The sequence below is a fragment of the Enterobacter sp. UPMP2060 genome (genome assembly GCF_053709655.1).
Map to the genome: position 1 here is coordinate 1 of NZ_JBSKJQ010000016.1, position 57671 is coordinate 57671.

General features: G+C 57.4%; 51 protein-coding genes (1 of these 51 running past the window's edge). 24 read left to right on the forward strand and 27 right to left on the reverse strand.

Annotated elements, in window-relative coordinates:
- The 3 genes from ACWKXN_RS20885 to ACWKXN_RS20895 form a co-directional block, all read left to right on the forward strand.
- Positions 1–887: substrate-binding domain-containing protein (locus ACWKXN_RS20885; RefSeq protein ID WP_454544282.1), on the forward strand; the 887-nt coding region annotated here is incomplete at its 5' end.
- A 104-nt stretch (positions 888–991) separates the two neighbouring features.
- Positions 992–3115 (forward strand): alpha-galactosidase, encoded by a 2124-nt coding sequence (locus ACWKXN_RS20890; RefSeq protein WP_454544283.1) that lies wholly within the window; start codon positions 992–994, stop codon positions 3113–3115.
- Positions 3116–3159: 44 nt separating this feature from the next.
- Positions 3160–4437 (forward strand): MFS transporter, encoded by a 1278-nt coding sequence (locus ACWKXN_RS20895; RefSeq protein ID WP_045888507.1) that lies wholly within the window; start codon positions 3160–3162, stop codon positions 4435–4437.
- Here the strand turns inward: ACWKXN_RS20895 and rhaM are convergent.
- The 5 genes from rhaM to rhaB all read right to left on the reverse strand — a co-directional run bounded on the left by rhaM (position 4425) and on the right by rhaB (position 9598).
- On the reverse strand, positions 4425–4739 hold the full coding sequence (gene rhaM, locus ACWKXN_RS20900; protein WP_048976990.1) for an L-rhamnose mutarotase: 315 nt from the start codon (positions 4737–4739) through the stop codon (positions 4425–4427). The two genes, ACWKXN_RS20895 and rhaM, sit on opposite strands and share 13 nt — an antisense overlap.
- Positions 4736–5884: a lactaldehyde reductase gene (gene fucO / locus ACWKXN_RS20905; RefSeq protein ID WP_182931338.1), complete on the reverse strand. Its 1149-nt coding sequence runs from the start codon at positions 5882–5884 to the stop codon at positions 4736–4738. The genes rhaM and fucO overlap by 4 nt, the downstream gene beginning before the upstream one ends.
- A gap of 41 nt (positions 5885–5925) precedes the next feature.
- Positions 5926–6756 (reverse strand): rhamnulose-1-phosphate aldolase, encoded by an 831-nt coding sequence (rhaD, locus tag ACWKXN_RS20910; protein WP_182932127.1) that lies wholly within the window; start codon positions 6754–6756, stop codon positions 5926–5928.
- Between the two features lie 116 nt (positions 6757–6872).
- The gene (gene rhaA, locus ACWKXN_RS20915) at positions 6873–8132 is read right to left on the reverse strand and encodes an L-rhamnose isomerase (RefSeq protein ID WP_182931337.1); all 1260 of its coding nucleotides are present in this window, start codon (positions 8130–8132) and stop codon (positions 6873–6875) included.
- Complete coding sequence (rhaB, locus tag ACWKXN_RS20920) at positions 8129–9598, reverse strand: rhamnulokinase (protein WP_047059159.1); 1470 nt, start codon at positions 9596–9598, stop codon at positions 8129–8131. Before rhaB ends, rhaA begins: the two co-directional genes overlap by 4 nt.
- 301 nt (positions 9599–9899) lie before the next feature.
- Between rhaB and rhaS the strand changes: the two genes are divergently transcribed.
- Complete coding sequence (rhaS, locus tag ACWKXN_RS20925) at positions 9900–10736, forward strand: HTH-type transcriptional activator RhaS (RefSeq protein WP_454544284.1); 837 nt, start codon at positions 9900–9902, stop codon at positions 10734–10736.
- A gap of 73 nt (positions 10737–10809) precedes the next feature.
- Positions 10810–11658, forward strand: a complete 849-nt coding sequence (gene rhaR / locus ACWKXN_RS20930; RefSeq protein ID WP_182931336.1) for an HTH-type transcriptional activator RhaR — start codon at positions 10810–10812, stop codon at positions 11656–11658.
- Here rhaR and rhaT read toward each other — a convergent pair whose 3' ends face one another.
- Entirely contained in the window at positions 11659–12693 is a 1035-nt protein-coding gene (rhaT, locus tag ACWKXN_RS20935; protein WP_039264206.1) for an L-rhamnose/proton symporter RhaT, read from the reverse strand. It abuts the gene before it with no gap.
- Between the two features lie 288 nt (positions 12694–12981).
- Between rhaT and sodA the strand changes: the two genes are divergently transcribed.
- Positions 12982–13602, forward strand: coding sequence for a superoxide dismutase [Mn] (gene sodA, locus ACWKXN_RS20940; protein WP_004203668.1), 621 nt, complete (start codon positions 12982–12984; stop codon positions 13600–13602).
- A gap of 71 nt (positions 13603–13673) precedes the next feature.
- Complete coding sequence (yiiM, locus tag ACWKXN_RS20945; protein WP_182931335.1) at positions 13674–14348, forward strand: 6-hydroxyaminopurine reductase; 675 nt, start codon at positions 13674–13676, stop codon at positions 14346–14348.
- A 53-nt stretch (positions 14349–14401) separates the two neighbouring features.
- On the opposite strand, the gene cpxA is transcribed toward yiiM, so the two are convergent.
- The gene (cpxA, locus tag ACWKXN_RS20950; RefSeq protein WP_023309731.1) at positions 14402–15775 is read right to left on the reverse strand and encodes an envelope stress sensor histidine kinase CpxA; all 1374 of its coding nucleotides are present in this window, start codon (positions 15773–15775) and stop codon (positions 14402–14404) included.
- Positions 15772–16470, reverse strand: a complete 699-nt coding sequence (cpxR, locus tag ACWKXN_RS20955; RefSeq protein WP_006179159.1) for an envelope stress response regulator transcription factor CpxR — start codon at positions 16468–16470, stop codon at positions 15772–15774. The genes cpxA and cpxR overlap by 4 nt, the downstream gene beginning before the upstream one ends.
- A 150-nt stretch (positions 16471–16620) precedes the next feature.
- Between cpxR and cpxP the strand changes: the two genes are divergently transcribed.
- The 6 genes from cpxP to ACWKXN_RS20985 all read left to right on the forward strand — a co-directional run bounded on the left by cpxP (position 16621) and on the right by ACWKXN_RS20985 (position 22738).
- Positions 16621–17127, forward strand: coding sequence for a cell-envelope stress modulator CpxP (cpxP, locus tag ACWKXN_RS20960; RefSeq protein ID WP_032662714.1), 507 nt, complete (start codon positions 16621–16623; stop codon positions 17125–17127).
- Positions 17128–17279: 152 nt separating this feature from the next.
- Complete coding sequence (gene fieF, locus ACWKXN_RS20965) at positions 17280–18173, forward strand: CDF family cation-efflux transporter FieF (RefSeq protein WP_023309697.1); 894 nt, start codon at positions 17280–17282, stop codon at positions 18171–18173.
- A 174-nt stretch (positions 18174–18347) separates the two neighbouring features.
- Entirely contained in the window at positions 18348–19310 is a 963-nt protein-coding gene (gene pfkA / locus ACWKXN_RS20970) for a 6-phosphofructokinase (protein WP_023309696.1), read from the forward strand.
- 209 nt (positions 19311–19519) lie between these two features.
- On the forward strand, positions 19520–20509 hold the full coding sequence (locus tag ACWKXN_RS20975) for a sulfate ABC transporter substrate-binding protein (RefSeq protein ID WP_023309695.1): 990 nt from the start codon (positions 19520–19522) through the stop codon (positions 20507–20509).
- Positions 20510–20616: 107 nt separating this feature from the next.
- Entirely contained in the window at positions 20617–21360 is a 744-nt protein-coding gene (locus ACWKXN_RS20980; protein ID WP_048981006.1) for a CDP-diacylglycerol diphosphatase, read from the forward strand.
- 73 nt (positions 21361–21433) lie between these two features.
- Complete coding sequence (locus tag ACWKXN_RS20985; RefSeq protein ID WP_454544285.1) at positions 21434–22738, forward strand: SLC13 family permease; 1305 nt, start codon at positions 21434–21436, stop codon at positions 22736–22738.
- A gap of 99 nt (positions 22739–22837) precedes the next feature.
- Here ACWKXN_RS20985 and tpiA read toward each other — a convergent pair whose 3' ends face one another.
- Positions 22838–23605 carry a triose-phosphate isomerase gene (tpiA, locus tag ACWKXN_RS20990; RefSeq protein WP_014172206.1) on the reverse strand — a complete coding sequence of 256 codons (768 nt, stop codon included), beginning with the start codon at positions 23603–23605 and terminating at the stop codon, positions 22838–22840.
- Between the two features lie 111 nt (positions 23606–23716).
- Positions 23717–24313 carry a DUF1454 family protein gene (locus ACWKXN_RS20995; protein WP_048978879.1) on the reverse strand — a complete coding sequence of 199 codons (597 nt, stop codon included), beginning with the start codon at positions 24311–24313 and terminating at the stop codon, positions 23717–23719.
- A gap of 112 nt (positions 24314–24425) precedes the next feature.
- Between ACWKXN_RS20995 and ACWKXN_RS21000 the strand changes: the two genes are divergently transcribed.
- Positions 24426–24845 (forward strand): DUF805 domain-containing protein, encoded by a 420-nt coding sequence (locus ACWKXN_RS21000; protein ID WP_023293600.1) that lies wholly within the window; start codon positions 24426–24428, stop codon positions 24843–24845.
- Here the strand turns inward: ACWKXN_RS21000 and fpr are convergent, their stop codons facing one another.
- From fpr to ACWKXN_RS21020, 4 genes are all read right to left on the reverse strand, one after another.
- Positions 24846–25592 (reverse strand): ferredoxin--NADP(+) reductase, encoded by a 747-nt coding sequence (gene fpr, locus ACWKXN_RS21005; protein ID WP_048978880.1) that lies wholly within the window; start codon positions 25590–25592, stop codon positions 24846–24848. It abuts the gene before it with no gap.
- A 96-nt stretch (positions 25593–25688) separates the two neighbouring features.
- Positions 25689–26699: a class II fructose-bisphosphatase gene (gene glpX / locus ACWKXN_RS21010; protein WP_032662725.1), complete on the reverse strand. Its 1011-nt coding sequence runs from the start codon at positions 26697–26699 to the stop codon at positions 25689–25691.
- A gap of 154 nt (positions 26700–26853) precedes the next feature.
- Positions 26854–28362: a glycerol kinase GlpK gene (glpK, locus tag ACWKXN_RS21015; RefSeq protein WP_023309688.1), complete on the reverse strand. Its 1509-nt coding sequence runs from the start codon at positions 28360–28362 to the stop codon at positions 26854–26856.
- Between the two features lie 21 nt (positions 28363–28383).
- On the reverse strand, positions 28384–29229 hold the full coding sequence (locus tag ACWKXN_RS21020) for an MIP/aquaporin family protein (RefSeq protein WP_014885705.1): 846 nt from the start codon (positions 29227–29229) through the stop codon (positions 28384–28386).
- 399 nt (positions 29230–29628) lie between these two features.
- Between ACWKXN_RS21020 and zapB the strand changes: the two genes are divergently transcribed.
- On the forward strand, positions 29629–29868 hold the full coding sequence (gene zapB, locus ACWKXN_RS21025; protein WP_010436935.1) for a septal ring assembly protein ZapB: 240 nt from the start codon (positions 29629–29631) through the stop codon (positions 29866–29868).
- A 585-nt stretch (positions 29869–30453) separates the two neighbouring features.
- On the opposite strand, the gene rraA is transcribed toward zapB, so the two are convergent.
- From rraA to priA, 7 genes are all read right to left on the reverse strand, one after another.
- Entirely contained in the window at positions 30454–30939 is a 486-nt protein-coding gene (gene rraA, locus ACWKXN_RS21030; protein ID WP_023309687.1) for a ribonuclease E activity regulator RraA, read from the reverse strand.
- Between the two features lie 92 nt (positions 30940–31031).
- Positions 31032–31952, reverse strand: coding sequence for a 1,4-dihydroxy-2-naphthoate polyprenyltransferase (menA, locus tag ACWKXN_RS21035; protein ID WP_023309686.1), 921 nt, complete (start codon positions 31950–31952; stop codon positions 31032–31034).
- Positions 31953–32020: 68 nt separating this feature from the next.
- Complete coding sequence (hslU, locus tag ACWKXN_RS21040) at positions 32021–33355, reverse strand: HslU--HslV peptidase ATPase subunit (RefSeq protein WP_023309685.1); 1335 nt, start codon at positions 33353–33355, stop codon at positions 32021–32023.
- A 9-nt stretch (positions 33356–33364) separates the two neighbouring features.
- Complete coding sequence (gene hslV / locus ACWKXN_RS21045) at positions 33365–33895, reverse strand: ATP-dependent protease subunit HslV (protein WP_008501802.1); 531 nt, start codon at positions 33893–33895, stop codon at positions 33365–33367.
- A gap of 94 nt (positions 33896–33989) precedes the next feature.
- Positions 33990–34976, reverse strand: coding sequence for a cell division protein FtsN (gene ftsN / locus ACWKXN_RS21050; RefSeq protein WP_454544286.1), 987 nt, complete (start codon positions 34974–34976; stop codon positions 33990–33992).
- 93 nt (positions 34977–35069) lie between these two features.
- Positions 35070–36095: a DNA-binding transcriptional regulator CytR gene (cytR, locus tag ACWKXN_RS21055; protein ID WP_023309683.1), complete on the reverse strand. Its 1026-nt coding sequence runs from the start codon at positions 36093–36095 to the stop codon at positions 35070–35072.
- A 119-nt stretch (positions 36096–36214) separates the two neighbouring features.
- Positions 36215–38410, reverse strand: coding sequence for a primosomal protein N' (gene priA / locus ACWKXN_RS21060; protein WP_029739193.1), 2196 nt, complete (start codon positions 38408–38410; stop codon positions 36215–36217).
- A gap of 200 nt (positions 38411–38610) precedes the next feature.
- On the opposite strand from priA, the gene rpmE reads away from it, so the two are divergent.
- A complete protein-coding gene (gene rpmE / locus ACWKXN_RS21065; RefSeq protein ID WP_003862040.1) occupies positions 38611–38823 on the forward strand; it encodes a 50S ribosomal protein L31 in 213 nt (70 codons plus the stop codon).
- 48 nt (positions 38824–38871) lie between these two features.
- On the opposite strand, the gene metJ is transcribed toward rpmE, so the two are convergent.
- Complete coding sequence (gene metJ / locus ACWKXN_RS21070; RefSeq protein ID WP_007369220.1) at positions 38872–39189, reverse strand: met regulon transcriptional regulator MetJ; 318 nt, start codon at positions 39187–39189, stop codon at positions 38872–38874.
- A gap of 276 nt (positions 39190–39465) precedes the next feature.
- Between metJ and metB the strand changes: the two genes are divergently transcribed.
- The 4 genes from metB (at position 39466) to katG (ending at position 46503) form a co-directional block, all read left to right on the forward strand.
- Entirely contained in the window at positions 39466–40626 is a 1161-nt protein-coding gene (metB, locus tag ACWKXN_RS21075) for a cystathionine gamma-synthase (protein ID WP_048978884.1), read from the forward strand.
- Between the two features lie 2 nt (positions 40627–40628).
- Positions 40629–43061 (forward strand): bifunctional aspartate kinase/homoserine dehydrogenase II, encoded by a 2433-nt coding sequence (locus ACWKXN_RS21080; RefSeq protein ID WP_033146932.1) that lies wholly within the window; start codon positions 40629–40631, stop codon positions 43059–43061.
- A 226-nt stretch (positions 43062–43287) separates the two neighbouring features.
- The gene (gene metF / locus ACWKXN_RS21085) at positions 43288–44175 is read left to right on the forward strand and encodes a methylenetetrahydrofolate reductase (RefSeq protein WP_033146931.1); all 888 of its coding nucleotides are present in this window, start codon (positions 43288–43290) and stop codon (positions 44173–44175) included.
- A 147-nt stretch (positions 44176–44322) separates the two neighbouring features.
- Positions 44323–46503 (forward strand): catalase/peroxidase HPI, encoded by a 2181-nt coding sequence (gene katG / locus ACWKXN_RS21090; protein ID WP_454544287.1) that lies wholly within the window; start codon positions 44323–44325, stop codon positions 46501–46503.
- Positions 46504–46586: 83 nt separating this feature from the next.
- On the opposite strand, the gene gldA is transcribed toward katG, so the two are convergent.
- From gldA to argE, 5 genes are all read right to left on the reverse strand, one after another.
- A complete protein-coding gene (gene gldA / locus ACWKXN_RS21095) occupies positions 46587–47690 on the reverse strand; it encodes a bifunctional L-1,2-propanediol dehydrogenase/glycerol dehydrogenase (RefSeq protein ID WP_008501794.1) in 1104 nt (367 codons plus the stop codon).
- A 12-nt stretch (positions 47691–47702) separates the two neighbouring features.
- The gene (gene fsa / locus ACWKXN_RS21100) at positions 47703–48365 is read right to left on the reverse strand and encodes a fructose-6-phosphate aldolase (protein ID WP_320718352.1); all 663 of its coding nucleotides are present in this window, start codon (positions 48363–48365) and stop codon (positions 47703–47705) included.
- A 128-nt stretch (positions 48366–48493) separates the two neighbouring features.
- Entirely contained in the window at positions 48494–49258 is a 765-nt protein-coding gene (locus tag ACWKXN_RS21105) for a helix-turn-helix transcriptional regulator (protein ID WP_058841961.1), read from the reverse strand.
- 94 nt (positions 49259–49352) lie between these two features.
- Positions 49353–52004 (reverse strand): phosphoenolpyruvate carboxylase, encoded by a 2652-nt coding sequence (gene ppc, locus ACWKXN_RS21110; RefSeq protein ID WP_224979739.1) that lies wholly within the window; start codon positions 52002–52004, stop codon positions 49353–49355.
- A gap of 271 nt (positions 52005–52275) precedes the next feature.
- Complete coding sequence (gene argE, locus ACWKXN_RS21115) at positions 52276–53427, reverse strand: acetylornithine deacetylase (RefSeq protein ID WP_454544288.1); 1152 nt, start codon at positions 53425–53427, stop codon at positions 52276–52278.
- Between the two features lie 88 nt (positions 53428–53515).
- On the opposite strand from argE, the gene argC reads away from it, so the two are divergent.
- The 4 genes from argC to oxyR form a co-directional block, all read left to right on the forward strand.
- Positions 53516–54520: an N-acetyl-gamma-glutamyl-phosphate reductase gene (gene argC, locus ACWKXN_RS21120; protein ID WP_032662767.1), complete on the forward strand. Its 1005-nt coding sequence runs from the start codon at positions 53516–53518 to the stop codon at positions 54518–54520.
- A 6-nt stretch (positions 54521–54526) separates the two neighbouring features.
- Entirely contained in the window at positions 54527–55303 is a 777-nt protein-coding gene (argB, locus tag ACWKXN_RS21125) for an acetylglutamate kinase (protein WP_090420882.1), read from the forward strand.
- Between the two features lie 78 nt (positions 55304–55381).
- Positions 55382–56755: an argininosuccinate lyase gene (gene argH / locus ACWKXN_RS21130; RefSeq protein WP_320718349.1), complete on the forward strand. Its 1374-nt coding sequence runs from the start codon at positions 55382–55384 to the stop codon at positions 56753–56755.
- Between the two features lie 337 nt (positions 56756–57092).
- Positions 57093–57671: the 5' portion of a DNA-binding transcriptional regulator OxyR gene (oxyR, locus tag ACWKXN_RS21135; RefSeq protein WP_454544289.1), read on the forward strand. 339 nt of this gene lie beyond the right edge of the window; 579 of the gene's 918 nt are visible here — the first part of the coding sequence; the start codon lies at positions 57093–57095; its stop codon lies beyond the right edge, outside the window.

Sequence of the window (57671 nt, forward strand, 5' to 3'; positions counted from 1 at the left end):
CGGAGGCTCAGCGCCGTGGTTACCGACCGAACACCTTCGCCCGCCGCCTGAAGATGGGCAAAATTGACGCCGTCGGGCTGGTGTTTCCCGTACATCCTGTTCCGCTCAATAACAGCGTATTTATGGACATGGTCGGCGAAATTAGCCATGAACTGGCGCGACATGAGATCGACTTATTGCTCATCGCCGACGACGATCTGGCGGATAAGCACAGCTATATGCGCATGGTGCAAAGCCGACGCGTCGACGCGCTGATCGTGGCGCACACGCTGGATCACGATCCGCGTCTTGTGCAGCTTCAGGCCGCCGGTTTTCCTTTCCTGGCGCTTGGGCGCAGCCACCTCCCGCAGCCGTATGCGTGGTTTGACTTCGACAACTATGCCGGTACCTGGCAGGCGACCCGCTGGCTGATCGAGAAAGGCCATCAGCGTATCGCGCTACTTGGCGAAAGCAACAATCAGGCATTTATCACCCAGCGCCGTCAGGGTTATCTCGACGCCCTGCGGGAAGCCGGGCTTTCCAGCGAATGGCTGCGCGCCATGCCGCCTTCGCGCCGCGTCGGGTATGCCACCACGAAAGAACTGCTTGCCCTGCCGCAGCCGCCAACGGCCATCATCACCGACTGCAACACCCACGGTGACGGCGCGGCGATGGCGCTGGCGCAGCTGGGGCGTTTATCCGGCGACAACGCCGTCTCGCTGGTGGTCTATGACGGCCTGCCGCAGGACAGCATCGTTGATATTGAGGTGGCGTCGGTGATCCAATCCACCCGTCAGGGCGTCGGGAAACAGATTGCCGATATGGTGCGCCAGCTGATTAGCGGCGACGATATTGAACAGCTTCAGGTGCTCTGGCAGCCTGAATTCTCTCCGGGCCAGACGGCCTAAATACCGCAAAATTTTAAACCCGATCACAGAACCGAAACGTTTTGGTTTGTATCCGAAACGTTTCGGATCAACACTCAGATCATCCCGATGACAGGAGATGTCTGATGCAAGATCCCGTTTTACGACTCGAAACCACGACGGTAGACGTGGTGATCAAAACCCATCCGTTCGCCGAAATTCTCTACTGGGGGCCTCACCTTCAGCACTTTTCGCCTCAGGATGTTGCTATGCTCGCACGTCCTGTTGCCAACGGCAGGCTTGACGTCGACTCCCCGGTCACGCTGATGGCCGAGCTGGGGCATGGTCTGTTTGGTTCGCCTGGCATTGAGGGTCATCGCCAGGGGCTGGACGGTTCCCCGGTGTTCAAAACCACGCAGGTGCATCAGGACGTAAACACCCTGACCATTACCGCCGAAGATGAGCATGCGGGCTTGCGCCTGACCAGCGAGCTGGTGCTGGATGCCAGCGGCGTGCTGGTGGTTCGTCACGGTTTAACGAACCTGAAAGCGATCCCCTGGCAGGTGGACCGTTTCGCCGTCACGCTGCCGGTGGCCGAGCGCGCGCAGGAGGTGATGGCCTTCCACGGACGCTGGATCAGAGAGTTTCAGCCGCACCGCGTAAAGCTTGAACACGACAGCTTCGTGATTGAAAACCGTCGGGGTAAAACCTCCCACGAGCACTTCCCGGCGCTGATTGCCGGTACGCCGTCGTTCAGCGAAATGCAGGGCGACGTCTGGGGCGTGCATCTGGGCTGGAGCGGTAATCACCGCCTGCGCGCGGAAGCGAAAACCGACGGTCGTCGCTATCTTCAGGCCGAAGCGCTCTACCTGCCGGGTGAAATGGCGGTTGAGGAGGGCGATACGCTCTGGACGCCGCGCCTGTACGCCAGCTACTCCACGCAGGGCCTGAACGGCATGAGCCAGCCGTTTCATCGCTACCTGCGCAACAACGTCATCCGCTTCCCGGAAAACAAACCGCGCCCGGTGCACCTCAATACCTGGGAAGGGATCTACTTCAACCACGATCCGGAGTACATTAAGCGCATGGCCGACGAGGCTGCCGCGCTGGGCGTGGAGCGTTTCATCATTGATGACGGCTGGTTCAAAGGCCGTAACGACGACCATGCCGCGCTGGGCGACTGGTATCTGGACGAGAAAAAATACCCGAACGGCCTGACGCCGGTGATCGACCACGTCAAACGGCTCGGCATGGAGTTTGGCATCTGGGTTGAGCCGGAGATGATCAACCCGGATTCAGATTTGTACCGTGCGCATCCTGACTGGGTACTGGCGCTGCCGGGCTATCCCCGGGCGACCGGACGACACCAGCTGGTGCTCAATCTCAACATCCCGGAGGCCTTTGATTACCTGGTAGAGCGCATGAACTGGCTGCTGGGCGAGCATGCGGTCGACTACGTGAAGTGGGACATGAACCGCGAGCTGGTGCAGCCTGGACACAACGGTAAAGCCGCCGCCGACGCCCAGACCCGTCAGTTTTACCGCCTGCTGGACGTGCTGGGCGAGCGCTTCCCGCATATTGAGTTTGAATCCTGCTCCTCCGGCGGCGGTCGCATTGATTATGAGGTACTGACCCGCAGCCACCGCTTCTGGGCGTCCGACAACAACGACGCGCTGGAGCGCAGCACCATCCAGCGCGGCATGAGCTACTTCTTCCCGCCGGAGGTGATGGGCGCGCATATCGGTCATCATCAATGCCACGCCACCTTCCGCCAGCATAGCATCCAGTTTCGCGGGCTGACGGCTCTGTTTGGCCATATGGGGCTGGAGCTGGATCCGCTCACCGTGGACGCACGGGAGCGCGAAGGCTATCGCCATTACGCCGCGCTGCACAAGCAGTGGCGGGAGGTCATTCACCACGGCACCCAGTGGCGAATTGATATGCCGGACGCCACCACGCTGGCGCAGGGTATTGTTAGCGAAGATAAGGCTCAGGGGCTGTTTATGGTCAGCCAGCTCGCGATGCCGGACTACAGCCTGATGATGCCGCTGCGCATGGCGGGGCTGGAGGCCAGCGCGCGGTACCGCGTCACGCTGCTCGATCACCCGAATATTCAGATTACGGGCGAGGGAGGGCACACCATGCGCAAGCTGCCGGCGTGGATGGAAACGCCGCAAACGGTGAGCGGCGAGTGGCTGATGCAGGCGGGCATTGCGCTGCCGATTCTGGATCCGGAAACCGCCATTCTGATTGGCGTCGAACGCGTGTAAGGGTGACGGGCCGGGGAACCGGCCCTCCGTTGAGGATAAAAATAATGAACACAACAACCTGTACCCACAAAGACAACCCTAACTTCTGGATCTTTGGGCTGTTCTTCTTTCTCTACTTCTTCATTATGGCCACCTGCTTTCCGTTCCTGCCGATTTGGCTGTCGGACATCATCGGCCTGAATAAAACCCACACCGGGATTGTCTTCTCCTGCATCTCACTGTCGGCTATCGCCTTCCAGCCAGTGCTGGGCGTAATTTCGGACAAGCTGGGGCTGAAAAAACACCTTCTGTGGATCATCGCGGTGCTGCTGTTTCTGTTCGCGCCGTTCTTCCTGTACGTCTTCGCGCCGCTGCTGAAAGCCAATATCTGGCTGGGCGCGCTGAGCGGCGGGCTGTATATCGGTTTTGTATTTTCGGCCGGATCGGGGGCGATTGAGGCCTACATTGAGCGCGTGAGCCGCAACAGCTTCTTTGAGTACGGCAAGGCGCGGATGTTTGGCTGCCTCGGCTGGGGCTTGTGCGCCTCAACGGGCGGCATCCTGTTCGGCATCGATCCGTCGTACGTTTTCTGGATGGGATCGGGAGCGGCATTGCTGCTGATGCTGCTGCTGGTGGTGGCGAAGCCAAAGCCCAACCAGACGGCGCAGGTCATGGATGCCCTGGGCGCGAACCAGCCGCAAATCACCGCCAAAACCGTGTTCAACCTGTTCCGCCAGCGCAGAATGTGGATGTTTATCCTCTATGTGATTGGCGTGGCCTGCGTGTATGACGTTTTCGACCAGCAGTTTGCCACCTTCTTTAAAACCTTCTTCGCCACGCCGCAGGAAGGGACCCGCGCCTTTGGTTTCGCAACGACTGCGGGGGAAATCTGTAACGCCATCATTATGTTCTGTTCGCCGTGGATCATTAACCGCATCGGCGCGAAGAACACGCTGCTGATCGCCGGGGTGATTATGGCGACGCGCATTATCGGCTCCTCGTTCGCCACCACCGCCGTGGAGGTGATTGCCCTCAAGATGCTGCACGCGCTGGAAGTCCCGTTCCTGCTGGTGGGCGCATTTAAGTACATCACCGGGGTGTTTGATACCCGACTGTCAGCGACTATCTATCTGATCGGCTTCCAGTTCGCCAAGCAGTCGGCGGCCATTTTCCTCTCCGCTTTTGCCGGGAATATGTATGACCGGATCGGCTTCCAGGAGACGTATCTGATGCTGGGCTGTTTCGTGCTGGCGATTACGGTGGTGTCGGCGTTTACGCTGAGCAGCAGGCAGGAGATCGCCGCCGCCGCGGGGGCAGCAGCGTTAACACATCAGTCCAGGTAAAAGACCTCTTTCAGCTCGGTACTCACCGGGCTGTTATCCGGGTTCGACGGCATGACGTCGCCCATATGTTTCCACCAGCGCTGGCAGACGTCGGTATTCGCTACCGCGCTCCAGCGCTCCTCCGATTCAATCTCTACGGTCGCGAACAGCAGGCTGCGGGCCCTATCGAGATAAATGGCGTAGTGGTGTGCGCCGTGGTCTTTCAACACCTTTTCCAGCTCCGGCCAGATCGGATTGTGTCGACGCGCGTACTCCTCATGCGCGTCCGGGTTTACCTGCATCATAAAGGCTTTGCGGATCATAGTGCCTCCAGGTACAGCTCGCGGACCTCATCGCGGCTGGCGGCGCGCGGATTGCATGGCGCACACGGATCGGCGAGCGCTTTATCCAGCCAACCTTCAATATCGGCTTTGGTCACGCCGAGCTGGCTAAAGCCCGCAGGGATGCCGACGCGAGCGCTCAGGTTGCGAATCGCCTGAATGGCGGACATGCTGGCGGCTTCATCGCTCATGCCGCGGGTATCGACGCCCATCGCCTGCGCCACGCGGGCAAAACGCGCAATTGCGTTCGGGCGGTTAAAGCTTTCAACGATCGGCAGCAGGATGGCGTTGCACACGCCGTGCGGCAGGTTGTGCGTCGCGCCCGGCTGGTGCGCCAGGGCATGCACAAGGCCGAGACCCGCACTGTTAAACGCCATGCCCGCCAGATACTGGCCAAACGCCATCTGCTCGCGCGCCTCAAGGTTATGACCGTCTTCGACCGCTTCCGGCAGCCACAGGTTGATCAGGCGAATTGCTTCCAGCGCGTTGGCGTCGGTGAGCGGGTGCGCGCCAACGGATACGTAGGCTTCAATGGCATGGGTCAGGGCATCCATACCGGTTGCGGCGGTCACGGAGGCGGGAATATCGAGCATCACGCTGGCATCGTCTACGGCGATGTCCGGGATGATGTTCGGGTCGATAATCACCTCTTTCACCTGCCGCGCGGAGTTGATGATCACCGCATTGCTGGTCATCTCCGCCGCGGTGCCTGCGGTGGTATTAATTGCCACCAGCGGCACGCCCGCATTTTTCACCTTGCCGACGCCGGAATAATCGGTTGAGGGGCCGGGGTTGGCGGTGAGGATTTTGATCGCCTTGGCGGTATCAATCGGGCTGCCGCCGCCGAAGGCAATCACGTAATCACACTCCGCGTCCCGGTAAGCCGAAATTCCTTTTTGCACAAGCGCTTCCGTCGGGTTCGGGAACACCTCATCGAACAGGTGATACGACATCTGATGGGCGTCCAGCGCGGTAAACAGGCTGTCGAGCAGACCCAGCTTTACCAGCTGGCCGTCGGTGACAATCAGCGCTTTTCCCCACTGCTTGTTCGCAACCAGGTTGACCATATCGCCGATTGCGCCCGCGCCGTGAAGGCTGATTTTTGGAAGTGCCAACATAAAGCTCATGATAATTCTCCTTAACAATCAACGTTTTTCCTGCGAAGGCGTTATGCGTATAAATCCAGCGCGGATTGCAACGGGCTCACGCCAAAGCGCTTGCCGAGGGCGATGAGTTCTTCCCGGGAAATGGTCTGCTTCATGCCGCCCATGGAGTACACCTTCACCAGCACTTCCGCTGATTTCTCAGCGGTGTCGATCAGGCCAAAGGTTTCATCCAGCGTTGGGCCGCTGCCGAACACGCCGTGGAACGGCCACAGCACCAGAGTATGTTTTTGCATATCAACGGCGGTTGCCTGGCCGATTTCGTCGGTACCCGGCACCATCCACGGCAGAATGCCCACGCCGTCCGGGAACACCACCAGACACTCGGTACTGCCTTCCCACAGCTTGCGGGTGATGAAGTCGGCGCTGTTTTCCAGCACGTAGGTCAGGGCGATCAGGTTGGTGGCGTGGCAGTGCATGATCACGCGGTCTTTGCCGTTCGTCGCCCTGATGCGCTCGCAGTGGGAGAGGAAGTGCGCCGGCAGTTCGGAGGTGGGCACCGCCTCGTCGGTCAGTCCCCACAGAATGTGGTAGCCCGCGCCGTCGCTGTCCACTTTCACCACGCCGAGGTTGGCCTCCGGGTCGAGCTGGACGTTACGGAAGAACTTGCCGGAACCGGTGACGATAAACGGCGTGTTGGCGAGCAGCGGCATCGGCTGGCTCAGCGCGATATAGCGCGGCTTCTGGTGGAAATCGGCCGCGAACGGTTCAATATCCGCGTCGTCCAGGCGCAGCGTCAGGTTGCCGCCGTTGCGCTCGTCCCAGCCTTTCAGCCAGGCGTCGGAGGTGGCTTTGATCATGCCCTGGACGAACCAGGAAGTGGTGATGGTCTGCATAGTCTTCATTTTCCAGTTATCGCGGTGAGGTTGAACCCTCACCCCGGCCCTCTCCCACAGGGAGAGGGGGTAAAAGTTCCCTCTCCCTGTGGGAGAGGGTTAGGGTGAGGGCAAAATTACCCGCGCTGACTCAACACGTCTTTCTCGTATGCCCGCACGTTGTCCAGCCACTGGCTGCCCGCCGGGGCGTCGTTACGCTGACAGTACATCTCCCACACCGCCTGCCACGGCAGGGATTTCTGCTCTTCCAGCAGCGCCAGACGGGCGGTGTAGTCGCCGTTAGCCTCCAGCTGTTTCAGCGCGGCGACAGGCTCCAGCAGCGCGCGCAGCAGGGCTTTCTTCATGTTGCGGGTGCCGATAACCCACGCTGCGATGCGGTTGATGGAGGCATCGAAGAAGTCGAGGCCGATGTGTACGCGGTCAAAGAGGTCGTGACGGATGATTTCGCTGGCAATCGCCTGGGTTTCGTCATCCAGCAGCACCACGTGATCGCTGTCCCAGCGCACCGGACGGCTGACGTGCAGCAGCAGGCGCGGCACGTAGAGCATGGCGGCGGAGATTTTGTCTGAGATCACCTCGGTCGGGTGGAAGTGGCCGGCATCCAGACACAGCGCGGTCTGGCGGCTGGTGGCGTAACCCATGTAGAACTCGTTCGAGCCCACGGTGTAGCTCTCGGCGCCAATGCCGAACAGCTTGCTCTCTACAGCGTCGATGTGGTGCGCCGGGTCCAGCTTCTCGCTGATGGCCTCATCCAGCGCGGCCAGCAGGCGCTGGCGCGGGGCCAGACGGTCGACGGTGATATCCTTCATGCCGTCCGGGATCCAGATGTTCATCACCGACGGCGTGCCGAGCTGTTCGCCGAAATACGCCGAAACGCGGCGGCTGGCCTTCACGTGTTCGATCCAGAACTGGCGGATGTCGTCGTCCGCGTGGGCGAGGGTAAAACCGTCCGCGCTCAGCGGATGTGAGAAGCAGGACGGATTAAAGTCCAGGCCCAGCCGGTTGGCTTTGGCCCACTCCACCCAGTTCTTAAAGTGTTCCGGTTTGATTTCATTGCGCGCCACCGGCTCGTCGGATTCGAGATAAATCGCATGCAGGTTCAGGCGTTTTGGCCCCGGGATCAGGCTCAGCGCCAGCTCCAGGTCGGCGCGCAGTTCGGTCGCGTTACGCGCTTTGCCCGGGTAGTTACCGGTGGCCTGAATACCACCCGTCAGGGAACCGCCTGGGTTCTCGAAACCGGCGACGTCATCGCCCTGCCAGCAGTGCATGGAGACGGGCAGACGGTCGAGCTGGCGCAGCGCCTCTTCGACATCCACGCCGACGGCGGCGAAACGCTGTTTAGCCAGGCCCCAGGCTTGTTCTAATTGAGTTGTCATGCGCAAAGCTCCTTAGTCAGTCGGTTTTGCTGAAACTGCTCCCGAAAGCGAGCAATTTCACGGCAGGGATTGGGGGTGAAGGTGGTCAGGCTGGCGTTAGCCGCCACCACCGAACGGAAGTCGTCAACGCTGGAAAGTTCGTCCAGGGTCATCAGCTGAATGCCGATATTCCCGAGCGTGGAGGCCTCCACGGGACCCGCCACCACGGTGATACCGCAGGCATCGGCGCAGAGCTGGTTCAGCAGCTGGTTCTGGCAGCCGCCGCCCACGATATGCAGCTGGCTAAACGGTTTTCCGCGAAGGCTCGCCAGCTCGCTGAGGATGTCGGCATACAGCAGGGCGAGGCTGTCAAAAATGCAGCGCGCCAGTTCTGAAGGGCTCGACGGCACCGGCTGCCCGCCCTCGACGCAGGCGGCCTGAATTTCGGCGCTCATGTGCGCCGGGTTGATAAAGCGGTCATCGTTCGGGTTGATCAGGAACGTACAGGCCTTCAGCTTCTCGGTTTCGGCGATAAGCGCGGGCAGGTCGGTAATGTTCTGCTCTTTCAGCACCCGCTGGAGCAGCCACAGCCCCATGATGTTTTTCAGTACGCGGTAGCGGCCTTCGGCACCGCCTTCGTTGGTAATGTTTGCCGCCATCGCGGCATCGCTGGCGTACGGGGTTTTGCTCTCAAAGCCCATCAGCGACCAGGTGCCGGACGAGAGGTAAGCCGCGTCTTTGCTTGCAAGTGGGGACGCTATTACCGCGCTGGCGGTATCGTGGCTGGCGACGGCAACGACAGGGATTGCGTTCCCCTGGGGGCAAATCCAGTGACCGATCACGTTACCCGGGTGGGTGGGTGTGCCGAACCAGGAAGGCGACGCCCCCGTCCAGGCCAGCAGATGTTCATCCCAGCTATCCGAGTTGATGTTGACCAGCTGTGTGGTGGTGGCGTTGGTATATTCCCAGTTCATGTTGCCGGTCAGGCGATAGCTCAGGTAGTCCGGGATCAGCAGCGCATGGGCCACGTCCGCGACCAGCTCCGGCTGTTGCTCGACCAAAGCACGCAGCTGATAAAGCGTGTTAAACGGCAGAAACTGAATGCCGCTGCGCCCGTAGATGTTGTCCTTGCCAAGCTGGGCGATCGCGTTCGCCATCAGGCCGTCGGTGCGGCTGTCGCGATAAGAAACCGGCAAGCCGACGCGCTCGCCATGGCTATCAAGCAGAACGTAGTCCACGCCCCAGGTATCAATGCCGATGCTGTCGATGCGAATGCCGTCGTTGCAGACGTTGTTAAGACCGGTACGGATCTCCGCCTCCAGGGCATCGATATCCCAGGTATCAAAACCGTCCTGCTTTTGCAGGCAGTTGGCGAAACGGTGCATTTCGCGAAGCGAAAGCGCGTGCTGCTCACGGTCCCAGCTCGCGAGCATTACGCGGCCGCTGGATGCGCCTAAATCGACAGCCACACAATGGCGAAAAGTCATGGTCGGGTCCTTTCTTAAGTCATTAGCGGTGAGTGTAAAAAAGGGAAGAAAAAGTCACCTTCTCACCACTGACAGGCCAAATCTCGCGCTGGCAAGAAAGCAAAGGTGAATGTGAGGACGTTCACAGTTTCCAGCAGTGACGGGATGCTCAGGCAGTGTGACGCTGAGCGCATTTCCCGATCTTTCCCCCTGTTTCTTGAAAAATGGACAGCTTTTGCGAGGTTTACTGCCAAAAATTGAAGGTGAGTGTGGGAGGCCTTAATTACTATTTTGAGAACATTTTTCATTGGTGGGGGCCGTTATGACCGTACTGCACTGCGTGGATTTTTTTCCTTCAGGAGGTTCGCCTGTCGCGATTGAGCCACGGCTTCCTCAGGCTGCGTTCCCGGAGCATCATCATGATTTTCACGAAATTGTGATTGTTGAGCGCGGGACGGGTATTCATGTTTTCAATGGCCAGCCTTATACCATCAGCGGCGGTACGGTGTGCTTCGTGCGCGACCACGACCGGCACCTGTATGAACATACCGACAACCTGTATCTGACGAATGTGCTTTACCGTTCCCCGGACGCGTTCCAGTTTCTTTCGGGGCTGAGCCAGCTGTTGCCCCAGGAGCAAGACGGACACTATCCGTCGCACTGGCGGGTGAATCAGTCCATCCTGCAGCAGGTGCGTCAGCTGGTGAGCCAGATGGAGAAGAGCGAGGACGGGCAGGAGACGCACGCCATTGCCACGCGCGAACTGCTGTTTATGCAGCTTCTGGTGCTGCTGCGCCGCAGCAGCCTGGTGGAAGGGCTGGAAGATAACAACGCGCGCCTGAACCATCTGCTGGCCTGGCTGGAAGATCATTTTGCCGAGGATGTCTGCTGGGAAACCCTTGCGGATGATTTTTCTCTGTCGTTGCGTACCCTGCATCGCCAGCTTAAACAGCACACCGGACTGACGCCGCAACGCTACCTTAACCGTCTGCGCCTGATCAAAGCGCGTCATCTTTTACGTCATACCGACGATAGCGTCACGGATATTGCCTATTGCTGCGGTTTTGGCGACAGCAATCACTTTTCAACGCGGTTTCGCCGGGAATTTAACTGGTCTCCGCGCGATATTCGCCAGGGAAAAGACGCGATGCTTCAGTAACGCGAGGGCAGTCACCGTTTTATTTCCGCAAAAAAGCTAATAGTGTCAGGTTATTCGGCGTAGAGGTCGTGGTGTGGCTGCTCAGTTAATTCTTCGCAAAGATGATTTTTTTGCCTCCGCGAGTCAGGCCGTCACGGTGGCCGATCGCTACCCGCAGGACGTCTTTGCCGAACATACCCACGAGTTTTGCGAGCTGGTGCTGGTTTGGCGCGGTAACGGCCTGCACATCCTCAACGACCGTCCCTACCGCATCACGCGCGGAGACCTGTTCTACATTCGCGCGGATGATAAACACTCCTACGCCTCGGTTAACGACCTGGTGCTGCAAAACGTTATTTACTGTCCGGACAGGCTCAAGCTTAACGTGGACTGGGCCGCGAGCATTCCGGGCTTTCTTGATGCTAAGTGTTCTCCGCACTGGCGCTTAAGCAGTAGCGGTATGGCTCAGGTACGGCAGGTTATTTCTCAACTGGAGCAGGAGAGCCAGAAGAACGACCCCGTTGCTAACCAGCTGGCGGAGTTGCTTTTCGCCCAGCTGGTGATGACGTTGAAGCGCCATCGTTACGCCACTGATAACCCCTCCGCCACAACGCAGGAAGCGCTGCTGGATAAGCTCATCACCCGGCTTGCGGGCAGCCTGAATAAAAACTTTGTACTGGAGAAATTCTGCGAGCAGGAACAGTGCAGCGAGCGCGCGTTGCGCCAGCATTTCCGCACCCTGACCGGGATGACGGTGAACCACTATCTGCGCCAGCTGCGCATCTGCCATGCACAATATCTCCTCCAGCATACGGAGTGGATGGTCAGTGATGTGGCGATGCGCTGCGGCTTTGAGGACAGTAACTACTTTTCAGTGGTGTTTAACCGCGAGGTGGGGATGACGCCGGTACAGTGGCGTCATCGCAGTCGAAAGGGGGCGTAATCAGTTTGCCATGCCGAGGCCGACGATATTGGCAGCGATAATAATCACCACGCAGCCGAGGCTCAGTACGCCAACCGGACGGCGTCCGGCGTTCGTCCACTCTTTCAGCACCAGCCCAACCAGCCCGCCGCAAAGTACGTAGAAACTCATGTGCAGCATCCAGCTTATATAGTCGTATTGCGCCGGAATGCTGGCGTGGCCCCAGGCGTAGAAGAAGAACTGCAAATACCACATCAGGCCGCCCAGAGCGGAGAGCAACACGTTGGTGATGATGAGCGATGTTGCCAGCGAGAAATCGGTTTTTACCGACAGGTTTTTTACTTTTGCCAGACGAATGAAGCAGAAGCCCAGGTTAACCATCGCGCCGCCACCCATAATCACGACATAGCTTGGCAGCGCAACGTACAGCGGGTCGACGCCCAGCGCGGCCGCCGCTTCGTGCATCGGTTTGGCGGCGTTCATCGCGAACGACATGCCGGCCGAGAAAATGCCGCACATCACCGCCAGCAGCAGACCTTTCTTCAGGTTAAAATCTTCAGCTTTAATGCCCATCTTGCGCTCTTTCAACTGCCCCGCACGCGTCACAATTCCTACGCCAATGACCGCCACCAGCACGCCCAGGAGCGTCATCCGCCCACCCTGAGTATTAATAAGCACGTCGAAATTGCCGTTGAGAATTGGCGTCATCAGGGTACCGACGATCAGCGTGATGCCAATCGCGATACCAATCCCCATCGACATGCCGAGATAACGCATGGTGAGGCCATAGTTGATGTTGCCGACGCCCCACATCGCACCGAACAGGAACACTGGCAGCAGGGTGGCGGCGCTGAAGGAGGAGAAGTAGCCCCAGAAATCGGGCAGCAGCATGGCGCTAATGGTCCAGGGCAAAATCAGCCAGGACACGATACCGCCAACGGACCACATGGTTTCCCATGACCAGCCTCTCACTTTTTTAAACGGAGCATAGAAACAGGCTGCACTGGCAGCGCCTATCAAATGCCAGAAGATACCCATCGTAATCGCATGATTCATTTTTACACCCTCATCGTTTTTATCGTCAGTGGCTTCCCACCGACTTGAGGAGTGTAAAAATTAGGCGGTTTGGGGACCTTCAGAAGGTTGCCGCAGATGTGTTCTGGATGGCAATCAGCACGTTAACCGCGTGAGCAGACTCACAATTTCGCGATTAATCGAAAAACGAATAACCTTATAAAAACTACGGCATTGATAATCATTTTCAATATCATTTAATTAACTATAATGAACCAACTGCTTACGCGGCATTAACAGCTGTGCCGCCCGACAATAATGGAGAGGATTATGAGTTATACACTGCCATCCCTGCCGTATGCCTACGACGCACTGGAACCGCATTTCGACAAGCAGACGATGGAAATCCATCACACTAAACACCACCAGACCTATGTGAACAACGCGAACGCCGCGCTGGAAAGCCTACCAGAGTTCGCTAACCTGTCTGCTGAAGAGCTGATCACCAAGCTGGACCAGCTGCCAGCGGACAAGAAAACCGTTCTGCGTAACAACGCTGGCGGCCACGCTAACCACAGCCTGTTCTGGAAAGGCCTGAAAACCGGTACCACCCTGCAGGGCGACCTGAAAGCGGCTATCGAGCGCGACTTCGGTTCCGTTGACAACTTCAAAGCGGAATTCGAAAAAGCCGCTGCAACCCGTTTCGGCTCTGGCTGGGCGTGGCTGGTTCTGAAAGGCGACAAGCTGGCGGTGGTTTCTACTGCTAACCAGGACTCCCCGCTGATGGGTGAAGCGATTTCTGGCGCATCCGGCTTCCCAATCCTGGGTCTGGACGTGTGGGAACACGCTTACTACCTGAAATTCCAGAACCGTCGCCCGGACTACATCAAAGCCTTCTGGGACGTGGTGAACTGGGACGAAGCAGCAGCGCGTTTCGCCGCTAAAAAATAAGGTTGCATTGACGCCTGTGAGAAGCGAGTCTTATGACTCGCTTTTTTTGTATCTGCGTAATGGAGGCAGCAATGCATTACCCGGTGAACGTGTTTACAGGCAAGGTAAGGGAGTACGACGGCAGCCGCCCAAGTGCCATCGCCAAAATTCAGGTCGACGGTGAGTTGACGTTAACCGACCTCGGGCTTGCGGGTGACGAGCAGGCCGAAAAGAAAATCCACGGCGGGCCCGATCGCGCGCTGTGCCACTACCCGCGCGAACACTATCAGCACTGGAAAAGCGAGTTTCCCGAGCAGGCGGACCTCTTCGTCGCCCCCGCGTTTGGGGAGAATCTCTCCACCGAAGGGCTCACCGAAAAGAACGTGTTTATCGGTGATATCTACCGCTGGGGCGATGCCCTGATTCAGGTGACGCAGCCACGCTCGCCGTGCTTCAAGCTCAACTACCACTTCGGTATTCAGGATATGTCGGCCCAGCTGCAAAAAGCGGGTAAAACCGGCTGGCTGTATCGCGTGGTGCTGGCTGGGCAGGTTTCAGCGGACGCGCCGCTTGAGCTGGCGTCGCGCCTGAGCGATGTGTCTGTTTATGACGCCTGCGCCATTGCCTGGCATATGCCGTTTGACGACGAACAGTATCACCGCCTGCTGTCGGCGGCGGGATTATCCATCAGCTGGACAAGAACGATGCAGAAGCGGCGTTTAAGCAGCAAGATCGAGGATAATTCGCGGAGATTGTGGGGGAAATAGTCCTCCGCAGAAAGTAGGCCGGGTAAGGCGAAGCCGCCACCCGGCACTAACAGCTACGAACGCTTATACAACGGTAGCCACAGCGTTAACCGTAGCCCACCCAGCGGGCTGTCGTCGGCTTTCACCCAGCCGCGGTGCTGCTGCATGGCGGTTTCAACAATCGCCAGACCCAGTCCCGTGCCGCCCGATTCCCGGTCACGCGCCTCATCGGTACGATAGAACGGACGGAAAATCTGCTCGCGGTCTTCCGGGCTCACGCCTGGGCCGTCATCATCGACAATGACGGTGATCCCGTCTTTATCCACCGAGAACGCCACCTCAATCTTCGTATGCGAGTAGCGAAGAGCGTTACGCACGATGTTCTCCAGCGCGCTTTCCAGCGTGTTGGGGTTTCCGTACAGCGGCCACGGGCCCGGCGGGAAGTTGACGGTGAAAGATTTACCCATCTGTTCCGCTTCGAACGCCGCGTTGTCCAGCACCTCGTGCCAGAGGTGATTCGCTTTCACCGTTTCGCTGACCAGCGCGTTTTTCTGCTGATTGCGCGACATGACCAGCAGGTCGTTGATCATGCTGTCCAGGCGGTGCGCTTCCGTTTCAATACGCTCCAGCTCTTTGCTCTCACCGCTGCGGCGGCGCAGCAGCGCGGTGCCAAGCTGCAAGCGCGTAAGCGGGGTACGCAGCTCGTGCGAGATATCCGACAGCAGACGTTGCTGTGCGGTCATCATACGATCGAGGGCGCTCACCATCTGGTTAAAACTGGTTCCGGCGGCAAGGAACTCCTGCGGACCTGCTTCCAGTTCAGGGTGTTGTCGCAGGTTACCCTGCGCCACCTCATCGGCGGCATTCTTCAGTTTACGCGCCGGTTTTGCCAGGCTCCACGCCAGCCATAACAGCAGCGGTGAGCTGACCAGCATGGTGACAATCAGCAGCAGGAGAGGGCGGTCAAACAGCAGGTTGATAAAATCAGACTGGGAGTTGCTCGCCGGACGGATCAGATAGAGCTGATAATTATCCTCTCCGTCCCTGACGGAGAAAGGCCCTACCATCTCTACGCGGCCATATTTCTTCTTCTGGGGATGATCGGCATTATCCGCCTGGCCAATGAAGTTGCGGATAATCTGCATTTCATTGCGATCGGCCCCAATCACGCGGCCTTCGCTGGTCACCAGCAGCAGGCGTTGTCCGGGCGGCGCCCACTTGTCGATAGCGCGAAACAGCCTGCGCCACCACATTAAATCGTTTGGCGGATCGTTTGCCAGCTCGGCTTCCACGTGCTGCTCGATCATCACGCCCTGACGTTGCTCGCTGTCGAGAAGCTCCGTCATCTGGCGTGAGTCGAGTTTTGGCAACATCAAAACGAGCATTAAAACCAGTGCCAGCGTCAGCCAGAAGATGGCGAAGATGCGGGCGGTTAAGCTTCCTATCATGAAGCGGAAACCATCAGATAACCGCGACCACGCAGGGTTTTAAACCATGGGTGACCGTCTTTACGCTCCGGCAGCTTACGGCGCAGGTTAGAGATGTGCATGTCGATGGCGCGGTCAAACGGGGTGAGGCGTTTGCCCAGCACTTCCTGGCTTAGATGTTCACGCGAAACCACCTGGCCGAGGTGCTGCGCCAGCAGATACAGCAGGGTGAACTCCGTGCCGGTCAGTTCCAGCGTCTGGCCATCAAAGCTTGCTTCCTGACGGCCCGGGTTCAGGCTCAGAGAGTCGACTTCAAGGGTGGGTGAGCTGTTGTCGGTATTTTGCTGCTGCTCGCTCCAGTGGGAACGACGCAGGATAGCGCGAATACGGGCAACCAGTTCACGGTCATTAAACGGCTTGGGTAAATAGTCATCCGCGCCCAGCTCAAGGCCGAGTACGCGGTCAAGTTCGCTGCCGCGCGCGGTCAGCATAATAACGGGAGTCTGGTGTGTCTGGCGAAGCTCTTTCAACGTATCAATACCGTTTTTCTTCGGCATCATCACGTCGAGCAAAAGTAAATCGATGCTGTCGTCAAGGAGACTCAGCGCCTGCTCGCCATCATGGGCAACCAGGACGTTGAAACCTTCCATGTCGAGCAACTCCTTTAAAAGGGATGTGAGCTCTCGGTCATCATCAACTAACAGGATTTTATTCATTGTTTAAATACCTCCGAGGCAGAAATTACGACATCAAGGCTGTCTAATCCATGACTTTACGTTGTTTTACACCCCCTGACGCATGTTTGCAGCCTGAATCGTAGACTGTCTCTCGTTGAATCGCGACACGAAAGATTTTGGGAGCAAGTGATGCGCAAAGTTACCGCTGCCGTCATGGCCTCAACGCTGGCGTTCAGTGCGTTTAGCCAGGCTGCTGAAGCTATCATCAGCGATAACAGTCCCTTACAAGAGGGCGCAACGCAGAACAGCAGCCAAAGCCATATGTTTGACGGCATAAGTTTAACCGAACATCAGCGTCAACAGATGCGAGATCTGATGCAGAGGGCACGACACGACCAGCCCCCTGTTAATGTTAGCGAAATGGAGACAATGCATCGCCTTGTCACCGCAGAAAATTTTGACGAAAGCGCTGTTCGCGCTCAGGCCGAAAAAATGGCACAGGAACAGGTTGCCCGCCAGGTAGAGATGGCGAAGGTCCGCAACCAGATGTTCCATCTGCTAACGCCCGAGCAGCAAGCGGTTTTGAATGCCAGACATCAGCAGCGAATGGACCAGCTGCGTGAGGTTGCACGGATGCAGCGAAGCTCAGAAACGACGTTTTTCAGTAGCAATAGCAGTACCCGTAGTAACCAGTAAACCCTGTTTTCCTTGCCATAGACACCATCCCTGTCTTCCCCCACATGATGTGGGGGTTTTTTTTGCCCCGCATCCGCGCTGTTAACCGTTTATTCATCCTTAGACTCCCCATGCTTCCGTTATACTAGCGGCATGACATGACAGGAGCGTTTATGAATCAATCCTATGGAAGACTGGTAAGCCGGGCCGCCATTGCGGCGACCGTCATGGCCTCCAGCCTGTTACTGATTAAAATCTTTGCCTGGTGGTATACCGGCTCGGTCAGTATTCTGGCGGCGCTGGTGGACTCGCTGATGGACATTGCCGCCTCGTTGACCAACCTGCTGGTGGTGCGTTACTCGCTGCAGCCAGCGGATGAAGAGCACACATTTGGGCACGGCAAAGCGGAGTCGCTGGCCGCGCTGGCGCAAAGTATGTTCATTTCCGGCTCTGCGCTGTTCCTGTTTTTAACCGGCATTCAGCATCTCGTTTCGCCGACACCGATGAACGATCCCGGCGTGGGCGTAGTTGTGACGATCGTTGCGCTTATATGCACACTTGTTCTGGTAACGTTCCAGCGCTGGGTTGTTCGCAAAACGCAAAGTCAGGCTGTACGGGCGGATATGCTTCATTATCAATCTGATGTTATGATGAATGGGGCTATTCTTATTGCGCTCGGTCTGGCCTGGTATGGCTGGCATCGCGCCGATGCGTTATTTGCGTTAGGGATTGGTATCTATATTTTATATAGCGCCCTGCGGATGGGGTATGAAGCGGTGCAATCACTGCTTGACCGCGCCCTCCCGGACTCAGAACGTAATGAAATTTTTTCTATCGTGACCTCCTGGCCCGGCGTCAGCGGTGCACACGATCTTCGAACGCGGCAGTCAGGGCCGACCCGCTTTATTCAGATTCATATTGAAATGGAAGACAACCTGCCACTGGTTCAGGCTCACGTTATTGCTGAGCAGGTCGAGCAGGCGATTTTGCAGCGTTTTCCTGGTTCAGACGTCATCATTCACCAGGATCCCTGCTCGGTTGTACCCGGTCATGTTGGGCTTTCGTAATTCGTTGTAAAAAAGTGAGCCAGGCCAGCATTTTGTGTATAAATTACCGCCGTTTGGTCTGACCTGAATCAATTCAGCTGGAAGGGATTGATATACTATTTGCAGTATTCGTTGGTCGATAAGTTTCTTCCGGCAACAGATTTCAATTTTGCATTCCTAAGTTCAGAGGTAGTCATGATTAAGAAAATCGGTGTGTTGACAAGCGGCGGTGATGCGCCGGGCATGAACGCGGCAATTCGTGGTGTTGTCCGTGCAGCGCTGACGGAAGGCCTGGAAGTTTTTGGCGTTTATGACGGTTATCTGGGCCTGTATGAAGATCGTATGGTTCAGCTCGACCGTTACAGCGTGTCTGACATGATCAACCGTGGCGGTACTTTCCTCGGCTCTGCACGCTTCCCGGAATTCCGTGATGAACACGTTCGCGAAGTGGCTATCGAAAACATGAAGAAACGCGGCCTGGACGCCCTGGTGGTTATCGGTGGTGACGGCTCCTACATGGGTGCAAAACGTCTGACCGAAATGGGCTTCCCGTGCATCGGTCTGCCGGGCACCATCGACAACGACATCAAAGGTACTGACTACACGATCGGCTTCTTTACTGCACTGGGTACCGTTGTTGAAGCGATTGACCGTCTGCGTGACACCTCTTCTTCTCACCAGCGTATCTCTATCGTTGAAGTGATGGGCCGTTACTGTGGCGACCTGACGCTGGCGGCAGCCATTGCGGGCGGTTGCGAATTTATCGTCGTGCCGGAAGTCGAATTTAGCCGTGAAGATCTGGTGGCTGAAATCAAAGCGGGCATCGCGAAAGGTAAAAAACACGCGATCGTGGCTATCACCGAGCACATCTGTGACGTTGACGAGCTGGCGAAGTACATCGAAGCCGAAACCAAACGCGAAACCCGCGCGACCGTTCTGGGTCACATCCAGCGCGGCGGTTCCCCAGGCCCTTACGACCGTATTCTGGCGTCCCGTATGGGCGCGTACGCTATCGATCTGCTGCTGCAGGGTCACGGCGGCCGCTGCGTCGGTATTCAGAACGAAAAACTGGTTCACCACGACATCATCGACGCGATTGAAAACATGAAGCGTCCGTTCAAAGGTGACTGGCTGGACTGCGCGAAAAAACTGTACTGATCGGTTCTGTTGCCCGGTGGCGCTGCGCTTACCGGGCCTACAAAAGCACGACTCGTAGGCCGGGTAAGGCGTAGCCGCCACCCGGCTTTTTTATGCGCGCACGCTTTTTTATTCCACTACGTTATAGCCAATCTTTTTTTATTCTTTAATCCTCGATTCGCTTTCTGGCACGCTGCATTCATCAAAACACTACACAAGAGAGCTGGGCGATGAATAAATGGGGCGTGGGTTTAACATTATTGCTGGCATCGACCAGCGTTCTGGCTAAGGATATCCAGTTACTGAACGTGTCATACGACCCGACGCGTGAGCTGTACGAGCAATACAACAAAGCGTTTGCAGCACACTGGAAGCAGGAAACCGGCGATAACGTGGTGGTTCGCCAGTCGCATGGCGGCTCCGGCAAGCAGGCGACGTCCGTGATAAACGGTATTGAAGCCGACGTGGTGACCCTGGCGCTGGCCTACGATGTCGACGCGATCGCCGAGCGCGGCCGCATCGACAAAAACTGGATCAAACGCCTGCCGGATAACTCCGCACCCTACACCTCGACCATCGTCTTCCTGGTGCGTAAAGGAAACCCGAAACAAATTAAAGACTGGAACGACCTGATCAAACCGGGCGTTTCTGTGATTACCCCGAACCCGAAAAGCTCCGGCGGCGCTCGCTGGAACTACCTGGGCGCATGGGGCTATGCACTGCATCACAACAATGGCGACCAGGCCAAAGCGCAGGAATTCGTGAAGGCGCTGTATAAAAACGTTGAGGTGCTGGACTCCGGCGCGCGTGGCGCCACCAACACCTTCGTCGAGCGCGGGATTGGCGACGTGCTGATCGCATGGGAAAACGAAGCCCTGCTGGCGACCCACGAGCTGGGCAAAGACAAATTTGAGATCGTGACCCCGAGCGAATCGATTCTGGCTGAGCCGACCGTTTCCGTGGTCGATAAAGTGGTTGAGAAGAAAGATACCAAAGCGGTGGCGGAAGCCTACCTGAAGTATCTGTACTCGCCAGAAGGCCAGGAAATTGCGGCGAAAAACTTCTATCGTCCACGCGATGCGGCGGTCGCCAAGAAATACGAAGGGGAGTTCCCAAAACTGAAGCTATTCACTATTGACGATGTGTTCGGCGGCTGGACGAAAGCGCAGAAAGAGCACTTCTCCAATGGCGGTACCTTCGACCAAATTAGCCAGCGCTAACCATTAGCCTGTGACACGGTGACCCGGCGTGAGAAATCCGCCGGGTTTTTTATTTGGTCATCATTTTGCGTTACTCTTTTGCCTCTACTGAAAACAGGGAACGCGTTGTGAAAAAAATTATCTTATTGCTCCTCATTGTCATCGCCCTTGCTGCTGGCGGCGTGTACTGGATGAAGGCGGGTAATCCGAATACGTTGCGACATATCGTTCTCGACCAGTGTGTGCCGAATCAGATCCAGAACCGTAACCCTGCACCCTGTGCGCAGGTGAAAACGGATGCAGGCTATGTGGTATTTAAAGATCGCAACGGGCCGCTGCAATACCTGCTGATGCCGACATATCGCATCAACGGCACCGAGAGCCCGCTGCTGACCGAAGCTCATACGCCGAACTTTTTCTGGCTGGCGTGGCAGTCGCGCAGCTTTATGACCCTGAAGCGTGGATCCGAGGTGCCTGACAGCGCCATTTCGCTGACGATTAACTCCCCGACTGGCCGCACGCAGAACCATTTTCATATTCATATCTCCTGCCTGCGCCCGGACGTGCGCGAGAAGCTCAACGCGGCACAGGGAGAAATCAGCACCCAGTGGCTGCCTCTTCCCGGGGGGCTGGAAGGACATGAATATCTTGCTCGTCGCGTAACGGAGAATGAACTGGTCAAGCGCAGCCCGTTTATGATGCTGGCGGAAGAGCTGCCGGAAGCGCGCGACCATATGGGGCGTTTCGCGCTGGCAATGGCGCAGCAGTCGGATGGCTCTTTTGTTTTGCTGGCGACCGAGCGTAACCTGCTCACGTTTAACCGCGCGTCCGCGGAGGAACTGCAGGATCATCAATGCACTATCCTGAAGTAACCCCACCATAAATCGCGTTTACTCGGGCTGCCTGTCACCGTAGACTTGCTGAAAAATTCTACAGGAGACAGGTATGTCGCTCTGGTTAACGCATCCTCTGCTGCTGCCCTCACTGATCGTTGGCGTCACCATCGTGCTGTGGGCGACGTCGTTATTGCCGGAATTTATCACCGCGCTGCTGTTCTTCACGGCGGCGATGACCGCCAGAATCGCCCCGCCGGAGGTCATCTTCGGCGGTTTTGCCTCGTCTGCTTTCTGGCTGGTATTCAGTGGCTTTGTGCTTGGCGTGGCGATCCGTAAAACCGGACTGGCGGACAGGGCCGCCCGGGCGCTGTCGGCAAAACTCACCGACTCCTGGGTGTTGATGGTGGCGAGCGTGGTGCTGCTGAGCTACGCGCTGGCGTTTGTGATGCCGTCGAACATGGGACGTATTGCGCTGCTGATGCCGATTGTCGCAGCTATGGCAAAACGCGCCGGTATCGCCGACGGCTCCCGCGCCTGGTTCGGACTGGCGCTGGCGGTGGGGTTCGGGACTTTCCAGCTTTCGGCGACGATCCTGCCTGCAAACGTCCCCAATCTGGTGATGAGCGGTGCGGCGGAAGGCTCGTACGGCATCCATCTGAACTATGTCCCGTATCTGCTGCTGCACACGCCGGTGCTCGGTATCCTCAAAGGCCTGATTCTGATTGGCCTCATCTGCTGGCTATTTCCCGGCAGCCCAAAACCGCCGAATGAACAGGCGCCGTCTGATCCTATGGGGCGGGATGAAAAGCGTCTTGCCTGGCTGCTGGCGGTGGTGCTGGGGATGTGGGTCACGGAGAGCTGGCACGGCGTAGGGCCAGCGTGGACGGGGCTGGCGGCGTCGGTCATCGTTATGCTGCCGCGCATTGGCTTTATCACCGGGGAAGAGTTTTCTGCGGGGGTGAACATGCGCACCTGTATTTACGTCGCGGGCATTCTTGGGCTGGCGATCGTGGTGACGCAAACCGGTATCGGAACGGCCGTGGGCGAGGCATTGCTTCGCATTATGCCGCTGGATGCAGACAGGCCGTTCACCAGTTTCCTGGCGCTGACCGGTATTACCACGGCGCTCAACTTCATCATGACCGCCAACGGCGTTCCGGCGCTGTACACCACCCTGGCGCAGAGTTTTTCGGACGCGACCGGTTTTCCGCTACTGTCGGTAATCATGATTCAGGTGCTGGGCTATTCCACGCCGCTGCTGCCGTATCAGGCGTCGCCGATTGTGGTGGCTATGGGGCTCGGGAAGGTGCCTGCAAGGGCGGGGATGGTGCTCTGTCTGGCGCTGGCTATCGCAACGTATCTGGTACTGCTGCCGCTGGATTATCTGTGGTTTAGTTTGCTGGGGAAAGTGTAGTTCGGTGCGAGGTGTTTCCCCTCACCCCACCCCTCTCCCTAAGGGAGAGGGGGGAGAAGAGCGGCGGGTAAGCGCAAGCGCCACCCGCCACAAAGGCAATTACGCCTGTTTAGCCGCTTCTGCTGCCTTAACGATCACCGCGAAAGCGTCAGCTTTCAGGGATGCACCGCCAACCAGCGCGCCATCGATGTCTGGCTGGGTGAACAGCTCAGCAGCGTTGGAAGCGTTTACGGAACCGCCGTACTGGATAATCACTTGCTCAGCGACTTTCGCGTCGGCTTTAGCAATGTGGTCACGAATGAATTTGTGAACCGCCTGAGCCTGCGCAGGGGTTGCAGATTTGCCGGTACCGATCGCCCAGACTGGCTCGTATGCGATAACAGCGCCTTCGAACGCTGCCGCGCCCTGGGTTTTCAGCACTGCGTCGATCTGACGTGCACACACTTCTTCGGTTTTGCCCGCTTCGTTTTCCGCTTCGGTTTCACCGATGCACAGAACCGGGATCAGACCCTGCTCTTTCAGCACGGCAAATTTCTTCGCGATGAACTCGTCGGATTCTTTGTGATAGGTGCGACGCTCGGAGTGGCCGATGATGATGTATTTCGCGCCGATATCTTTCAGCATTTCAGCGGAGGTTTCACCGGTGAATGCGCCAGACAGGTTAACGTCAACGTTCTGCGCGCCCAGAATGATGTGGCTGCCGTCAGCGGCGTGTTTAGCCAGATCCAGGTACATATCCGGCGGAGCGATAGCAACCGCGCAGCCCGTCACGCCAGCCAGCTCTTTACGCAGGTTCGCAACCAGTTCGTTTACCATGTGGCGGCTGCCGTTCAGTTTCCAGTTACCCATCACTAAAGGATGTCGCATTTCAATTCTCCACGCTAAATAAGCGAATTAAGGAATATGGCCACCCTGTCGGGCAGCATGGTCTGTGAATCAGTATAGAGATTTTCCCTCGAAAGGCTTTGCTTTTTGTCATTAATTCGCCCCGCCGAGGGTGTCAGATAGTGCCAGCTTAATCGGTTCAACAGCGAAGGTCAGTCCTTTTTCGCCGTTGTCCGCCACAACATAGCGGATTGCGCCTTCGGTATCAGCGTAGTAACGCTTGTTTTTCCCGGCGGTAAGGAGTTTTTGCAGCTTTTGCTGGCTTTGCTTTTTCGTCAGCGCAGGGGTAAAGGCCTGCAGTACCGCGCTCATGTACTCCAGCGCTTTCGCCTTAGCGGCTTTCTGCTCTGGCCCCTGTATCGGCAGCCAGGTGATTTGCATGCTTTTGATTTTTAATGTACCGCGCTCCAGCGCCGTGGAAGCATACAAATTCTCGTTAATCTTGCTTGCCGCACGGGTCAGTGTGGGGGTATCGCGTGAGCCATCAATGGCGCGAAACTCATCCAGCGGCAGCGTGGGGTTGGTCTGATTAAAGGTTTCACGAAACTGGCTGATGGACTGATCGAAGGACGGTGCGCCCGCCAGCAGATACGGTGCTGTGGTCGGGGCTGTGGTTTCGGCGGCGTGCAGGGGATAACCCGCGCTGACCAGCGCTAAACACAGTAAAAGAGAACGTGCCGAACTTTTCATCAACATTGCCCCTGGCCGTAAGTGCTCATGATTAAAACGATATCTGGTCGGCTTGTCAAAAGGTCACAACTCCAGGGTAAAATGCGCGCTATACGATAATAAGGAACCTTACATGACCATACAGCAGTGGCTGTTTTCATTCAAAGGGCGTATTGGACGCCGTGATTTCTGGATCTGGATGGTGACGTGGGTTGTCGCCATGCTGCTTTTGTTTTTCGTGGCTTACAACGCCTGGCTGAGCACGCAAACGGCGGCCTTCGCGCTGGTCTGCCTGCTATGGCCAACGGCGGCGGTTGTCGTAAAACGGCTGCACGATCGCGGACGTTCCGGCGCGTGGGCATTTCTGATTATTCTGGCGTGGATGCTGGTGGCGGGAAACTGGGCGATGCTGCCGTCCATCCTGCCGTGGGTTGTGGGCAGGCTGCTGCCGTCGGTCATCTTCGTGATGATGATTGTCGATCTGGGCGCGTTTATTGGCACCCAGAGCGAAAACAAATACGGTAAAGACACCGTTGAGGTGAAATACCGCTGATCACCAGTAGTGTTCGGCGGTCATATGGCCCGGCCGGCGGCGAAGATGTTTCGTCATCTGCCGGGTATCCTTCAGGAGCTGCTGCGTGTCACGTACCATCTGCGGGTTGCCGCACAGCATGACGTGGCTGGTTTCAGCGTTCAGCGGCAAACCTACTGCCTCTTCCAGGGCTCCACTCTCAATTAACGCCGGCACGCGGCCGGTAAGCGCTCCTGCTACGGTTTCGCGGCTGACAACCGTCTGAATCTTTAGCTTTCCGCCGTACTGCTGCTCCAGCGCCTGCATTTGCGGCAAATAGCTCAGGTCTGCAGCGTAGCGCGCAGCGTGAACCAGCACGATGTTTTTAAAGCGCTCCAGATCTTTGCCGTACTGCAAAATAGAGAGATAAGGGCCGATGGCCGTACCGGTTGCCAGCATCCAGAGCGTGTCGCAGTCAGGGATCTCTTCGAGCACAAAGAAGCCTGCCGCTTCACTCACAATTTGCACCTCGTCGCCGGGCTTAAGGGCGGCAAGGCGCGGGCTGAGCTTACCGTCAGGAACGGTGACCAGATAGAACTCGAGATCCGGGTTATCAGGCGCGTTAACGTAAGAGTAGGCGCGCTGCACGCGCTCGCCGTCGACGTCCAGCCCCAGCTTCGCAAATTGCCCGGCCTTAAACGGGTGAACGGGAGCATGTACGGTGAGACTAAATAGCGCATCGGTCCAGAACTGTACCTTTGTGACTTTACCTGTTACCCAGTCCGCCATGATCTTCTCCTGTGCTGTTTCTCTGTTCTATCTTCCGTACTTGTGGTGACAATTTCCAGCCCGTCAGGGCCGGAAAGCTCTATCGATCAAACGGTTTTACAGAATGTGCGTCTGCACGTCCGGGTCTTTGCGGTCGAGATAGTGGATAGACTGGATGCGGCGAATGGTGCGTGATTTACCGCGGATCAGCAGGGTTTCAGTGGTGGCCATATTGCCCTTGCGGGTGATGCCGTCCAGCAGATCGCCTTTGGTGATGCCGGTCGCCGAGAAGACAACGTTATCGCTACGCGCCATCTCGTCCAGAGCCAGCACTTTATTGGCCTCGATGCCCATCGCTTCGCAGCGCGCCAGCTCGTTTTCCCCGATACGGCGGTTCTCTTCGCTGTCGCCTTTCACCTCATGGCGGGGCAGCAGACGGGCCTGCATATCGCCATCCAGCGCGCGGATCACTGCCGCGGAGACCACACCTTCCGGCGCGCCACCGATGCCGTACAGCACGTCGACTTCGCTGTCCGGCATGCAGGTCAGGATCGAGGCGGCAACGTCACCGTCAGGGATAGCAAACACGCGCACGCCGAGCTTTTGCATTTGCGCGATAGTGGCGTCGTGGCGCGGTTTCGCCAGAATGGTGACGGTGAGTTCGCTAAGGGGTTTGCCCAGGGCTTTGGCGATGTTGTGCAGGTTCTCTTCCAGCGGCAGGCTAAGGTCGATTGCGCCTTTCGCGCCTGGACCGACAATCAGCTTTTCCATGTACATGTCCGGCGCGTTGAGGAAGCAGCCTTTATCGCCCACGGCCAGCACCGCTAACGCATTGGCCTGACCCATTGCCGTCATGCGGGTGCCTTCGATCGGGTCAACCGCGATATCCACGGCATCGCCTTTGCCGGTACCGACTTTTTCACCGATGTAGAGCATCGGCGCTTCGTCGATCTCGCCTTCGCCGATCACGATGGTGCCGTCAATGTTGACCTGGTTAAGTACAATACGCATGGCATGGACGGCTGCGCCGTCTGCGGTATTTTTGTCGCCACGGCCCAGCCATTTATAGCCTGCAAGTGCGGCCGCTTCGGTGACGCGGGAAAACTCGATAGCAAGTTCACGTTTCATGAGGTACTCGTGCAATCAAAAGGAATTGCACGAAGTTTATCACAGAGTGGGTAAGGTGCGGTCTGTACTCCCCTCACCCTAACCCTCTCCCCAAAGGGGCGAGGGGACTTAAAACACCCTCTCCCCTTTGGGGAGAGGGCCGGGGTGAGGGGGATTACTCTTCGTGCTCTTCCCACGCCAGGGCGCGTTTCACCGCTTTTTTCCAGCCGCTGTAGCGGAAGTTACGCTCGGTGGTTTCGATGCCCGGGCGGAATTCGCGTTCGATAACCGCTTTTTCCTGCAGCTCGTCCAGGTTCTGCCAGAAGCCTACCGCCAGACCGGCAAGGTACGCCGCGCCCAGCGCCGTGACTTCACGCACTTCAGGGCGCTCAACGCGGGTGCCGAGAATGTCGGACTGGAACTGCATCAGGAAGTTATTCGCTACCGCACCGCCGTCCACGCGCAGGGCGTGCAGACGAATGCCGGAGTCAGCCTGCATCGCTTCCAGCACGTCGCGTGTCTGGTAGGCGATGGATTCGAGAGTAGCGCGAATAATGTGGTTAGAGTTCACACCGCGCGTCAGGCCGAAAATTGCGCCGCGTGCATACGGGTCCCAGTACGGCGCGCCCAGACCGGTGAACGCAGGCACCACGTACACGCCGTTGGTGTCTTTCACTTTGGTCGCGAAGTACTCTGAGTCGAACGCATCGCTGATCAGCTTCATCTCGTCGCGCAGCCACTGAATGGATGCACCCGCCATGAACACCGCACCTTCCAGGGCATAGTTCACTTCGCCGCGCGGGCCGCAGGCGATGGTGGTCAACAGGCCGTTTTCTGATTTCACCGCTTTCTCGCCGGTGTTCATCAGCATAAAGCAGCCGGTGCCGTAGGTGTTCTTCGCCATCCCTTCCTTGACGCACAGCTGGCCGAACAGCGCCGCCTGCTGGTCACCGGCGATACCGGCAATAGGAATACGGGTGCCGCCTTTACCGCCGATGTTAGTCTGGCCGTATACTTCTGAAGACTTACGCACTTCAGGCAGCATCGCGCGCGGAATGTCCAGCGCGTCCAGCATCTTGTCATCCCACTCCAGGGTGTTGATGTTGAACAGCATGGTACGCGAGGCGTTGGTGTAGTCGGTCACGTGAACGCGTCCCTGGGTCATCTTCCAGATAAGCCAGGTATCGACGGTACCGAACAGCAGCTCGCCGCGTTTAGCACGCTCGCGTGAACCTTCTACGTGGTCGAGGATCCATTTCACTTTGGTGCCGGAGAAATACGGGTCAACCACCAAACCGGTGGCGCTGCGAACGTACTCTTCCATACCGTCGCGCTTCAGCTGTTCGCAGATCTCGGATGTACGGCGGCACTGCCAGACGATAGCGTTGTAAATGGGCTTACCGGTTTCACGTTCCCAGACAATCGTCGTTTCACGCTGGTTGGTAATACCAATCGCGGCAATCTCGTCGGAACTGATATCGGCTTTCGCCAGCACTTCGACCAGCGTGGAGCTTTGTGACGCCCAAATCTCCATTGGGTCGTGTTCTACCCAGCCTGGACGAGGATAAATTTGCTCAAATTCGCGCTGTGACACGCTGACGATGTTCGCGTCATGATCCATTACGACAGCGCGGGAGCTGGTAGTGCCCTGGTCGAGCGCAACGATATATTTTTTTTCGGTCATGGTATGTGTCCCGTAGTCAGATTACAGCGAAGCTTTTTGTTGTGCGGTAGAAGTCGTTTCCTTCTCCTCTTCCACACAGGTGTCGCACGGTAAGTGGCGACCAATTAATTTGCGGTAGCTAAACGCACCCAGCGCAGCCCCGACAACCGGCGCAAACAGCGGTACCAGGAAGTAAGGAATATCTTTGCCACCGGTGAAGGCGACGTCGCCCCAGCCAGCGATAAAGGCGAAGGCTTTTGGTCCGATATCACGTGCCGGGTTCATCGCGAATCCGGTCAGCGGGCCCATGGATGCGCCAATTACCGCAATCAGCAAACCAATCAGCAGGGGTGCCAGCGGGCCGCGCGGAATGCCGTTTCCGTCGTCGGTCAGCGCCAGGATAACGCCCATCAGAATAGCGGTAATCACCATTTCAACTGCGAACGCCTGCACAAAATTAATATGCGGGTTAGGGTAGGTTGAGAAGATGCCTGCCAGATCCAGACTTTCGACGCTGCCGCGTACCATATGATGCGTCTGTTCGAAGTCGATGAAAAGATTGTAATAAAGCCCGTAAACTAACGCCGCTGCGCAAAACGCGCCGGCAAACTGAGAAAGAATGAAAGGAACAACTTTGCGTCCGTCAAAGCACGCGAACAGCCACAGTGCGATTGTCACCGCCGGGTTAAGATGTGCACCAGAAACCCCTGCAGTCAGGTAGATGGCCATCGCCACGCCCAGACCCCAGATGATACTGATTTCCCACTGACCAAAACTGGCACCCGCCACTTTCAGTGCAGCGACACAGCCCACTCCGAAGAATATCAACAACCCGGTACCAAGGAACTCGGCAATGCACTGGCCTTTTAAGGTTGATGTCTGACTCATAATCGGAATCCTGAAGAAATTGATGTTTATTGTTAGCATGGCCGCCCGTGACAGCCACGATGCCCTGTAGACATAGTGTTAATTTATCGTTAACGAGCAAAAACGAGAAATATCGAAATCAAAATGTGTGGTCTGCGTCAATAAAATGAGCGTTTTCGCGCCATAAAGCACATTTTTGCATCAGTACAGGAATGTGAGCTGAATCATTTCATTAACGAATCAGTTAACAATTTAGGGGTATATGACGCGAACACACCAGGACCAGACCTAAAAGTGTTGCAAACCGCGATCTGCGCGGTGTGTCGCTGGACACAGAGCGCCGCGCTCCATACAATCGACGGTATATGTCGTGCGCGTTTATGTTAAAGCGTCGCCTTGCAATTCAGGAGAGGTAGCATCATGTCTTTAGAAGTGTTTGAGAAACTGGAATCGAAAGTACAGCAGGCGATTGACACCATCACCCTGCTGCAGATGGAAATTGAAGAGCTGAAAGAGAAGAACAACAGCCTGGCGCAGGAAGTTCAGAACGCTCAGCACGGCCGCGAAGAACTGGAGCGCGAAAACAACCAGCTGCGCGAACAGCAGAACGGCTGGCAGGATCGCCTGCAGGCGCTGCTGGGACGTATGGAAGAGGTCTAATTCCCTACGGGATGAATTGAACAGGCCGGGTAAGGCGAAGCCGCCACCCGGCTTTTTTATGATTTGATGTCAGCCGGGGCTCACCATAAAAAAGGCCGCCAAAGGCGGCCTTAACGCTACTTGTCCTGCGCTGTCATAGCAAAAGCAACGAACACATTCGGTTCATCACTCTTTACAACGAGTACGCTGGCGACAATGAACGCGATACATAAATAGCGTTTCATTATGCGGTCCCTGCAGCTAACCGCTCCACCGTTCACCACCGGTGATAAGTCGGTGGACACAAGCCCTGGTGTTAGCCTGCTTTACGGTAGTGAATACACCTTTCCCTGGGCCGATGCCCATTTGCGAGATGGCGGAAAGGGACGCTTCATCATAATGAGCATCAACCGTGGAGTTAAGGTATTCATAGACAATTAGGATTTTATAAAGGTTCTGAGGGGTTGCCCAAGGTTTGGACGAGAGTATGATGAAACTCCCTGGTGTTAGTCTGCAAAACTTCCCAACGGACCGCGAATCCTGAGGGGACAAAAAAACCGCCACATTGCTGTTGGCGGTTTTTTTATGGTTCTCGCTGACTTTTTACTACTCGATATCCAGCGGGTCTTCGGACAGGATAATGCCGGTATTATCGGCGTAGAGATGGTCCCCGGAGAAGAAGGTCACGCCGCCGAAATTGACGCGCACGTCGCTTTCGCCGATGCCGTCACCCGCCGCCCCTACCGGTATGGCCGCGATGGCCTGAATCCCGATATCCAGGTCTTCCAGATCGTCCACCTGACGTACGGAACCATACACCACAAGGCCTTCCCACTCATTCTGAACGGCAATGCCGGCCAGTTCAGCATCAATTAATGCACGGCGCACGGAACCGCCGCCGTCGACCACAAGAACGCGGCCGCGGCCATTCTGTTCGAGCAGATCGTACAGCAACCCGTTGTCCTCGAAACATTTCACCGTGACGATTTGACCGCCAAACGACGACCTCCCACCAAAGTTGGAGAACAGCGGTTCAACGACGTTGACATCTTCCTGGTAGATGTCACAAAGCTCGGAGGTATCGTATTTCATAGGTTTAACGCTCAGTTGCTGCGAATGTGTTCAGTATATCGTGCGAAATGCGTTGTTGGCAAAATCATCAATTGTTAATTGATATTTGTCAGCTAACGCAGCGTCTGGCTTAAAACAATCCCGATGACGAACAACAGGTTAGTCAGCAACGCGCCTTTTACCGTGCGCTCCAGCATTGGCGGCATGGCGGACGGGCTGAGTTCACGCATCACAAAGCGGGCCTGCTTAATCAGCAGCGGCGCGGCAAGCACAAACAGCCAGCCCCACAAGCTCTGCAAGGAAATCAGGTTAAACAGCGCCAGGCAAACCAGCGCGCCAATGAGCAAACAGGCGTGATAGCGGCGCGCATTGACCGGCCCCAGACGAACCGCCAGGGTGTTTTTGCCGTTCTCGCGATCGCTGTCGATGTCGCGCAGGTTGTTGATGTTGAGCACCGCCGTCGCCAGCAGACCGCAGGCGGTCGCGGGCAGGAACAGGGCAGGGATCACCGTATGCGCCTGCAGGTACCAGCTTCCCATCACGCTCAGCCAGCCGAAGAACACCAGTACGGAGATATCCCCGAGCCCAATATAACCGTAAGGACGCGTGCCGACGGTGTAGGTGATGGCCGCGATAATGGCCAGTAAACCCAGCACCAGGAAGCCAATGAAATCGCTGGTGGTCTTAGACGCCACCGTCACCAGCGCAAGGCCGGATACGCAGATCAGCGCTACGGTGATAATCAGCGCGCGTTTCATCTGCGCCTGGGTAATCACCCCTTTCTGCATTCCGCGCAGTGGCCCTATGCGGTCCGGCTTGTCGCTGCCCTTTACCGCGTCGCCGTAGTCGTTGGCGAGATTGGAGAGAATTTGCAGCAGGCCAGCGGTAATCAGTGCCAGCGCGGCGACCAGCGGATCAAAATAACCCTGCCACCAGGCAAGGGCGGTGCCGACGATAATCGCGGCAAAGGCCAGAGGAAGCGTTTTAGGGCGCAGACTTTCGAGCCACGCCTGAGTACGGCTGATGTCAGTCATAAGTATTTAGCCAATAAAAATGGGGGCATTAGCCCCCATTAAACGTGATGAGAATCCAGTAACCGCGATTATAGGATAAAACGGCTCAGATCTTCATCTGCCACTAACGCATCCAGATGTTTACTCACATATTCTGCGTCAATGGTAACGGTTTGACCGTTAAGGTCGCTCGCGTCGTAAGAGATATCTTCCACCAGGCGTTCCAGCACGGTATGCAGGCGACGCGCACCGATGTTCTCGGTGGTTTCGTTGACCTGCCATGCGGCCTGAGCAATACGCTTGATACCGTCTTCAGTGAACTCGAGGTTCACGCCTTCGGTCGCCATCAGCGCTTTGTACTGTACGGTAGCAGAGGCGTTCGGCTCGGTCAGGATACGTTCGAAATCTTCGGTGGTCAGCGCCTGCAGCTCTACGCGGATAGGCAGACGCCCCTGCAGTTCGGGGATCAAATCCGACGGGCTGGCAACCTGGAACGCCCCTGAAGCGATAAACAGGATGTGGTCCGTTTTCACCATGCCGTGCTTGGTGGAGACGGTGCAGCCTTCAACCAGCGGCAGCAGGTCGCGCTGAACGCCTTCGCGGGATACGTCCGGACCGGAGCTGTTGCCGCCGCGCTTACAAATTTTGTCGATTTCGTCGATAAACACGATACCGTGCTGCTCAACCGCGTCGATAGCGTCCTGCTTCAGCTCTTCCGGGTTTACCAGCTTCGCCGCTTCTTCTTCAATCAGCAGCTTCATCGCGTCTTTGATTTTCAGCTTACGCGCTTTCTGCTTCTGGCCGCCCAGGTTCTGGAACATGGACTGGAGCTGGCTGGTCATCTCTTCCATGCCCGGAGGCGCCATGATTTCCACACCCATTGGCGCGGCAGCGAGATCGATCTCAATCTCTTTGTCGTCCAGCTGGCCTTCACGCAGTTTTTTGCGGAATGCCTGGCGCGCCGCGGATGGTTCCGCCTGCTGCTCTGCCTGGCCCCAGTTGTTTTTTGCCGGTGGAATCAGCACGTCGAGAATGCGCTCTTCGGCCATCTCTTCCGCGCGATAGCGGTTTTTCTCGATCGCCTGGACGCGCACCATCTTGATCGCCGAGTCGGTCAGATCGCGGATGATGGAGTCCACTTCTTTACCCACATAGCCCACTTCGGTGAACTTGGTGGCTTCAACTTTGATGAACGGCGCGTTAGCCAGCTTCGCCAGACGACGGGCGATTTCGGTTTTACCGACGCCGGTCGGGCCGATCATCAGAATGTTTTTCGGCGTCACTTCGTGGCGCAGCTCTTCATCAAGCTGCATACGACGCCAGCGGTTACGCAGGGCGATAGCCACCGAACGCTTGGCGTTATCCTGGCCGATAATGTGTTTGTTCAGTTCGCTGACAATTTCGCGTGGGGTCATTTCAGACATGGGAGATCCTTACGCTTTGGAGGTCAATTCTTCGATGGTGTGGTTGTGGTTGGTATAAATGCAGATATCACCTGCAATATCCAACGCCTTCACCGCGATATCACGCGCATTCATGTCGGTATTTTCCAACAGCGCGCGGGCTGCAGCCTGGGCATAAGGGCCGCCAGAGCCGATGGCAATCAGGTCATTTTCCGGCTGAATGACGTCACCGTTACCGGTGATGATCAGCGAGGCGGTTTCATCGGCCACGGCCAGCAGCGCTTCGAGCTTGCGCAGCATGCGGTCGGTACGCCAGTCTTTCGCCAGCTCAACGGCAGCTTTCACCAGATGACCCTGGTGCATTTCCAGTTTGCGTTCAAACAGTTCAAACAGCGTGAAGGCGTCCGCCGTGCCGCCTGCAAAACCGGCGATCACTTTGTCGTTGTAGAGGCGGCGCACTTTCTTCACGTTGCCTTTCATGACGGTATTACCCAGCGTGGCCTGGCCATCACCGGCGATTACCACATGGCCGTTACGGCGTACACTTACTATTGTTGTCACGAGCAGACCCCCTGGTTACAGAATCGGGAAACAGAAGCCCTGAGCCTGTGCTCAGGGCTGAATTAAATGATAGATGGGGGGGATTTCGGGGGTTTCAACCCCCGGAAGCGAGTCGAATGCAGTTTGTGTGCCCGGCGATTTTCAACCGAGAAATGGTGCCATCGGCATTTTCTTTGCCTTTGACCGGACCAATCACCACGCGATTCCAGCCGTTATTGGTGGTAATACGCGAATCAAACCCTTCAAAGGCCAGCTGAGCACGTACCGTTTCCGCCTGCTCTGCGCCTTTGAACGAACCGCACTGTACCATCCAGCGGCGCTCGTCTTTTTTCTCAGCCGTCTGCTTCGGCGCTTCGGTCTCTTTGGTCACCGGCGCGGCCTGCTGCGTTTTCGGCTGCTGCGCGGTGGTATGCGCTGGCGTCTGGAGCAGATCCTGATACGGCTGAGCGGCCTGTTTCTGCGGCTGCGTTTTCGGCTGCTGCTGGACAGGCTGAGACTGCGCCGTACGCGTCGGCTGCTGGTATGGCTGTTCCGTTACCCGCGGCTGTGCTTTCGGCTGCTGCACCGGCTGGGTTTGCGCCCACTGCTGCTGCTGGATCTGCTGTTGCGCCTGACGTCGCTGCAGCGTTTGCTGGCGCTGTGCTGGCGTTTGCTCATTCCACGGCACTTCGTTCAGCTGCGTAGGCTGCTGGCGCATATCGGCCTGCATTTGGGCCAGCAGCTGACGCTGTTCATCCGTCAGCTGATTCGCATTCTGCACTTCACCACCCGCAGAAGGTTCGGTTGGCGCACGCACCCCAGGCTGACGGCTTTCCAGCTCTTTGATATACCGCCAGCGCTCTTCAGGCTTCGGAGGAAGGCCATTTCCGGCAACTTTACTGGCCTGAAGCGCTTCAGACTCTTCTTTTTTATGGTGCGTGATGAAGTACAGGCCACCAATAAAGGCGACGACTACAGCCGCAGCAATAGCGACCATTGCTGGCGAGACAGCAGGCAGGTTACGTTGCTTTTTCCTTGAGCTACTCTTTTTGCGTCGCGAAGGTGCCGGCTGGCCGCGACGTACATAATCTCGTTGTGCCACTATCGTTTCGCTGTATTTATTCGTTCGTCAGTCCGCCATGTTACTTAAGCGGCGGGGCTTTGACCAGATAAGGGTATCCGAAAGACGTTTACTTTAAGTCAATGCCTGGGTAGTGCCGCGGACAATCAGTTCACAGTCCAGCAACCGCGAGCCGCTGCTAACTGTTTGACCGTGAAGCTGATCCAGCAGAAGCAGCATCGCTTCGCGGCCGATTTGGTAGCGCGGCTGAGCGACCGTTGAGAGCGGCGGATCGCAAAATTCTGAAAGCGAAATATTATCGAATCCGATGATCGATAAATCTTTCGGTATGCGAAGGCCGCGGCGTTTGGCGTACGACAATGCGCCCAGCGCCATCACGTCGCTGTGACAAAATACGGCGGTTGGCGGTTCAGGCAGGTCCAGAAGTTTCTCAAGCGCTTGTCCACCCGCGGCGAAGGTAAAGTCACCGCGCGCAATGTAGTGCGGATCGACGGTGACGCCGGTACGGCGCAGCGCCTGAACGTAGCCCTGCAAGCGATAGTGACACAGCGGCATCTCTTCAGGCCCGGCAATACAGCCAATGCGCTTATGCCCCAGCTCCTGGAGATAGTTTACGGCGTTGAACGCGGCGGTGAGGTTATCAATGTGGACCGTCGGCAGCTCCAGCTCCGGCGCAAACTCGTTGGCCATCACCATCGGCGGTAAATTACGCTGCTCTTCAATGCTGGCATCAAACGGCAGACGAGAGCCAAGCAGCAGCATGCCGTCGATCTGCTTGGTGATAATGAGATCGATGAAGGTTTTTTCCTGCTGGTTCTGATGAGCACAGTCGCCAATCAGCACCAGGTAACCCTGTTCCGCTGCCGTAACTTCAATACCGCGGATAATCTCGCTGAAGAAGGGGTCGCAGATATCCGGCACAATCACCAGAATGGTGCGCGACTCATTGCGTTTGACGTTACGCCCCATCGCCTGTGGGAAATAGCCCACTTCAAGCGCAGCCTGCTCTACCCGGTTACGGGTCGCTTGGGAGACTTTATCCGGGTTCATTAATGCGCGGGATACCGTTGCCGTAGAGACTTGTGCTTTCTGGGCAACGTCTTTCATGGTCGCCGGTGCAACCTCTTTCCTGGACTTCAACGTCTTCTCCTCGCCTGAACACCGAACTTCTGACATCACCATTTTTACAGATAGTTAATGGAATCGGTTACAGAATTTTCATAAAAAGTGTGAGGAGCGTTAAATTTTTCGATCCGTCTTCAGCCTTCGATGGGATCGACGTCCAGTACCCACTTCACTTTTCGCGCTTCCGGCAGCGTGTTGATGAGCGCCAGCGTGCCGCTGACGATATGCTGCAGGCGAACACGTGAGGGGTGCTGAAGTAAGATTTGCCAGCGGAAACGTCCGCCGCGTTTTGGTGCGAGTGCCGGCACCGGGCCCAGGATCCACAGCTGATTATCCACCAGCGGGCTGGCCTGCAGGAGGTTTCTCAGCTGCTGCAGGAAAAGCGGCGCCTGCTGGTTGTTGTGATCTTCCGCGCGGATGATGACGTGGCTGGTCCACGGCGGCAGCTGCATGGTCTGGCGTTCGGCCAGCGCCTGCTCGGCAAATGCGTCATAGCCTTTATGCAGCAGGGTTTGCAGCAGCGGGTGCTCAGGATGGTGCGTTTGCAACACCACTTCGCCCTGTTTACCGGCGCGACCGGCACGCCCTGCCACCTGGGTATAAAGCTGGGCGAAGCGCTCGGCTGAGCGGAAATCTGCCGAAAACAGCGCGCCGTCTACGTCCAGCAGGGCAACCAGCGTGACGTCCGGGAAGTGGTGGCCTTTGGCCAGCATCTGGGTGCCAATCAGGATGCGTGCGCCGCCGCGATGCACTTCCGCCAGCTGCTGTTCCAGCGCGCCCTTGCGGCTGGTGGTGTCACGGTCGATACGCGAAATAGGCACGTCCGGGAAGAAGGGGCCAAGCGCCTGTTCCAGCTGTTCCGTCCCCAGACCGACCGGCACGATATGCGTGGAACCACACGACGGGCACTGGCGCGGCACCGGGCGCTGGCTGTCGCAGTGGTGGCAGCGCAAATGCCGCTGGGCCTGGTGGAAGGTATAGTAGTGGTCGCAGCGCGGACACTCGGCAATCCAGCCGCAGTCGTGGCACAGCAGGGCGGGGGCGAATCCGCGGCGGTTCAGAAACAGAATGACCTGGTTCCCCGCCTGCAGGTGCTGGCGCATGCGGGTAATCAATGCCGGCGCTAGCCCGGCCTGAACCTGCTGACCTTTAAGATCAAGCACGTGCTGAATGGCCGGACGGGCATTCCCCGCCCGACGCGTCAGGCGCAGCATGTGGTACTTACGCTGGCGCACGTTGTGCAGGGTTTCGAGCGCCGGCGTTGCGGACCCGAGAATAATAGGAATCTGCTCACTGTGCGCGCGATAGACCGCCAGATCGCGGGCGTGATAGCGCCAGCCTTCCTGCTGTTTATAGGAGCTGTCGTGTTCTTCGTCGATCACGATAACGCCAAGATTTTTAAACGGCGTAAACAGAGACGAGCGGGTGCCGATCACAATCGCCGCTTCGCCGTTTTTCGCTTTCAGCCAGGCGCTGAGGCGTTCGCTGTCGTTCAGACCGGAGTGCAGCACCTCAACCGGCGCGTTAAAGCGCTCGCGGAATCGGGCGATGGTTTGCGGCGTCAGGCCAATTTCCGGCACCATCACCAGCGCCTGTTTGCCCTGAGCCAGCACGTTTTCCAGCACGCTCAGGTAGACTTCGGTCTTGCCGGAACCGGTGACCCCCGCCAGCAGCCAGGCAGAAAAATGATCGGAGGCGCTATGAATCGCGCCCACGGCGGTGGCCTGCTCGGTATTCAGACGCAGGCGATCCCCTGAAACGGAGAAACTCTCCCGCCAGTCGTAAAGAGCGGGAGCTTCGCTGGCAAGTTCGCTCAGCCCTTTCTTTCTTAAGGCCTGTAGCGCCGTTTCGCTGACCTCAAGCTCGTCGACCTGATGTCGCCAGATTTTTCCCTGACGCAGCGCCGCCAGCGCCTGCTGCTGTTTCTGCGATCGCTTCAGGCTGTTGATATCCACCGCCTGGCCCTGCTCGGTGGCAAACCAGTACCACATCGGCGCATGGCTGGCGCTTTTGCCCTGGCGCAGCATGATTGGCAGGGCGTGGAACAGCACGTCGCCAATCGGGTGATGATAATAATCCGCCGCCCACAGCAGCAGTCGCCAGGTGCTGGTAGAGTAAACGGGCTCGCTGTCCAGTACCTCAACGACCGACTTCAGCTCGTTAAGCGGTAATTCGCTTTTATCGCTGACGGAGACGACGATCCCCACGCGCTGCTGTTTGCCAAACGGCACGGTCACGCGGCAACCCGCTTTGGCGCTCATGCTGTCGGGCAGCAGGTAGTCAAAGGTGCGGGGAAGCGGAACGGGCAGGGCAACGTGAGCGACGGGCATCGAATCTTCCTGACTTGAAAAGTGGCGCGTTAGTATACACATTAGTAAAAGCGGCGTGCGGATCAGTTTGCATACGTTGGTCAAATTCTGTATGATTCGCCGCCTTTGGTGTACTTTACGCCAAAGAACTTACAATCAACATCGCGTGGTGTCTGGCGTTAGGGCTGGAAGAGCGACGCGGCCTTAACTGAGGTTCTCCCATGAAAAAAGATATTCACCCGAAATACGAAATGATTACTGCAAACTGTTCTTGCGGTAACTCTATCCAGATCCGCTCTACCGTGGGTCACGATCTGAACCTGGACGTGTGCGGCAAATGCCACCCGTTCTACACTGGTAAGCAGCGTGACGTTGCAACCGGTGGCCGTGTTGACCGCTTCAACAAGCGTTTCAGCATCCCGGGCGCTAAATAAGTTTCCCGAAAAAAAGGCACCGCAAGGTGCCTTTTTTGTATCCGCTTCTCAGTATTCCCACGTATCCGGGTCAATACCCAGTTCACGCATGATCACCTTCGCCTCTTCCGGGATTTCATCACTGCGCTCTTTGCGCAGATCTTCATCGTTCGGCAACGGTTGACCGGTAAACGCATGCAGAAACGCTTCGCACAGCAGTTCGCTGTTGGTCGCGTGGCGCAGGTTGTTCACCTGACGACGCGTACGTTCATCGGTGAGGATCTTCAACACCTTCAGAGGAATGGAAACCGTAATTTTCTTTACTTGCTCACTCTTCTTACCGTGCTCAGCGTATGGGCTGATATATTCGCCGCTCCATTCAGCCATGAGATACCTTTAATCCTCTCAGTCATTTATTTAAAGGTGCAAAACCTGTAACCACCCGTTTTGAACCGCAATCTTGTCTAGTTTACCGTAGAGACGATACCGTGGCACGGATATTGCCGCTGCAGCGTGCACTAAAGCATATAATTTTAACGGCTATTTGCGCATTGCTCAATCTATACGCAAAGAAGTTTAGATGTCCAGATGTATTGACGTCCATACTTTCAGTGTTTACTCTGGTGCCTGACTTTTCACCTCATTCGCCAGGAAGCCCTCACCATGACGCGTAAACAGGCCACTATTGCAGTGCGTAGCGGATTAAATGATGACGAGCAGTACGGCTGCGTTGTCCCGCCGATTCATCTTTCCAGTACCTATAATTTCACCGGATTTAATGAACCCCGCGCGCATGATTATTCGCGTCGTGGCAACCCGACGCGTGACGTGACCCAGCGCGCGCTGGCCGAGCTGGAAGGTGGCGCAGGTGCAGTATTAACCAATACGGGGATGTCCGCCATTCACCTGGTGACCACGGTGTTCCTGAAACCGGGCGATCTGCTGGTCGCGCCGCACGACTGCTACGGCGGCAGCTATCGCCTGTTTGACAGCCTGGCGAAACGCGGCTGCTATCGCGTGCTGTTTGTCGATCAAAACGACGAACAGGCGCTGAAACAGGCCCTCGCAGAGAAGCCGAAGCTGGTTCTGGTGGAAAGTCCAAGCAATCCATTGTTGCGCGTTGTCGATATTGCGAAAATTTGTCAGCTCGCAAGGGATGCGGGAGCGATAAGTGTAGTGGATAATACGTTCCTCAGTCCGGCCCTTCAGAACCCACTCGCACTGGGTGCCGATCTGGTATTGCATTCATGCACTAAATATCTGAACGGCCATTCTGATGTGGTGGCGGGCGTGGTGATTGCCAAAGATCCCGACGTTGTCACCGAACTGGCATGGTGGGCCAATAATATTGGCGTCACCGCGGGGGCCTTCGACAGCTATCTGCTGTTGCGCGGCATCCGCACGCTATCGCCGCGCATGGACGTAGCGCAGCGCAATGCCCAGGCGATTGTCGATTTCCTGAAAACCCAGCCGCTGGTGAAAAAGCTTTATCACCCGTCGCTGCCGGAAAATCAGGGGCACGAGATTGCCGCGCGTCAGCAGAAAGGGTTTGGCGCGATGTTAAGTTTTGAACTGGACGGTGACGAGCAAACGCTGCGTCGCTTCCTGGGCGGGCTGTCATTGTTTACGCTGGCGGAATCCTTAGGTGGGGTTGAAAGCTTGATCTCCCACGCCGCGACCATGACGCACGCAGGTATGGCACCGGAAGCTCGTGCCGCCGCCGGAATTTCTGAGACGCTGCTGCGTATCTCAACCGGCATTGAAGATTCTGAAGATTTAATTGCCGATCTGGAAAATGCCTTCCGGATCGCAGCCAAGGGGTAATCATGAGTGTGATAGCGCAGGCAGGGGCGAAGGGTCGTCAACTGCACAAGTTTGGTGGTAGTAGTCTTGCTGATGTGAAATGTTACCTGCGCGTTGCAGGGATCATGACGGAATATTCACAGCCGGGTGACATGATGGTTGTCTCGGCGGCGGGCAGCACCACCAACCAGTTGATTAGCTGGCTGAAACTGAGCCAGACCGATCGCCTTTCTGCGCATCAGGTGCAACAGTCCTTACGCCGTTACCAGAGCGAGCTGATTGCCGGCCTGCTGCCTGCGGACGTGGCGGACGGGCTGATCAGCGCCTTTACGCATGACCTTGAGCGTCTGGCTGCCCTGCTGGACAGCGGAATTACCGACGCGGTGTATGCCGAAGTGGTGGGCCACGGTGAAGTGTGGTCCGCGCGCCTGATGGCCGCCGTGCTGCAACACCTGGGCGTGGAAGCGGCCTGGCTCGACGCGCGTGATTTCCTGCGCGCCGAACGCGCCGCGCAGCCGCAGGTGGATGAAGGGTTGTCCTACCCGCTGCTGCAACAGCTGCTCGTGCAGCACCCGGGCAAACGTATTGTCGTCACCGGCTTTATCAGCCGCAGCAACGCGGGCGAAACCGTGCTGCTGGGCCGTAACGGTTCGGACTACTCGGCAACGCAGATTGGTGCCCTGGCGGGCGTGTCCCGCGTCACCATCTGGAGCGACGTGGCCGGTGTGTACAGCGCGGACCCGCGCAAAGTAAAAGATGCCTGCCTGCTGCCGCTGCTGCGTCTCGACGAAGCCAGCGAGCTGGCGCGTCTGGCCGCGCCGGTACTGCACGCGCGCACGCTGCAGCCGGTTTCCGGCAGCGATATCGACCTCCAGCTGCGCTGCAGTTACACCCCGGATCAGGGCTCTACGCGTATTGAGCGCGTGCTGGCGTCCGGTACCGGGGCGCGTATTGTCACCAGCCACGACGACATCTGCCTGATTGAGTTCCAGGTGCCTGCAGGCCAGGACTTCAAGCTGGCGCATAAAGATATCGACACGATCCTCAAACGCGCCCAGGTGCGTCCGCTGGCCGTTGGCGTGCATAACGATCGCCAGCTGTTACAGTTCTGCTATACCGCGGAAGTGGCGGACAGCGCGCTGAAAATTCTGGATGAAGCGGGCCTGCCGGGCGAGCTTCGCCTGCGTCAGGGGCTGGCGCTGGTGGCGATGGTGGGCGCGGGCGTCACCCGTAACCCGCTGCATTGCCACCGCTTCTGGCAGCAGCTGAAAGGCCAGCCGGTGGAATTCACCTGGCAGTCGGAAGAGGGCATCAGCCTGGTCGCCGTCCTGCGCAAAGGGCCAACCGAGAGCCTGATTCAGGGTCTGCACACCTCCCTGTTCCGCGCGGAAAAGCGCATCGGCCTGGTGCTGTTCGGGAAAGGCAACATCGGTTCCCGCTGGCTGGAACTGTTTGCCCGCGAACAGGTGACGCTCTCGGCGCGTACCGGATTTGAATTCATTCTTGCGGGCGTGGTGGACAGCCGCCGCAGCCTGCTGAACTACGAAGGGCTGGACGCCAGCCGCGCGCTTGCCTTCTTTAATGATGAAGCGGTTGAGCAGGATGAAGAGTCGCTGTTCCTCTGGATGCGTGCGCACCCGTATGACGATCTGGTGGTGCTGGACGTTACCGCCAGCGAACAGCTTGCGGATCAGTATCTGGATTTCGCCAGCCACGGTTTCCACGTCATCAGTGCGAACAAGCTGGCGGGGGCAAGCAGCACCGATAAATACCGCCAGATCCACGATGCGTTTGAAAAAACAGGGCGCCACTGGCTCTATAACGCCACCGTTGGGGCTGGCCTGCCGGTTAACCACACCGTGCGTGACCTGATTGAAAGCGGCGACAGCATTCTGGCGCTGAGCGGTATCTTCTCCGGCACGCTCTCCTGGCTGTTCCTGCAGTTTGACGGCACCGTACCGTTCACCGACCTGGTGGATCAGGCGTGGCAGCAGGGCTTAACCGAGCCCGATCCGCGCGTTGACCTTTCCGGCAAAGACGTGATGCGTAAGCTGGTGATCCTGGCGCGTGAAGCCGGTTATGACATCGAACCGGATTCCGTACGCGTCGAATCGCTGGTGCCTGCCGGCTGTGAAGAAGGTTCTGTGGATCATTTCTTTGAAAATGGTGAAGAGCTTAACGAGCAGATGGTACAGCGTCTGGAAGCGGCGAACGAGATGGGGCTGGTACTGCGCTATGTGGCGCGTTTCGAGGCCAACGGAAAAGCGCGAGTCGGCGTCGAGGCGGTGCGTCCTGAACATCCGCTGGCGGCGCTGCTGCCGTGCGATAACGTCTTCGCCATCGAAAGCCGCTGGTATCGCGATAACCCGCTGGTGATCCGCGGGCCTGGCGCGGGTCGTGATGTCACCGCTGGAGCCATTCAGTCCGACATCAACCGTCTGGCTAAGCTGCTGTAAAGCCTGAATTTCCCTCTCCCTGCGGGAGAGGGTTAGGGTGAGGGCATCAGACCGCACTCACCCTCATCCTGAATTTCCCTCATATTCCCTGAGCAAACCTCACCGTTATTGTTGATTATTTATGTTGACGTCCCTCCGCTTTTCCGTCATTTTTACATCTGGACGTCTAAACGTATAGAAGTTCACAACACAACAAATAACGACATGCGATTGATAGAGGTAAGGTATGAGCTTTTTTCACGCCAACCAGCGGGAAGCACTGAATCAGAGCCTGGCCGAAGTAAACGGCCAGATTAACGTCTCTTTTGAATTTTTCCCGCCGCGCACCAGTGAAATGGAGCAAACTCTGTGGAGCTCTATCGATCGTCTCAGCAGCCTGAAGCCGAAGTTCGTCTCCGTGACTTACGGTGCTAACTCCGGCGAGCGTGACCGTACGCACAGCATCATTAAAGGCATCAAAGATCGTACCGGTCTGGAAGCGGCGCCGCACCTCACCTGTATCGACGCCACCCGCGACGAACTGCGGGCCATCGCTCAGGATTACTGGAATAACGGCATTCGTCATATCGTCGCTCTGCGCGGTGACCTGCCGCCGGGCAGCGGTAAGCCGGACATGTATGCCGCCGATCTGGTCGCGCTGCTGAAAGAGGTGGCTGACTTTGATATCTCCGTTGCCGCTTATCCTGAGGTGCATCCGGAAGCGAAAAGCGCCCAGGCCGATCTGCTGAACCTCAGGCGTAAAGTGGACGCCGGCGCGAACCGCGCCATTACCCAGTTCTTCTTTGATGTGGAAAGCTACCTGCGTTTCCGTGACCGCTGCGTCTCCGCGGGCATCGACGTTGAAATTATCCCGGGTATTCTGCCGGTCTCTAACTTCAAACAGGCGAAGAAGTTCGCCGATATGACCAATGTCCGCATTCCGCTGTGGATGTCCAAAATGTACGAAGGGCTGGACGACGACCCGGAAACCCGCAAGCTGGTGGGGGCCAATATCGCGATGGACATGGTGAAAATTTTAAGCCGTGAAGGGGTGAAAGATTTCCACTTCTATACGCTGAACCGCGCGGAGATGAGCTACGCCATTTGCCATACGCTGGGTGTTCGTCCGGCGTAATAAGCACAAAGCCCTCGTATTATGAGGGCTTTTTAGTTACGCGAATAGTTAAAAGGTATTAGCTATCGAATCTGTGGATTAATTCAACTATAACTTATTGCTAGTGGTGTATATCGTAACGGTAACACTGTAAAAGGGAGCATAGCGATGAGCACGTCAGACGAGACCAATAAAGCGGCATCGGTCGGCAAATGCCCGTTCCACCAGGGCGGCGTCGATCACAGCGCGGGGGCAGGTACAGGCAGCCGCGACTGGTGGCCAAAACAACTCCGCATCGATCTTCTTAACCAACATTCCAATCGTTCGAACCCGCTGGGTGAAGACTTCGACTACCGCAAAGAATTCAGCAAACTTGATTACTCCGCCCTTAAAGGCGACCTCAAAGTCCTTTTAACCGACTCTCAACCGTGGTGGCCTGCCGACTGGGGCAGCTATGCGGGCCTGTTTATCCGTATGGCCTGGCACGGCGCGGGTACCTATCGCTCCGTTGACGGGCGCGGTGGCGCAGGCCGCGGTCAACAGCGCTTTGCGCCGCTGAACTCCTGGCCGGATAACGTGAGCCTGGATAAGGCGCGCCGTCTGCTGTGGCCCATCAAGCAAAAATACGGACAAAAAATTTCCTGGGCCGACCTGTTTATCCTCGCGGGTAACGTGGCGCTGGAGAACTCCGGCTTCCGTACCTTTGGTTTCGGTGCCGGGCGTGAAGACGTCTGGGAACCAGACCTGGACGTGAACTGGGGAGATGAAAAAGCCTGGCTAACCCACCGTGACCCGGAGGCGCTGGCGAAGCGACCGCTGGCCGCCACCGAAATGGGCCTGATTTATGTGAACCCGGAAGGGCCAAACGCCAGCGGTGAACCTCTGTCTGCTGCGGCGGCCATTCGTGCCACCTTCGGCAACATGGGGATGAACGACGAAGAGACCGTTGCGCTGATCGCGGGCGGCCACACCCTTGGCAAAACCCACGGCGCGGGTGAAGCCACGCACGTCGGCACCGACCCGGAAGCCTCGCCGATTGAAGCGCAGGGCCTGGGCTGGGCCAGCACGCACGGCACGGGAATTGGCGCAGATGCCATTACCTCCGGTCTGGAAGTTATCTGGTCGCAAACCCCGACCCAGTGGAGCAACTACTTCTTCGAGAACCTGTTCAAATACGAATGGGTGCAGACCCGCAGCCCGGCGGGGGCGATTCAGTTTGAAGCCGTGGATGCGCCGGAAATCATGCCCGATCCGTTCGACCCGTCGAAAAAACGCAAACCTACCATGCTGGTCACCGACCTGACGCTGCGTTTTGACCCGGAATTCGAGAAAATTTCCCGCCGCTTCCTGAACGATCCGCAGGCCTTCAACGAAGCCTTCGCGCGCGCGTGGTACAAGCTGACCCACCGCGATATGGGGCCAAAATCGCGTTACCTTGGCCCGGAAGTGCCGAAAGAAGATCTGATCTGGCAGGACCCGCTGCCGCAGGCGGTGTTCAATCCGTCGAAAGAAGACATTGAAAGCCTGAAGGCGGAAATCGCTGCCTCTGGCCTCTCCGTGAGCGAACTGGTTTCGGTTGCGTGGGCGTCAGCGTCGACCTTCCGCGGCGGCGACAAGCGCGGCGGCGCCAACGGCGCGCGTCTGGCGCTGGCTCCTCAGCGCGACTGGGATGTGAACGCCGCAGCGGTTCGCGCGTTGCCGGCTCTGGAAGCTATCCAGCGCACCACCAACAAAGCCTCTCTGGCCGATATCATCGTGCTGGCGGGCGTCGTGGGCGTTGAGCAGGCGGCGAAAGCGGCAGGTGTTTACGTCAACGTTCCGTTTACGGCAGGGCGCGTGGATGCGCGTCAGGATCAGACGGATATCGAGATGTTTAACCTGCTCGAACCGATTGCCGACGGCTTCCGCAACTACCGTGCGCAGGTGGATGTGTCCACCACTGAGTCACTGCTGATCGACAAAGCCCAGCAGCTGACGCTGACCGCGCCTGAACTGACGGTGCTGATCGGTGGCCTGCGCGTGCTGGGTGCAAACTTTGATGGCAGCAAGAATGGCGTGTTTACCGACCGCGAGGGCGTGCTGAGCAACGATTTCTTCGTGAATCTGCTGGACATGAACACCCAGTGGAAGGCAACCGACGAATCTAATGAACTGTTTGCCGGAAGCGATCGCGCCAGCGGTGAAGTGAAATACACCGCCACCCGCGCCGATCTGGTCTTCGGTTCTAACGCCGTCCTGCGCGCGCTGGCAGAGGTTTATGCCAGCAGCGATGCCAGCGAGAAGTTTGTCCGCGACTTCGTTGCCGCATGGGCGAAGGTGATGGATCTGGACCGGTTTGACCTGCAGTAACCGTTGTGCCGGGTGGCATTAACGCTTCCCCGGCCTACGGGCAAAAAAATCCCCGCTGATGCGGGGATTTTTATTCACGCTATTTACTCCCACTCCTGCAGGAACCGCTGCCCATACTGGTCGGCCACCAGCAGTGCCGCATATACCTGATCCGGCGTTACGCCGCCGGGCATGTTGTGGATAGTTTCCCCTTCGGCACAGGAGGCTTCCGCGATCAAACGCATTTTGGCCGGAATATCCTCTTTGATGTTCAGCTGCGCCAGCGTGATCGGCAGCCCAACGCTGTGACAAAGCGCTGCGACCGTCTCTATTTCTTCTACCGGCGCGTTTTCCAGCACCAGCTGCGTCAGCGTACCAAACGCCACTTTTTCACCGTGATAGAAGTGGTGCGCGTCCGGTACCGCCGTCATTCCGTTATGAATAGCGTGTGCTGCCGCCAGCCCGCCGCTTTCAAAGCCTACGCCGCTGAGATAGGTGTTGGCTTCGATAATGCGTTCCAGCGCCGGTGTAACCACATGCTGTTCCGCGGCCAGCATGGCTTTTTCACCCTCTTCAACCAGCGTGTTGTAGCACAGCTCGGCCAGCGCGAGTGCAGCCTGCGTACATTTGCCTCCCGCCATGGTGGTTGCGCCGCTGCGCGAGCAGGCGCGTGCTTCAAACCAGGTTGCCAGCGCATCGCCAATCCCGGCGGCCAGCAGGCGTGCCGGCGCGCCCGCTACCACTTTGGTATCGACGATAACCATGTTTGGGTTGTGCGGCAGCATCAGGTAGCGATCGAACTCACCGCTGTCAGTGTAAATGACGGAAAGGGCGCTGCACGGCGCATCGGTGGAGGCGATTGTTGGCGCAATGGCGACCGGCACGTCCATAAAATGGGCCAGCGCTTTAGCGGTATCCAGCGTTTTACCACCGCCGATACCCAGCACCGCCAGGCAGTCGGCGCTGTCTGCCAGCTTTTTCAGCCGATCGATTTCATTTTGTGAACATTCGCCGCCAAACGGCGCTATTTCGGCGTGCAGTTCGGCTTTTTTAAAACTCTGGCGCAGGGTCTCTTCGGCAAAACCCAGCACAAATTTATCGCCGACGACCAGCCAGCGATTGGCCAGGGGTTTCAGATAGTCGCCGAGACGGGTAAGCACATCAGCGCCCTGGATATATTTTCCCGGCGATTGAATGATACGGTCCATAACAGTTCTCCCTTAGAGGTTGAGGTTACCAAACGCGTTTTTCCAGTCCTGCTCGAACTTCTCTATGGCTGACTCTACCGCTGGCGTGCCGAGCATTTGTTGCGCTACGTCTAAGGGAAGCGTGATTGCCTCGCATCCCGCCAGCAGGCAGTCCAGCGCCTGCCGCGGCGTTTTGAAGCTGGCGGCCAGCACTTTGCTGTCCGGCGCGTGCAGTTCCAGCAGGGATTGCAGCTCCTGGACCATGCGAATGCCGTCACCGCCCTGAGCGTCTACGCGGTTTACATACGGCGCGACATATTTCGCGCCTGCCAGCGCGGCGAGCAGGCCCTGTGCCGCGCTGTAAACAGCGGTCCCCAGCGTGGCTATCCCCTCTTTTTTCAACGCTTTAATCGCGATGAGCCCCTGAGCCGTCACCGGGATTTTCACCACGATGCCCGGGACGGCGTTACTCAGACGTTTGGCCTCTGCCACCATCCCTTCGGCATCGCGGCTCATGGTTTGAGCAAACAGCGTGCCTTCCGGCCCGATGGCTTTTTGCAGACGCGGCAGCACGTCCCAGATGGATTCACGGCTGGCGGCAACGATGCTCGGATTGGTAGTGACCCCCGCAATGGGGAAGACCCGCGCCAGGCGTTCAACTTCCGCCACGTTGGCGGTATCCAGGTACAGTTCCATTATTTTTCCTTAAGTCAGAAAGGTTGAATAAAGGATAAGACGCGGGCAGGCAGGGCGGATACAGGCCAATTTTGCCAAATACTGGACAAATGTAATGTCTTTAGCGAAGTGCGAGAGCGATCACAATGCTATTTTTTGGCGGTCAGCTCGCTGTGATACTGGCGACGATATTCGGAAGGAGAGCGTTCGGTGTGCTTGCGAAAGAGACGGCAGAAGTAATTGCTGTCTGTAAACCCACAGCGTGCGGCGATATCTTTGATTTTAAGATCGTAGCCTTTCAGCAGCTGGCGCGCGTGTTCGAGTCGCGTTTGGGTCAGGTATTCGTTGAAACCCACGTTGCCAATCTTCTGAAAGAGGTGGGAAAGGTAGTTCGGCGAGACGTAGAACGCCTGCGCGACGGATTCACGGGTTAACGCCGAAGCATGATGTTCTTCGATGAAGCGGCGAATGGCCTCAAACAGGGCGCGGCTGCGGCTGGCGGTGTGGATATCGCTGCCAAGCAGATCCCGGCAGTGGCTGAGCAAGCTTAATACCACCAGTATCGCGGTCTCTTGCTCATCCGGCTGCATCTGTAATTCGGTTAGCGTCTGCAGAAGAAAAGCACCCGTTCGCGGACCGCGGCGGGCAACCTGGAGCTGCTGCACAAGCGTATTGTCATGCTGTAACTCGATAGTTAGCAGCTGCTTACCGAAATGTATGCTCAGGGCGTTAGACGATGGATGCGTTAAGTGTCCAAAGGATGAAAATATCGCCTCACAGGGGGCATCAAGGGTAATGACGAGGCAGGGAGATGTTCGGGAATGCTGTTCAGACAGCGCTGAGAAATGAATCTGGCCCAGCGGTAGCGTGCGGTTTACCAGGTCTGCCAGGATTCGGGTGATATCGGAATGCATGAGAAGACTACCGAAATGTGCCGGGTGGCGCTAACGCTTACCCGGCCTACCAGTCACAGGTCCGGGCAAGCGCGGCGCCGCCGGGCATAGAGTATTAGCCGGTGTTACGCATACCCGCAGCAACGCCTGCAATCGTCACCATCAGCGCCTGTTCAACGCGCGGATCCGGCTCTTTACCTTCTTCTTCCGCCAGACGTGAACGGTGCAGCAGCTCTGCCTGCAGGACGTTCAGCGGGTCGGTGTAGATGTTACGCAGCTGAATAGACTCGGCAATCCACGGCAGGTCCGCCATCAGATGTGAGTCGTTGGCGATGTCGAGTACCACTTTGATGTCGCCTTCCAGCAGTTCGCGCAGCTCTTTACCCAGCGCCCACAGCTCTGGTTTCACCAGACGCTGGTCGTAATATTCCGCCAGCCACAGGTCAGCCTTCGAGAAGACCATTTCCAGCATACCCAGACGGGTAGAGAAGAACGGCCAGTCGCGGCACATGGATTCCAGTTCGTTCTGTTTGCCATCTTCCACCACCTTTTGCAGCGCGGCACCGGCACCCAGCCAGGCGGGCAGCATCAGGCGGTTCTGCGTCCAGGCGAAGATCCACGGGATCGCGCGCAGAGACTCTACGCCACCGGTCGGGCGACGCTTCGCAGGACGTGAGCCCAGCGGCAGTTTACCCAGCTCCTGCTCAGGCGTGGCCGAGCGGAAGTAAGGAACGAAATCTTTGTTTTCACGCACGTAGCCGCGGTACAGATCGCAGGAGATATCAGACAGTTCGTCCATGATATGGCACCAGGATGCTTTCGGCTCCGGCGGCGGCAGCAGGTTTGCTTCCAGGATCGCGCTGGTGTAGAGCGACAGGCTGCTGATGGTCACTTCCGGCAGACCGTACTTGAAGCGGATCATCTCGCCCTGCTCGGTGACTCGCAGGCCGCCTTTCAGGCTTCCCGGCGGCTGTGAAAGCAGCGCTGCGTGTGCTGGTGCGCCGCCACGGCCAATCGAGCCACCGCGTCCGTGGAACAGGGTCAGCTCAATACCGGCTTTCTCGCAGGTTTTGATCAGTGCGTCCTGCGCCTGATACTGCGCCCAGGATGCCGCCATCACGCCCGCATCTTTCGCGGAGTCAGAATAGCCAATCATCACCATCTGTTTGCCCTGAATAAAGCCGCGGTACCAGTCGATATTCAGCAGCTGGGTCATGACGTCGTTGGCGTTGTTCAGGTCGTCGAGGGTCTCAAACAGCGGGGCGACCGGCAGGGCGTAGTCGATTCCCGCTTCTTTCAGCAGAAGGTGAACGCCCAGCACGTCGGACGGGGTCTTCGCCATGGAGATCACATAGGCGGCCACCGATCCTTTCGGTGCGTCCACGATCGCTTTACAGGTGTTGAGCACTTCGCGGGTTTCGTTGCTTGGCTCCCAGTTGCGCGGCAGCAGAGGGCGCTTCGAGTTCAGCTCGCGGATCAGGAAGGCCTGTTTGTCGGCTTCGGACCAGCTTTCATAGTCGCCGATGCCGAGATAGCGGGTCAGTTCGCCCAGCGCTTCGGTATGACGGGTACTTTCCTGACGTACGTCGATACGCACCAGCGGCACGCCGAAACACTTCACGCGGCGCAGGGTGTCGAGCAGTTCGCCGTTAGCGATGATGCCCATCCCGCAGGCCTGCAGTGATTTATAACAGGCATACAGCGGCTCCCAGAGCTGTTCGTTCTGGCTGAGCAGACCTTCTGGTTTTGGCAGGCGCTGACCTTTCAGACGCGCTTCCAGCCAGGCCTGAGTGGCCATCAGCTGACCACGCAGTTTCTTCATCAGGAAACGGTACGGCTCGCTGGCGCCTTCTTCTCCGGCCAGCGCGCGCAGTTCCGGCGTCGCTTCAACCATCGACAGCTCGGAGATCAGCACCTGAATGTCTTTCAGGAACAGGTCGGTCGCTTTCCAGCGGCTCAGCAGCAGGACGTGACGGGTGATTTCCGCGGTCACGTTCGGGTTGCCGTCGCGGTCGCCGCCCATCCAGGAGGTGAAGCGGACCGGAACGAAGTCGACCGGCAGGCGGTAGCCGAGGTTCTCTTCCAGCTGTTCGTTCAGCTCGCGCAGATAGTTAGGCACCCCTTCCCACAGGCTGTTTTCCACCACCGCAAAGCCCCATTTGGCTTCGTCGACCGGGCTTGGACGATGCTTACGAATTTCATCGGTGTGCCAGGACTGGGCAATCAGCTGGCGCAAACGGCGCATCAGCTGGTTGCGTTCGTAGTCGGCAATATCTTTATTATCCAACTGCTTCAGACAGTTGTTCACTTCCACCATTTTGTGGATCAGGGTGCGACGGGTAATTTCAGTGGGGTGTGCGGTCAGCACCAGCTCCAGCGAAAGCGATTCCACCGCTTTTTTGATGGTGGCTTCGTTGAGGTCTGGCTGGTCTTTCAGTTTACGCAGGGTGCGGGCAATGACTTCCGGGTTGCTTGCCGCTTCGCCGTTTGGCGAAATGCTGTGGTATTGCTCAGCGGTGTTAGCCAGGTTCAGGAACTGGCTGAATGCGCGTGCAACGGGCAGCAGCTCATCGTTTGAGAGGTTCTGCAAGGTGGTGAGCAGCTCCTGACGACTGGCCTCGTTACCGGCACGGGAAGATTTAGACAGCTTGCGGATGGTTTCAACGCGGTCGAGGATGTTCTCCCCCAACGCGTCTTTGATGGTATCTCCAAGCACTTTGCCGAGCATACTGACATTACTACGCAACGCGGAATATTGTTCGTTCATAAAAACCCAGTCACCCCATCATTTTTGTTTATGCCCAGGCGAAAATCATCTGGACATTATTTTGTCATCTCCCTTTATAAAGCCACGTAAAACCCCCGTCGTCAATTGCTGCGAAAACGGTTCAGCAAACGAATAAATGCGGGCAATTTACGAAATTTAATTCGCATTGCGTCAGATAAGAGATGCTTATGGGAATGTGACGGAGATCATGCGATTTGTTGGCCTCACCCTGACCCTCTCCCACTGGGAGAGGGGACTCTTCGGTGCGGTTTTAATGCCAGCAGAAGTGATGCACAACCTGGGTAATCAGTTCGCGGGTTGGCTTGATGAAGCGGGTTTCCAGATATTCATCCGGCTGGTGGGCCTGGTTGATGGAGCCGGGGCCCAGGACCAGCGTAGGGCAAAGCGTCTGAATAAACGGCGCTTCGGTGCAGTAGTTCACCACGTCGGTTTTCTCACCGAGCAGCTTTTCCACCACCTCAACCAGCTGATGATCCGGCGGGCATTCGTAACCCGGGATCGGCGGATGCAGTTCGGAGACCGTCAGGCGGCCCGGCCAGCGCTCGCTCACCGGAGCCAGCGCTTCATTCAGCAGGCCGTCGAGATCGCTCAGCGTCATGCCCGGCAGCGGGCGGATGTCCATATGCAGTTCGCAGCAGGCGCAGATACGGTTGGAGGCATCACCGCCGTGCAGGCTGCCGAGGTTCAGCGTCGGATACGGCACGGTGAACGCGTCGTAGTGGTAGCGCTCTTTCAGATCGTCGCGCAGGGTCATGATGCGGCCGATGGCGTCATGCATCAGCTCGATGGCGTTCACGCCGCGCGCCGGGTCGCTGGAGTGGCCGGACTGACCCAGCACGCGCACGGCCGTAGAGATATGGCCTTTATGCGCGCGGATCGGCTGCAGAGACGTCGGCTCGCCGATGATCGCGCAATCCGGGCGAATCGACGTATTTTCAGAGAAGTAGCGTGCGCCCGCCATGCTGGTTTCTTCGTCGGCGGTCGCCAGAATGTAGAGCGGTTTTTTCAGCTTCGTCACGTCCACGTCACGCAGCGCGTCGAGGATAAAGGCGAAGAAGCCTTTCATGTCGGCGGTGCCCAGGCCATAGAGCTTGTTGTCGTGCTCGGTCAGGGTGAACGGATCGCGCGTCCAGCGGCCATCGTCAAACGGCACGGTGTCGGTATGGCCGGCCAGCAGCAGGCCGCCCGCACCGGTTCCGGTGCTGGCGAGCAGGTTAAATTTGTGGCGTGTTCCGGGAACGGGCTGAACCTCAACGTTAAACCCAAGATCGCTAAACCAACCCGACAGCAGATTGATTAAAGACTCATTGCTCTGATCCAGCGCTTCTTCCGTTGCGCTGATGGACGGAGTGGCAATCAGGGCGCGGTAGATCTCGATAAATGGCGGTAAGTTCATTTTCATTGTTGACACACCTTAGGTCGTGATAGTATCAATATTCATGCAATAAATGTGAATAAAAATACATTAACGTTGAGCATAAAGGAACCCGATGTTGAATACGCTGATTGTAGGCGCTAGCGGTTATGCGGGCGCAGAGCTTGTAAGCTACGTGAATCGCCATCCACATATGACCATAACCGCTTTGACCGTGTCAGCGCAAAGCAATGATGCAGGAAAGTTAATTTCCGATTTGCATCCGCAGCTTAAGGGTCTTGTCGATCTGCCGCTGCAGCCTATGTCTGACATCAGCGAGTTTACCGACGGCGTCGACGTGGTGTTTTTAGCCACCGCGCACGAGGTCAGCCACGACCTGGCGCCGCAGTTCCTGGCGGCTGGCTGCGTGGTCTTCGACCTTTCCGGCGCGTTCCGCGTGAACGACGGTGCGTTTTACGAAAAATATTACGGTTTCACCCATCAGCATCCGGATCTGCTGGAAAAAGCGGTGTACGGCCTGGCGGAGTGGAGCGCAGATAAACTGAAAGAAGCGGACCTGATTGCCGTTCCGGGCTGCTACCCGACGGCGGCGCAGCTTTCCCTGAAGCCGCTGATCGACGCAGGCCTGCTGGATCTGAGCCAGTGGCCGGTGATCAACGCCACCAGCGGCGTGAGCGGTGCAGGACGCAAGGCCGCTATCTCCAACAGCTTCTGCGAAGTGAGCCTTCAGCCGTATGGCGTGTTTAATCACCGTCATCACCCTGAAATCACGACGCATCTGGGCGCGGACGTCATTTTCACCCCGCATCTGGGCAGCTTCCCGCGCGGGATCCTCGAAACCATTACCTGCCGCCTGAAACCGGGCGTGACCAAAGAGCAGGTGAACGAGGCCTTCACGCAGGCGTATGCGGATAAACCGCTGGTGCGCCTGTACGATAAAGGCGTGCCGGCGCTGAAAAACGTGGTCGGCCTGCCGTTCTGCGACATCGGCTTTGCCGTGCAGGGCGAGCATCTCATCGTTGTCGCCGCAGAAGATAACTTACTCAAAGGCGCTGCCGCACAGGCAATGCAGTGTGCAAATATTCGTTTCGGTTTCCCGGAAACGCAGGCTCTTATTTAAGGTGTGATGATGAACCCATTAATTATCAAACTCGGTGGTGTACTGCTGGACAGCGAAGAAGCGCTGGAGCGTCTGTTTACCGCGCTGGTGAACTATCGCGAATCACACCAGCGTCCGCTGGTGATTGTGCACGGCGGCGGCTGCGTGGTGGATGAGCTGATGAAAGGGCTCAACCTGCCGGTGAAAAAGAAGAACGGCCTGCGCGTCACGCCTGCTGACCAGATTGACATCATTACCGGTGCGCTGGCGGGTACGGCGAACAAAACGCTGCTGGCGTGGGCGAAGAAACACCACATCGCGTCCGTCGGCCTCTATCTGGGCGATGGCGATAGCGTAAAAGTGACCCAGCTCGACGAAGAGCTCGGCCACGTTGGACTGGCGCAGCCGGGTTCGCCTAAGCTGATTAACACGCTGCTGGAAGGAGGTTTCCTGCCGGTGGTGAGCTCTATCGGCGTGACCGAAGAGGGCGAGCTGATGAACGTCAACGCTGACCAGGCGGCGACGGCACTGGCGGCAACGCTGGGTGCGGATCTGATCCTGCTCTCCGACGTGAGCGGTATTCTGGACGGCAAAGGCCAGCGCATTGCGGAAATGACGGCTGAGAAAGCCGAGCAGCTGATTGCCCAGGGCATTATTACCGACGGCATGATTGTTAAAGTGAACGCCGCGCTGGATGCCGCACGCACGCTGGGCCGCCCGGTGGATATCGCCTCCTGGCGTCACGCGGAGCAGCTTCCGGCGCTGTTTAACGGCACGCCGATTGGCACGCGTATTCTGGCGTAATCGATTTAATGTTTTGTAGGCCCGGTAAGCGCAGCGCCACCGGGCAATGAAATTCAAAGATATTTAAGGAAGCATGTTATGGCACTTTGGGGTGGGCGTTTTACACAGGCAGCGGATCAGCGGTTCAAACAGTTCAACGACTCTTTGCGCTTTGACTACCGCCTGGCCGAACAGGATATTGTCGGCTCTGTGGCCTGGTCCAGGGCGCTGGTGACGGTGGGCGTACTGACCGCAGATGAACAATTACAGCTGGAAGAAGCGCTGAACAATCTGCTGGAAGAGGTGCGTCTTAACCCGCAGCAGATCCTCGAAAGCGATGCTGAAGATATTCACAGCTGGGTGGAAGGCAGACTTATCGACAAAGTCGGCCAGCTGGGTAAAAAGCTGCATACCGGCCGCAGCCGTAACGACCAGGTCGCCACCGATCTGAAGCTGTGGTGCAAAGATACCGTTGGCGAACTGCTGGCGGCTAACCGTCAGCTGCAGAGCGCGCTGGTGGAGACCGCGCAGAACAACCAGGACGCGGTGATGCCGGGTTATACCCACCTGCAGCGCGCGCAGCCGGTGACCTTCGCGCACTGGTGTCTGGCCTACGTCGAGATGCTGGCGCGTGACGAAAGCCGTCTGCAGGATACCCTGAAGCGTCTGGACGTCAGCCCGCTGGGCAGCGGCGCGCTGGCCGGTACGGCGTATGAAATCGACCGTGAACAGCTGGCAGGCTGGCTGGGCTTTGCTTCCGCCACCCGTAACAGCCTGGACAGCGTGTCCGACCGCGACCACGTGCTGGAGCTGCTCTCCAATGCGTCTATCGGGATGGTGCACCTGTCGCGCTTTGCCGAAGACCTGATCTTCTTTAACTCTGGCGAAGCGGGCTTCGTCGAGCTGTCCGACCGCGTGACCTCAGGCTCCTCCCTGATGCCGCAGAAGAAAAACCCGGACGCGCTGGAGCTGATCCGCGGCAAGTGTGGCCGCGTGCAGGGCGCGCTGACCGGCATGATGATGACCCTGAAAGGGCTGCCGCTGGCGTATAACAAAGACATGCAGGAAGACAAAGAAGGGCTGTTCGACGCGCTCGACACCTGGCTGGACTGTCTGCATATGGGCGCGCTGGTGCTGGACGGCATTCAGGTGAAACGTCCGCGCTGCCAGGAAGCGGCGCAGCAGGGCTATGCGAACTCTACCGAACTGGCGGATTATCTGGTGGCGAAAGGCGTACCTTTCCGTGAAGCGCACCACATTGTGGGTGAAGCGGTGGTGGAAGCCATTCGTCAGGGTAAACCACTGGAAGATCTGGCGCTGGCAGACCTGCAAAAGTTCAGCGCGGTTATCGGGGATGATGTGTATCCGATCCTTGCGCTGCAGTCTTGTCTGGATAAACGTGCGGCGAAAGGCGGCGTGTCGCCTAAGCAGGTGGCGCAGGCGATAGCGGATGCGAAAAACCGGTTGGTTTGATTTGGTTTGAACAGTGCGGGCTGGTGCCCTCACCCCGGCCCTCTCCCACGGGGAGAGGGAGCAAACACTAAAAATGGCAACTTCGGTTGCCATTTTGCTTTTATCCCCGGGCTCTTTTACGCAAAAAAAAAGCGGACCACGGGGTCCGCAAAAGTTCACGTTGGCTTTAGTTGTTCGAGTTTTGAGAGAAACTCGCTGACGGTGCGGGGACGTCAAGGGTCAAACACGTGCCGCCTCGTCTATGTGGTGTATTATTCAACAGAATGCTTGATAGGGATAATCGTTCGTTGCTATGCTATCTATCGCCATGAACTATCGTGGCGACGGAGGATGAATAATGAATATTCGTGATCTTGAATACCTGGTAGCGTTAGCCGAGCATCGTCACTTTCGCCGCGCGGCAGATTCCTGCCACGTCAGCCAGCCCACGCTGAGCGGTCAGATCCGCAAGCTGGAAGACGAGCTGGGCGTGATGCTGCTGGAGCGCACCAGTCGTAAGGTTCTGTTCACACAGGCAGGTCTTCTGCTGGTGGATCAGGCGCGCACCGTGCTGCGCGAGGTCAAAGTGCTCAAGGAAATGGCAAGCCAGCAGGGGGAGGCGATGTCCGGCCCGCTGCATATCGGCCTGATCCCAACCGTTGGCCCGTACCTGTTGCCGCACATCATTCCGATGCTGCACCAGACGTTCCCGAAACTCGAAATGTACCTGCATGAAGCGCAAACCCATCAGCTGCTCGCGCAGTTAGACAGCGGCAAGCTAGACTGCGCCATTCTGGCGCTGGTGAAAGAGAGTGAAGCCTTTATTGAAGTGCCGCTGTTTGATGAGCCGATGATGCTGGCGATCTATGAAGATCACCCGTGGGCGAACCGCGATCGCGTACCGATGGCCGATCTGGCCGGTGAAAAGCTGCTGATG

Excerpts from the sequence above, each read along its gene's own strand:
- ACWKXN_RS20890 (WP_454544283.1), top strand. The coding sequence starts at position 992 with ATGCAAGATCCCGTTTTACGACTCGAAACCACGACGGTAGACGTGGTG.
- ACWKXN_RS20895 (WP_045888507.1), top strand. The coding sequence starts at position 3,160 with ATGAACACAACAACCTGTACCCACAAAGACAACCCTAACTTCTGGATC.
- rhaM (WP_048976990.1), bottom strand. The coding sequence starts at position 4,739 with ATGATCCGCAAAGCCTTTATGATGCAGGTAAACCCGGACGCGCATGAG.
- fucO (WP_182931338.1), bottom strand. The coding sequence starts at position 5,884 with ATGAGCTTTATGTTGGCACTTCCAAAAATCAGCCTTCACGGCGCGGGC.
- rhaD (WP_182932127.1), bottom strand. The coding sequence starts at position 6,756 with ATGCAGACCATCACCACTTCCTGGTTCGTCCAGGGCATGATCAAAGCC.
- rhaA (WP_182931337.1), bottom strand. The coding sequence starts at position 8,132 with ATGACAACTCAATTAGAACAAGCCTGGGGCCTGGCTAAACAGCGTTTC.
- rhaB (WP_047059159.1), bottom strand. The coding sequence starts at position 9,598 with ATGACTTTTCGCCATTGTGTGGCTGTCGATTTAGGCGCATCCAGCGGC.
- rhaS (WP_454544284.1), top strand. The coding sequence starts at position 9,900 with ATGACCGTACTGCACTGCGTGGATTTTTTTCCTTCAGGAGGTTCGCCT.
- rhaT (WP_039264206.1), bottom strand. The coding sequence starts at position 12,693 with ATGAATCATGCGATTACGATGGGTATCTTCTGGCATTTGATAGGCGCT.
- sodA (WP_004203668.1), top strand. The coding sequence starts at position 12,982 with ATGAGTTATACACTGCCATCCCTGCCGTATGCCTACGACGCACTGGAA.
- yiiM (WP_182931335.1), top strand. The coding sequence starts at position 13,674 with ATGCATTACCCGGTGAACGTGTTTACAGGCAAGGTAAGGGAGTACGAC.
- cpxA (WP_023309731.1), bottom strand. The coding sequence starts at position 15,775 with ATGATAGGAAGCTTAACCGCCCGCATCTTCGCCATCTTCTGGCTGACG.
- cpxR (WP_006179159.1), bottom strand. The coding sequence starts at position 16,470 with ATGAATAAAATCCTGTTAGTTGATGATGACCGAGAGCTCACATCCCTT.
- cpxP (WP_032662714.1), top strand. The coding sequence starts at position 16,621 with ATGCGCAAAGTTACCGCTGCCGTCATGGCCTCAACGCTGGCGTTCAGT.
- fieF (WP_023309697.1), top strand. The coding sequence starts at position 17,280 with ATGAATCAATCCTATGGAAGACTGGTAAGCCGGGCCGCCATTGCGGCG.
- pfkA (WP_023309696.1), top strand. The coding sequence starts at position 18,348 with ATGATTAAGAAAATCGGTGTGTTGACAAGCGGCGGTGATGCGCCGGGC.
- ACWKXN_RS20975 (WP_023309695.1), top strand. The coding sequence starts at position 19,520 with ATGAATAAATGGGGCGTGGGTTTAACATTATTGCTGGCATCGACCAGC.
- ACWKXN_RS20985 (WP_454544285.1), top strand. The coding sequence starts at position 21,434 with ATGTCGCTCTGGTTAACGCATCCTCTGCTGCTGCCCTCACTGATCGTT.
- tpiA (WP_014172206.1), bottom strand. The coding sequence starts at position 23,605 with ATGCGACATCCTTTAGTGATGGGTAACTGGAAACTGAACGGCAGCCGC.
- ACWKXN_RS20995 (WP_048978879.1), bottom strand. The coding sequence starts at position 24,313 with ATGAAAAGTTCGGCACGTTCTCTTTTACTGTGTTTAGCGCTGGTCAGC.
- ACWKXN_RS21000 (WP_023293600.1), top strand. The coding sequence starts at position 24,426 with ATGACCATACAGCAGTGGCTGTTTTCATTCAAAGGGCGTATTGGACGC.
- fpr (WP_048978880.1), bottom strand. The coding sequence starts at position 25,592 with ATGGCGGACTGGGTAACAGGTAAAGTCACAAAGGTACAGTTCTGGACC.
- glpX (WP_032662725.1), bottom strand. The coding sequence starts at position 26,699 with ATGAAACGTGAACTTGCTATCGAGTTTTCCCGCGTCACCGAAGCGGCC.
- glpK (WP_023309688.1), bottom strand. The coding sequence starts at position 28,362 with ATGACCGAAAAAAAATATATCGTTGCGCTCGACCAGGGCACTACCAGC.
- ACWKXN_RS21020 (WP_014885705.1), bottom strand. The coding sequence starts at position 29,229 with ATGAGTCAGACATCAACCTTAAAAGGCCAGTGCATTGCCGAGTTCCTT.
- zapB (WP_010436935.1), top strand. The coding sequence starts at position 29,629 with ATGTCTTTAGAAGTGTTTGAGAAACTGGAATCGAAAGTACAGCAGGCG.
- rraA (WP_023309687.1), bottom strand. The coding sequence starts at position 30,939 with ATGAAATACGATACCTCCGAGCTTTGTGACATCTACCAGGAAGATGTC.
- menA (WP_023309686.1), bottom strand. The coding sequence starts at position 31,952 with ATGACTGACATCAGCCGTACTCAGGCGTGGCTCGAAAGTCTGCGCCCT.
- hslU (WP_023309685.1), bottom strand. The coding sequence starts at position 33,355 with ATGTCTGAAATGACCCCACGCGAAATTGTCAGCGAACTGAACAAACAC.
- priA (WP_029739193.1), bottom strand. The coding sequence starts at position 38,410 with ATGCCCGTCGCTCACGTTGCCCTGCCCGTTCCGCTTCCCCGCACCTTT.
- rpmE (WP_003862040.1), top strand. The coding sequence starts at position 38,611 with ATGAAAAAAGATATTCACCCGAAATACGAAATGATTACTGCAAACTGT.
- metJ (WP_007369220.1), bottom strand. The coding sequence starts at position 39,189 with ATGGCTGAATGGAGCGGCGAATATATCAGCCCATACGCTGAGCACGGT.
- metB (WP_048978884.1), top strand. The coding sequence starts at position 39,466 with ATGACGCGTAAACAGGCCACTATTGCAGTGCGTAGCGGATTAAATGAT.
- ACWKXN_RS21080 (WP_033146932.1), top strand. The coding sequence starts at position 40,629 with ATGAGTGTGATAGCGCAGGCAGGGGCGAAGGGTCGTCAACTGCACAAG.
- metF (WP_033146931.1), top strand. The coding sequence starts at position 43,288 with ATGAGCTTTTTTCACGCCAACCAGCGGGAAGCACTGAATCAGAGCCTG.
- katG (WP_454544287.1), top strand. The coding sequence starts at position 44,323 with ATGAGCACGTCAGACGAGACCAATAAAGCGGCATCGGTCGGCAAATGC.
- gldA (WP_008501794.1), bottom strand. The coding sequence starts at position 47,690 with ATGGACCGTATCATTCAATCGCCGGGAAAATATATCCAGGGCGCTGAT.
- fsa (WP_320718352.1), bottom strand. The coding sequence starts at position 48,365 with ATGGAACTGTACCTGGATACCGCCAACGTGGCGGAAGTTGAACGCCTG.
- ACWKXN_RS21105 (WP_058841961.1), bottom strand. The coding sequence starts at position 49,258 with ATGCATTCCGATATCACCCGAATCCTGGCAGACCTGGTAAACCGCACG.
- ppc (WP_224979739.1), bottom strand. The coding sequence starts at position 52,004 with ATGAACGAACAATATTCCGCGTTGCGTAGTAATGTCAGTATGCTCGGC.
- argE (WP_454544288.1), bottom strand. The coding sequence starts at position 53,427 with ATGAAAATGAACTTACCGCCATTTATCGAGATCTACCGCGCCCTGATT.
- argC (WP_032662767.1), top strand. The coding sequence starts at position 53,516 with ATGTTGAATACGCTGATTGTAGGCGCTAGCGGTTATGCGGGCGCAGAG.
- argB (WP_090420882.1), top strand. The coding sequence starts at position 54,527 with ATGATGAACCCATTAATTATCAAACTCGGTGGTGTACTGCTGGACAGC.
- argH (WP_320718349.1), top strand. The coding sequence starts at position 55,382 with ATGGCACTTTGGGGTGGGCGTTTTACACAGGCAGCGGATCAGCGGTTC.